The sequence below is a fragment of the Bacillus sp. MMSF_3353 genome (genome assembly GCF_030733445.1).
Classification (GTDB): Bacteria; Bacillota; Bacilli; order Bacillales; family Bacillaceae_G; genus Bacillus_A; species Bacillus_A wiedmannii.
In genome coordinates this window covers 1-57,671 of sequence record NZ_JASHJA010000020.1, presented here as the reverse complement: position 1 = coordinate 57,671, position 57,671 = coordinate 1, and the positions used below count along the sequence as shown (strand labels likewise).

38 protein-coding genes and 2 pseudogenes (1 of these 40 running past the window's edge) are annotated in these 57,671 nt (G+C 32.0%); 12 read left to right on the top strand and 28 right to left on the bottom strand.

The features are described from left to right. Positions 1 to 700 (bottom strand): annotated as a pseudogene (locus tag RBB48_RS24705) (IS4 family transposase) (its annotated part extends 298 nt beyond the left edge of the window); the annotation flags it as partial. A gap of 309 nt (positions 701 to 1,009) precedes the next feature. Between RBB48_RS24705 and RBB48_RS24700 the strand changes: the two are divergent. The 5 genes from RBB48_RS24700 (at position 1,010) to RBB48_RS24680 (ending at position 7,570) form a co-directional block, all read left to right on the top strand. Next, a complete protein-coding gene (locus RBB48_RS24700; RefSeq protein ID WP_306008233.1) occupies positions 1,010 to 1,996 on the top strand; it encodes a LacI family DNA-binding transcriptional regulator in 987 nt (328 codons plus the stop codon). Positions 1,997 to 2,131: 135 nt separating this feature from the next. After that, positions 2,132 to 3,511 (top strand): sucrose-specific PTS transporter subunit IIBC, encoded by a 1,380-nt coding sequence (locus RBB48_RS24695; RefSeq protein WP_306008232.1) that lies wholly within the window; start codon positions 2,132 to 2,134, stop codon positions 3,509 to 3,511. Between the two features lie 14 nt (positions 3,512 to 3,525). Then, positions 3,526 to 5,001, top strand: a complete 1,476-nt coding sequence (locus RBB48_RS24690; protein WP_306008231.1) for a glycoside hydrolase family 32 protein — start codon at positions 3,526 to 3,528, stop codon at positions 4,999 to 5,001. Next, on the top strand, positions 4,998 to 5,939 hold the full coding sequence (locus RBB48_RS24685) for a carbohydrate kinase family protein (protein ID WP_306008230.1): 942 nt from the start codon (positions 4,998 to 5,000) through the stop codon (positions 5,937 to 5,939). Before RBB48_RS24690 ends, RBB48_RS24685 begins: the two co-directional genes overlap by 4 nt. 656 nt (positions 5,940 to 6,595) lie before the next feature. Then, complete coding sequence (locus tag RBB48_RS24680; RefSeq protein ID WP_306008229.1) at positions 6,596 to 7,570, top strand: NAD(P)H-dependent flavin oxidoreductase; 975 nt, start codon at positions 6,596 to 6,598, stop codon at positions 7,568 to 7,570. A gap of 140 nt (positions 7,571 to 7,710) precedes the next feature. Here RBB48_RS24680 and RBB48_RS24675 read toward each other — a convergent pair whose 3' ends face one another. Further along, positions 7,711 to 8,616, bottom strand: coding sequence for an Rpn family recombination-promoting nuclease/putative transposase (locus tag RBB48_RS24675; protein WP_000167466.1), 906 nt, complete (start codon positions 8,614 to 8,616; stop codon positions 7,711 to 7,713). Positions 8,617 to 8,928: 312 nt separating this feature from the next. Between RBB48_RS24675 and RBB48_RS24670 the strand changes: the two genes are divergently transcribed. Continuing rightward, positions 8,929 to 9,324: a DUF3221 domain-containing protein gene (locus RBB48_RS24670; RefSeq protein WP_306008228.1), complete on the top strand. Its 396-nt coding sequence runs from the start codon at positions 8,929 to 8,931 to the stop codon at positions 9,322 to 9,324. Positions 9,325 to 9,468: 144 nt separating this feature from the next. Here the strand turns inward: RBB48_RS24670 and scfB are convergent, their stop codons facing one another. The 9 genes and pseudogenes from scfB to ald form a co-directional block, all read right to left on the bottom strand. Next, positions 9,469 to 10,875 carry a thioether cross-link-forming SCIFF peptide maturase gene (gene scfB, locus RBB48_RS24665; RefSeq protein ID WP_306008227.1) on the bottom strand — a complete coding sequence of 469 codons (1,407 nt, stop codon included), beginning with the start codon at positions 10,873 to 10,875 and terminating at the stop codon, positions 9,469 to 9,471. 76 nt (positions 10,876 to 10,951) lie between these two features. Further along, positions 10,952 to 11,101, bottom strand: coding sequence for a six-cysteine ranthipeptide SCIFF (gene scfA, locus RBB48_RS24660; RefSeq protein ID WP_000821352.1), 150 nt, complete (start codon positions 11,099 to 11,101; stop codon positions 10,952 to 10,954). Positions 11,102 to 11,715: 614 nt separating this feature from the next. After that, a complete protein-coding gene (locus RBB48_RS24655) occupies positions 11,716 to 14,439 on the bottom strand; it encodes a putative mucin/carbohydrate-binding domain-containing protein (protein ID WP_306008226.1) in 2,724 nt (907 codons plus the stop codon). A gap of 104 nt (positions 14,440 to 14,543) precedes the next feature. Beyond that, a complete protein-coding gene (locus RBB48_RS24650) occupies positions 14,544 to 16,910 on the bottom strand; it encodes a putative mucin/carbohydrate-binding domain-containing protein (protein ID WP_306008225.1) in 2,367 nt (788 codons plus the stop codon). A gap of 132 nt (positions 16,911 to 17,042) precedes the next feature. Then, on the bottom strand, positions 17,043 to 19,283 hold the full coding sequence (locus RBB48_RS24645; RefSeq protein WP_306008224.1) for a M60 family metallopeptidase: 2,241 nt from the start codon (positions 19,281 to 19,283) through the stop codon (positions 17,043 to 17,045). A 560-nt stretch (positions 19,284 to 19,843) separates the two neighbouring features. Beyond that, positions 19,844 to 20,868 (bottom strand): annotated as a pseudogene (locus RBB48_RS24640) (alpha/beta hydrolase). A 428-nt stretch (positions 20,869 to 21,296) separates the two neighbouring features. Beyond that, positions 21,297 to 22,679 (bottom strand): amino acid permease, encoded by a 1,383-nt coding sequence (locus RBB48_RS24635; protein WP_306008222.1) that lies wholly within the window; start codon positions 22,677 to 22,679, stop codon positions 21,297 to 21,299. Between the two features lie 94 nt (positions 22,680 to 22,773). Further along, positions 22,774 to 23,775, bottom strand: a complete 1,002-nt coding sequence (gene tdcB, locus RBB48_RS24630) for a bifunctional threonine ammonia-lyase/L-serine ammonia-lyase TdcB (protein ID WP_306008221.1) — start codon at positions 23,773 to 23,775, stop codon at positions 22,774 to 22,776. Next, on the bottom strand, positions 23,772 to 24,884 hold the full coding sequence (gene ald, locus RBB48_RS24625) for an alanine dehydrogenase (protein WP_306008220.1): 1,113 nt from the start codon (positions 24,882 to 24,884) through the stop codon (positions 23,772 to 23,774). The genes tdcB and ald overlap by 4 nt, the downstream gene beginning before the upstream one ends. Positions 24,885 to 25,546: 662 nt before the next feature. Between ald and RBB48_RS24620 the strand changes: the two genes are divergently transcribed. Further along, entirely contained in the window at positions 25,547 to 26,902 is a 1,356-nt protein-coding gene (locus RBB48_RS24620) for an APC family permease (protein ID WP_000082761.1), read from the top strand. 175 nt (positions 26,903 to 27,077) lie between these two features. Here RBB48_RS24620 and RBB48_RS24615 read toward each other — a convergent pair whose 3' ends face one another. The 3 genes from RBB48_RS24615 to RBB48_RS24605 form a co-directional block, all read right to left on the bottom strand. Next, entirely contained in the window at positions 27,078 to 28,130 is a 1,053-nt protein-coding gene (locus RBB48_RS24615) for a Fic family protein (protein WP_306008219.1), read from the bottom strand. A 572-nt stretch (positions 28,131 to 28,702) separates the two neighbouring features. After that, positions 28,703 to 29,647 carry an L-lactate dehydrogenase gene (locus RBB48_RS24610; RefSeq protein WP_088346173.1) on the bottom strand — a complete coding sequence of 315 codons (945 nt, stop codon included), beginning with the start codon at positions 29,645 to 29,647 and terminating at the stop codon, positions 28,703 to 28,705. Between the two features lie 791 nt (positions 29,648 to 30,438). After that, complete coding sequence (locus tag RBB48_RS24605; RefSeq protein ID WP_306008218.1) at positions 30,439 to 31,287, bottom strand: formate/nitrite transporter family protein; 849 nt, start codon at positions 31,285 to 31,287, stop codon at positions 30,439 to 30,441. 623 nt (positions 31,288 to 31,910) lie between these two features. Here RBB48_RS24605 and RBB48_RS24600 point away from each other — a divergent pair. Then, entirely contained in the window at positions 31,911 to 32,843 is a 933-nt protein-coding gene (locus RBB48_RS24600) for an FAD-dependent oxidoreductase (protein ID WP_306008217.1), read from the top strand. 183 nt (positions 32,844 to 33,026) lie between these two features. Further along, positions 33,027 to 33,773: a C39 family peptidase gene (locus RBB48_RS24595; protein ID WP_306008216.1), complete on the top strand. Its 747-nt coding sequence runs from the start codon at positions 33,027 to 33,029 to the stop codon at positions 33,771 to 33,773. Positions 33,774 to 34,176: 403 nt separating this feature from the next. Here RBB48_RS24595 and RBB48_RS24590 read toward each other — a convergent pair whose 3' ends face one another. The 6 genes from RBB48_RS24590 to RBB48_RS24565 form a co-directional block, all read right to left on the bottom strand. Next, positions 34,177 to 34,884, bottom strand: coding sequence for a Crp/Fnr family transcriptional regulator (locus tag RBB48_RS24590; RefSeq protein WP_306008215.1), 708 nt, complete (start codon positions 34,882 to 34,884; stop codon positions 34,177 to 34,179). A gap of 354 nt (positions 34,885 to 35,238) precedes the next feature. Next, positions 35,239 to 35,403 (bottom strand): rubredoxin, encoded by a 165-nt coding sequence (gene rd, locus RBB48_RS24585; protein ID WP_000759867.1) that lies wholly within the window; start codon positions 35,401 to 35,403, stop codon positions 35,239 to 35,241. A gap of 25 nt (positions 35,404 to 35,428) precedes the next feature. Then, positions 35,429 to 36,643: an NAD(P)/FAD-dependent oxidoreductase gene (locus RBB48_RS24580; RefSeq protein WP_306008214.1), complete on the bottom strand. Its 1,215-nt coding sequence runs from the start codon at positions 36,641 to 36,643 to the stop codon at positions 35,429 to 35,431. A gap of 21 nt (positions 36,644 to 36,664) precedes the next feature. Continuing rightward, positions 36,665 to 37,900 carry an FprA family A-type flavoprotein gene (locus RBB48_RS24575; RefSeq protein ID WP_306008213.1) on the bottom strand — a complete coding sequence of 412 codons (1,236 nt, stop codon included), beginning with the start codon at positions 37,898 to 37,900 and terminating at the stop codon, positions 36,665 to 36,667. 146 nt (positions 37,901 to 38,046) lie between these two features. After that, positions 38,047 to 38,754, bottom strand: a complete 708-nt coding sequence (locus tag RBB48_RS24570; RefSeq protein WP_306008212.1) for a class I SAM-dependent methyltransferase — start codon at positions 38,752 to 38,754, stop codon at positions 38,047 to 38,049. Positions 38,755 to 38,872: 118 nt separating this feature from the next. Continuing rightward, complete coding sequence (locus RBB48_RS24565) at positions 38,873 to 39,598, bottom strand: YwiC-like family protein (protein ID WP_306008211.1); 726 nt, start codon at positions 39,596 to 39,598, stop codon at positions 38,873 to 38,875. A gap of 543 nt (positions 39,599 to 40,141) precedes the next feature. On the opposite strand from RBB48_RS24565, the gene RBB48_RS24560 reads away from it, so the two are divergent. Both RBB48_RS24560 and nrdG read left to right on the top strand, forming a co-directional pair. Beyond that, positions 40,142 to 42,007, top strand: coding sequence for an anaerobic ribonucleoside triphosphate reductase (locus RBB48_RS24560; RefSeq protein ID WP_306008210.1), 1,866 nt, complete (start codon positions 40,142 to 40,144; stop codon positions 42,005 to 42,007). Then, a complete protein-coding gene (gene nrdG / locus RBB48_RS24555) occupies positions 42,004 to 42,453 on the top strand; it encodes an anaerobic ribonucleoside-triphosphate reductase activating protein (protein ID WP_000867049.1) in 450 nt (149 codons plus the stop codon). The genes RBB48_RS24560 and nrdG overlap by 4 nt, the downstream gene beginning before the upstream one ends. 127 nt (positions 42,454 to 42,580) lie before the next feature. Here the strand turns inward: nrdG and RBB48_RS24550 are convergent, their stop codons facing one another. The 6 genes from RBB48_RS24550 to RBB48_RS24525 all read right to left on the bottom strand — a co-directional run bounded on the left by RBB48_RS24550 (position 42,581) and on the right by RBB48_RS24525 (position 51,247). Beyond that, positions 42,581 to 43,693 carry a TIGR04053 family radical SAM/SPASM domain-containing protein gene (locus RBB48_RS24550; protein ID WP_306008209.1) on the bottom strand — a complete coding sequence of 371 codons (1,113 nt, stop codon included), beginning with the start codon at positions 43,691 to 43,693 and terminating at the stop codon, positions 42,581 to 42,583. Between the two features lie 218 nt (positions 43,694 to 43,911). Continuing rightward, positions 43,912 to 44,073 (bottom strand): aspartyl-phosphate phosphatase Spo0E family protein, encoded by a 162-nt coding sequence (locus RBB48_RS24545; RefSeq protein WP_080451699.1) that lies wholly within the window; start codon positions 44,071 to 44,073, stop codon positions 43,912 to 43,914. A gap of 180 nt (positions 44,074 to 44,253) precedes the next feature. Further along, positions 44,254 to 46,851: a bifunctional acetaldehyde-CoA/alcohol dehydrogenase gene (gene adhE / locus RBB48_RS24540; RefSeq protein ID WP_306008234.1), complete on the bottom strand. Its 2,598-nt coding sequence runs from the start codon at positions 46,849 to 46,851 to the stop codon at positions 44,254 to 44,256. Positions 46,852 to 47,102: 251 nt separating this feature from the next. After that, positions 47,103 to 47,411 carry a hypothetical protein gene (locus RBB48_RS24535; RefSeq protein WP_306008208.1) on the bottom strand — a complete coding sequence of 103 codons (309 nt, stop codon included), beginning with the start codon at positions 47,409 to 47,411 and terminating at the stop codon, positions 47,103 to 47,105. A 1,121-nt stretch (positions 47,412 to 48,532) separates the two neighbouring features. Next, positions 48,533 to 50,224, bottom strand: coding sequence for a hypothetical protein (locus RBB48_RS24530; protein ID WP_306008207.1), 1,692 nt, complete (start codon positions 50,222 to 50,224; stop codon positions 48,533 to 48,535). A gap of 891 nt (positions 50,225 to 51,115) precedes the next feature. Beyond that, positions 51,116 to 51,247 carry a hypothetical protein gene (locus tag RBB48_RS24525; RefSeq protein WP_003310549.1) on the bottom strand — a complete coding sequence of 44 codons (132 nt, stop codon included), beginning with the start codon at positions 51,245 to 51,247 and terminating at the stop codon, positions 51,116 to 51,118. 79 nt (positions 51,248 to 51,326) lie between these two features. On the opposite strand from RBB48_RS24525, the gene RBB48_RS24520 reads away from it, so the two are divergent. Next, positions 51,327 to 52,994 (top strand): helix-turn-helix domain-containing protein, encoded by a 1,668-nt coding sequence (locus RBB48_RS24520; RefSeq protein WP_306008206.1) that lies wholly within the window; start codon positions 51,327 to 51,329, stop codon positions 52,992 to 52,994. A gap of 70 nt (positions 52,995 to 53,064) precedes the next feature. Here the strand turns inward: RBB48_RS24520 and RBB48_RS24515 are convergent, their stop codons facing one another. Then, a complete protein-coding gene (locus RBB48_RS24515) occupies positions 53,065 to 53,502 on the bottom strand; it encodes a hypothetical protein (RefSeq protein ID WP_061660634.1) in 438 nt (145 codons plus the stop codon). 1 nt (position 53,503) lies between these two features. Continuing rightward, positions 53,504 to 54,691, bottom strand: coding sequence for a ParM/StbA family protein (locus RBB48_RS24510; RefSeq protein ID WP_306008205.1), 1,188 nt, complete (start codon positions 54,689 to 54,691; stop codon positions 53,504 to 53,506). Positions 54,692 to 57,671 lie beyond the last annotated feature (2,980 nt).

The following is a 57,671-nucleotide window of genomic DNA, read 5'->3' as shown; positions in this document are numbered from 1 at the left end:
CATAAGTATCTCCTGGTTTTATCTGATGCATCATATCTTCAAGGCTAAGCAAAACATATAAAGATTGCTTTTTTACTGTCCCATTCCGAAAGAATTCTGGCAATTCATTTTTCACATATACTCTATTATTTAATTTCAACCGTGAAACATAGAATACTCCCCGTTGATCCATCTAATCTAAATCTTTTAGAGAAAAGTATCCTAAATCTCGAATACACAAATCTACTGGGCGTAAGGTATCCAAACACTCTGTACCAAAGGTTTTATCGTTATTTTTACCTGGTTCCATTTGAAAATTGAGGGATTTTTCACTATGTAAATCATACTCTAGATGAATCTTATTACCAGCTGTTTGTGCACATCCTCCTGAACCTGGATAAATAAGTGCCAAATGATTGGGTACTTGAAAAATAGTAGCATCTAAAATACGTATACGTTGAAAATAGGAAGTGTATTGGTTTGAGATTTGATACGAATCGTTTAGTTTGCTTTTGATTAAAAGGGAAAATACACGCTGTAGGAATAAAACAGCGTACAGGTTAAAACGTTGATTAAGCCCTTCTGGGCTCTTAAGTGTAGCTGTATTTGCATAAAGCTGACTACATAATCGAGTAAAAGAATCGCTTGCTACCTGTTGACTAATCCAGATACATTAAGTAGCCAATTCTCGTGCGCCGTCTTTTCTGTATATTTCTAAAAAAAGAATAGCGTTTTTTTCGTTTTATGGATACACTTTTTTAGTTTGATGGCGATGTTGTCTTCCCACCAGAAAGTCTGTCCAAAAGCAGGTACGACTGATTAATATTCTCTTTGGCCTTACCGCATAAACAGTCATTCCATTAGGAATAACTGATTCTTTTTACTCTTCATTATCTTTTTGCACCAGAACCGTATTTATTCCACTTCATATACGTGAGGTGGTTTTTTCTTTTCCTCTTCTTGTTTACGTCCTCACTAATTCTCCCTATAATAAAATTAAGATTTTTTATGAATACGAAGGTGAAATAATATGACTAAAACAATTGCAGATATCGCCAAATTGGCTGGAGTTGCAAAAAGCACAGTTTCTCGTTACTTAAACGGTGGATACGTAAGTGATAAAACAAAACTTAAAATCGAAAGTATTATTCAGGAAACAAATTTCTCTCCCAATACATTTGCTCAAAGCTTAAAAGCAAAAACAACAAATTTAATTGGTGTCATCATCCCCCGATTAGACTCCTTCGCTACAATGAAAACACTTATCGGGATCGATAAAACATTACAGGAAAATAACTATCAAATGCTTGTAGCAAATGCAAATCAAACAATTGAAACTGAGATACAAGCAATGGAAAACTTTATAAAACAAAGGATAGCTGGCATTATTTTATTAACAAAAACTTTAACAAATAAGCATCAACAAATTATTATTAATTCAAATATCCCTATTTTATTCGTTGGACAAGAATATAAAGATCAATATTGCCTCGTTCATGATGATTATGATGCAGCTTATGAGTTAGGAGCATACGTGTTATCACAAGGACATAGAAATATAGCCTATTTAGGAGTAGAAAAAGATGATATTTCTGTTGGTATAAATCGAAAAAACGGTTTTCAAAAAGCAATTGAAAATTTAGAACCGACTTGCAGTGTTTGTTATTACGAAACATCTTTCCAAATAGAAGATGCCATGAAACAAGTACAACATATTTTAATTAATAACCGTCCAACGCTTATCGTATGTGCTACAGATAACATCGCACTTGGGGCAATGAAAGTCATTCACTCCCATTCTCTTTCTGTACCAAATGATATTTCTGTAACAGGATTCGGCGGATATGATATTTCAGAAATGGTACACCCTAGTTTAACGACAATTGCGTTTGACTATGAGTATGCTGGAAAGCTTGCTGCCACTTCTCTTTCACAGCTTGTTGAAAACAAAACTATACCAAAAATATTACACTCTCGTTATACATTAAAAATCCAAGAAAGCGTTGACAAAATATAAAGGCGCTCTATAATAAAATTAAAACCGGTTCCACATTTTAAAAACAGGATTTTAAACATCATTTCCCTGTTTTTTATTTTAGCTCCTTGCGGAACCGGTTCCACATAAGAAAATTTATAGTAAGGGGGAATTTTTATGGATATGAAACAAATTGCAGCTCAAGTAATACAGAACATTGGTGGAAAGGAAAACATTGTTCGTGCCACACATTGCGCGACTCGCCTTCGTCTTATATTAAAGGATGATACGAAAATAAACGCTGCAGAAATCGAAAACATCGATGGAGTAAAAGGTGCTTTCGCAACGACCGAGCAATATCAAATTATTTTTGGAACTGGCATAGTAAACAAAGTATATGATGAATTCTCAAAACTAATTGGAATAGCCGAACTAGATTCTACAACATCAAACGATATACCTAAGAAAAAAATGAATCCTATCGCCCGCCTAGCAAAGACACTATCTAATATTTTTGTTCCAATTATTCCAGCTATCGTCGCAAGCGGTTTACTTATGGGTCTACTCGGAATGTTGAAAGCGTTTAAATTAGTTCCTGGAGATCACTCACTTATCCAATTACTTGATATGTTCTCAAGTGCAGCTTTCATCATTTTACCTATTTTAATTGGAGTTAGTGCCGCTAAAGAATTTGGTGGAAACATTTTCTTAGGTGCAGTTGTTGGTGGTATATTAACTCACCCAAGCTTAACAAATCCTTGGACTCTTTCAAATGCAAAACCCACTGTTTTACATTTCCTTGGTATGGATATTGATATGATTGGCTATCAAGGTACTGTTTTACCTATTTTATTATGCGTATATGTTATGAGTACAATTGAAAAAGAACTTCGAAAACGTGTTCCGAACTCTTTAGATTTATTAGTTACACCATTCTTAACAATTATTATAACTGGCTTTTTATCACTTATTATTATCGGACCAATTGGATATAAAATCGGTGACGGCATTACGTACCTTTTAAATACAATCTATCAATTTGCAGGACCAGTAGCTGGACTTATATTCGGCGGATTGTATTCAACAATCGTTCTTACTGGCTTACATCATAGTTTCCACGCTATTGAAGCAGGCTTACTCGCAAATAAAGATATCGGTGTCAATTTCTTACTCCCTATTTGGTCAATGGCGAACGTTGCACAGGGCGGTGCTACTTTAGCTGTCTATTTCAAAACAAAAAACAAAAAAACGAAAGAAATTGCAATTCCAGCAGCAGCTTCAGCATTTTTAGGAATTACGGAACCAGCTATTTTTGGTGTCAATTTAAAACTTGGTAAACCATTTATTGCAGCAGCTATTGGTGGCGCAATTGGTGGCGCTTACGTTGTTTGGATGCAAGTAGCGGCTAATGCATACGGTTTAACAGGTATTCCAATGCTTACAATTGTTGCACCTCTTGGCATAATGAATATGATTCACTATGTAATTGGGTTCGCTATTGCAATTATCACTGCTTTTGTTGCTACATTCATTTTATATAAAGAAAGTAAACAATAACGAGGGGAAAACCTATGTCAAAATATAAAACAATATTGCAATCTGATAAAGACGAATTACAATCTTTATATGAAATTGCAAACCAAGATTCATGGAAACCAATTTATCATATCCATCCATCCTTTGGATTAATGAATGATCCTAACGGTGTATCATACTACAATGATGAATATCATGTTTTTTATCAGTGGTATCCATTTGGTCCCATTCACGGAATGAAGCATTGGGGACATGTGAAATCAAAAGATCTTATTAACTGGGAGCGTATGCCTGTAGCTATCATACCTACTGAAAGCTATGAATCGCACGGTGCATATTCTGGTAGCGCTATCGTAAAAGACGGACTTCTTCACTTACTGTATACAGGAAATATAAAAAAATCTGATGATTCCCGTGATGCAAAACAATGTATGGTAATAATGGATTCTCAATATAAGATGACGAAATATAGTAATAATCCTGTTATTGATGTAATCCCTGACGGATATACAACACATGTGCGTGATCCAAAAGTATGGAAACATAACGATATATACTATATGTTACTCGGTGCGCAACGCAAAAATAAAACTGGAACTCTTTTACTATATAAGTCGCAAGACCTATACAATTGGAATTTCCAAGGTGAAATTACAACAAACTTAAAAGAATTTGGATTCATGTGGGAATGCCCCGATTACTTCCAATTATCGGGGAAAGATGTACTTCTCTTTTCACCTCAAGGAATTGAAAAGGAAGAAGAAAATTTTCAAAATGTATACAATGTTGTTTATGCTATAGGACATTTCGATATTGAAAATTTACATTTCCATGTTGATTCATATTACGAGGTTGATAAAGGATTCGATTTTTATGCCCCTCAAACTCTAAAAGACTCTACTAGTCGCCGCCTATTGTTTGCTTGGGCAGGATCAAGTGAAATCACGTATCCTTCTGATGATTATATGTGGGCTCATTGTTTAACACTTCCACGTGAATTAACATTAGAGGACAGCATATTAAAACAAAAACCAGTTTCAGAACTAGCCAATTTACGAACAACAAAAAAAGAAATTTCAGGAGATATAACAGCTGGATTAAATATATTATCAAAACTTGATTATAAAGACTCTTATGAATTAATTGTTACTCTCAAAACAGAGAATGCAAACCTATTCGGACTTTCTCTTTTCCATAATGAAGAGGAATGTTTTCCAATTACATTTAATCGCAAAGAAGGTACTGTTTCTATAGACAGGAGTAACTTCTGCCATCAATTTGGCGGAGAATATGGTTATGAACGCTATAAAAAAATTCAGATTCAAGATACGATAGAACTACAAATATTTGTAGATACAAGTATCGTGGAAATTTTCTTATACGATGGTTCAACAGTCTTTACGTCCCGAGTTTTCCCTCGAAAAGACTTGAAACATCATATAGCAATCTTTTCAGATGCAAAACTAAACTTTATCATTACACAATATAAGCTGAAAAGAGGGATTGTATGAGAAATGTCTTTTGTATCGGTGAACTATTAATTGATTTCGTTTGCCGAAATACCAATGTTTCTTTAGTAAACGGTTCAGATTTCGAAAAAAAAGCTGGTGGAGCACCCGCTAACGTTGCTGCTGCGATTACAAAATTAGGTGGACACGCTACATTTATGGGGCAAGTAGGAAACGACCCATTTGGTGAGTTTCTTGAACAAACTTTACAGCGTGCGCAAGTCGATACATCCATGCTCATAAAAGATAAACAAACAACACTTGCATTCGTATCCATCGATCAAGATGGCGAACGTGATTTTACTTTTATGCGTGGTGCAGATGGTGAATATCAATTCAATAGCATTGATTTATCAAAAATACAAACGAATGATTTAATACATTTCGGTTCAGCGACAGCTTTACTATCAAGCCCATTAAAAGAAACGTATTTTCAGTTGTTACAATATGCGAAAGATAACGGCCATTTTATTTCTTTTGATCCAAATTATCGAAGTGCACTCATTACAAATACAGAACAATTCTCTCAAGATTGTCTAACCTTTATAAAACATGCACACTTCGTAAAAGTAAGTCAAGAGGAAGCTACTATGCTCTCTAAAGAGATTGATTTACAACAAGCTGCACTCAAATTATTAAATTATGGCGCAAAAGTAGTAGCTATTACACTTGGAAAAGACGGTACCCTTCTTGCGACAAATGAAGGTCAAACCATTGTCTCTTCTATTTCCATTCAACAAGTCGATACAACTGGTGCTGGCGATGCTTTCGTCGGAGCGATGTTATATCAAATTGCAAAAAGCGAACAAACTCTTTCTCATAATTTTAAAGATTTGACAGAATTTATCTCATTTGCAAATAAAGTAGGCGCTATAACCTGTACAAATTACGGAGCAATTGCCTCTCTTCCCTCATTAACACATATAAAAGCATACGATTAGTCGTATGCTTTTTACATTCATCTCCAGAAATCATGCATCATAAAAAAAGTTTAAAACGACGAGAATAACCGTCCCACATAAAGTAATGTGTCGTTATATACTCTTCTCCCCCTTCCCTTGCTTTAACAAAGACCTCAATAAATCCGACTAACAATATCAAATCAATATATGGAACTTAAAAAGAGAAGACGGGTAGTGTAAATTGAGAATAAAGTTTCTGTAGGGATACAGCCGCATGCCCATCAACTTAAGAAAAATAAACGCCCTAAAACGAAAAAAATGAGCTAACTTCTCAAAGTAGCTGCCTGTAGAGAAAGAAAATTTTCGTTTAGGGGGTACTTCAAAACCTTAGCTTGATGGCGATGTGCTCATATCCCCACTCAAAATAATTAATGATTACATCCCACTTCAATTTTGACAAATCTAATCTTTAAAGACATTTTTCATTAGAATATTCAAATTTCGTTGCTTTTATATCCAAAAGCCTAAATGTACATTTGAAATTATTCTAAATTTTATAGCGAAATATTCGAACATTTTGTGAAAACCAACAAAAAACATTACAAACTACTAGTAGTAGGTATTAATTTCCTAGTGTTTGTTCCAAACACTGTGTTAAACTGAGGGGGTTTAACAGATCTACTCTAATAACATTAATGAAATGGGGTATTTACTTGAACTTTCCACAATTAAAAATCGGGCATATGATGCCAAAGGTCCCAATTATGCAGGGAGGAATGGGTGTAGGCATTTCATTAAGTAAACTTGCATCTGCAGTTGCAAATGCTGGAGGAATTGGGATTATATCAGGAACTGGTATTTCCATAGATGAAATGAGAATGCATATTAGGAAGGCGAAAGAAAAGATCCGGAATACTGGTTATATTGGAGTAAATGTCCTTTTTGCAATGAATGATTTTGCTGAAAAAATGAAAGCAGCCATTGAAGAAAAAGTTGATTTCATCATATCTGGTGCTGGCATTTCACGAGATATGTATACTTGGGGGAAAAACGCCGGCATACCAGTTATTTCAATAGTTTCCTCAGCCAAACTCGCTAGATTATCTGAACGCTTGGGTGCGGCCGCTGTTGTAGTAGAGGGGCATGAAGCAGGAGGACATCTGGGTACCGATCGACCTTTATTCGATATATTACCGGAAGTAGTTGCAGCAGTCGAAATTCCCGTAATTGCTGCTGGAGGAATTATGACCGGGAAAGATATTGCGCATGCCTTAAAAATGGGTGCATCTGGTGTGCAAATGGGTACAAGATTCGTTGCAAGTAATGAGTGTGACGCACCACTATCCTTTAAGGAAAAATATATAAATGCTCGATTAGAAGATACTATATTAGTCAAAACAACTGTCGGTCTTCAAGGTCGTGCGGTTAAAAATAACTTTACTAAATTAATAGCTGATAATAATAAAAAGATAAAAATAAAAAAGTGTATAAATTGCTTAAAAAACTGTTCTTATCGTTTCTGCACGCTAGATTCTTTGATAACCTCTATGGATGGTGATTGTGAAAATGGTCTTGTTTTCGCAGGTGCACGAGTAAATGAAGTCAAAGAGATTTTGCCCGTTCAAACAATTATTAACAATATTATGATGGAATATAGAGCATGTATTTAAGGTAGCATCCATGTATAGTTCTTTAAAAAATATTTAATGTTGTAAATTCTTATTTTGCTGACGATACATCAATTAATAATTATGGGCATTATTGGTCATAAAAAAGAACACCTACAAATGCTGTAGGTGTTCTTTTTTATTTATAATTGGATAATTTCTCTTATTTCTTCTATAGGTAACTTCGTAAATTTCGCAATATCCTCTACAGACATTCCGTTTTTATACATACCACATACCAATTGTATACGTTCGGCTTTTTTCCCTTCTTCAATACCCTTTTCAATACCTTTTTTAATTCCTTGCTCCTCTGCGTGAGCAAACTTTGCAGCTTCATCCATTAGGGTTTTTTCCCTCGCTTCATAGGCTTGTCGGAAAGTCGAATCTTGACTCATTCGCTCCCACTTATTCATTGCTTTTTGTAAAATCGGATCTTGATTCATCGCAATGTCCTCCAATGTTTGAGTTAAGTGTTCATCTTCATTTGCCGGAAGTAATAACAGCCAACGAACAAATGAATCTTCCCACGGATTAACTTTCTCTTCCCGCCATTGTTCCATTAGTTTGGGAAGCTCTATAACATGAATCTCTATATCATCACTAAACTGCTTTTGCTGTTGTACATTCCATAGCTTTCCCGTTGTATGAAATTCCTCATATTCGGGAAAAAGTACGAAGTTTAACAAATTAATAGTAATTGTTTTACTAAGAGAGCTGTAAGGCATCCCTTTTTGTAACTGTGAAGTATATAATTTACCCCAGTAATACAAACTTCGTTTAATCATGTCGTGATTATTATTCAGCTGAATTTCTACGTTTACTTTAGTACCTGTGTCTAATGTAGCTGAGACATCTAAAATTGATAATTTATCATCCTCGTGTTCTCGATGTAAATGTGGATCCTCTAATTGTAGTGACATAATAGGTGATTCTAATGAATTCTTTAGCATGGCATTTAAAAATGTGATAAGAATATCCTCACTACCACTTGTCCCAAATAATTGCTTAAAAGCAAAATCAATTCGTAAATTTACTAATGACTTGGTCATGACTTTCCTCTTCCTGTCTAAGAAACTCTCTTTTCTTTATTGTACATAAAAATTAGGTAATCATGCAAATAGGAACATTTACAAAAAATTACGCTATCATTCTTTTCAAAAAAATATATACACTAGAGATAAAGATACAATTAATAGTTAATTTGGTGAATTATAACATATATTATCTTTAAATAATACCCATTTTAAAAAACAATGGATTATTTGTGACATAATTGTTAAATTTAGGGATATAAAAAGGCTTTCTATATAAAAAATAGAAAGGTGATGGCCTACGGATAAAATATAAGGGGGATTTATATTATGTCTTCAAAAAAACAAAAATTAGTAACAGTGGTTACCACTCTGACGCTAGGATGTGGATTAACTTTCGGATTAACTCCTACTTCGGCAGATTCTATAAGTAATCCTACTCCTATTAAGGAAGAACAAGAAAGGATACAGATACCTTTCACTGGATATGTTATTTCAGCAGATGATAATTATTTAGTTGTAGCTAACACTAATACAAAAGAGGAGGCACTTTCTTATCAAAATAATTGGTGGGAATTAGCTTCTCAAAATAAAATTTTACGTGTTCCTGTTACTAGCAAAGATAACTATAGCGTAGGTGAAAAACTAAATATATTTTCCGTAGGATGGACTCACTCTATTCCACCAATCGCTGTTATGCCTGTTATCGAGAAAATAATTGAATAAATTATATATTTTTTACAAAAGAAGATAGCCATTACAGTTGGCTATCTTCTTTTAAACTCATTTATTCTAAATTGGACTAAAGAATTTTTGTTTGTAACTATCTTTATAAATTTATGCTATAACAACGCTTGTGCACTTTTGTATTTACTGAACTATGGCTTGTTCTTCCTTCTTCATAGCTCTAATGGATTGAGCTACTTTAACCATCATAGAACATTCTATCCTCTTGCGGAAGATTTTACAGCTGAACTCATGTGTTCCCTTAAGGGAACCCGTTGCATGTATTGTATTAGCTGGGCAACCACCGCTACAGTAAAGCTGTGCCCAACATTCCTGACATTCCGGTTTTGAATAGCAATTACTCTCCTTAAATTGAGACTGTATCTCTGTTTTTGTAATGCCATCCCAGATATTCCCCATACTATATTCTTCTTCCCCAACAAACTGATGACAAGGAAATATCTCCCCCCATGGGGTAATAGCAAGGTATTCAGTCCCAGAACCGCAACCAGAAATTCTTTTTTGAACGCATGGACCTTCTGAAAGGTCAAGCATGTAATGATAGAAAGTGAAACCGTTTCCTTTTTCCTCACGGTTTAGCATTTCCTTTGAGAGAATTTCATATTGATTGTAAATTTCCAAAAGATCTTCTTCACCGAGCGCATATGGTTCTCGTGGATTACAGATAACTGGTTCCATTGATATCTTATTAAAACCTAGATCAGCGATGTGATAAATATCATTGGTAAAATCGACATTATTATGGGTATAGGTTCCACGTACATAATATTCTTTATCTCCACGCTTCTCAACAAATTCCTGAAAATTTGGAACAATATGATTGTAGCTACCCTTCCCATTGACAGTTTTACGTAGATAATCATGAACTTTTTTTCTTCCATCAAGGCTTAATACAACATTGTGCATTTCCTGATTCAAGAAGTCAGTAATTTCATCATTAAGCAGCATACCATTTGTAGTAAAGGTAAAACGAAAAGTTTTTTTGTACTCTTTTTCTTTATTTCTTGCATAGACGACAATCTGTTTGACAGTCTTCCACGCCATGAGTGGCTCCCCACCAAAAAAATCAACATCGAGATTTCGATGATTACCTGAGTTTTCTAATAGAAAATCGATGGCTCTTTTTCCAACTTCATAACTCATGATGGCCCTATTTCCATTGTATTTTCCTTGGCTAGCAAAGCAGTATTCACACGACAGATTACATGTATGCGCGACATTAAGGCAAAGAGCCTTCACATAAGTGGGACGATTTATCAAATCAATTGAAAGGTCTTTATAATCATCATCGGTAAAAAGCTTCCCATCTCTTTTTAGTTCTTCAATATCCGCAATTATTTCTCGAATTTCCTTCTCGGAAACGTGGAAATCATATTTATACTTTTCTTGCATCGTTGACAGGATTTCTTCCATAGGAGTATTCTCATATAGCATAATTATTTCATAAGCAAGATCGTCAACAACATGTACCGACCCGCTATAAGTATCTAACACGATATTGTATCCATTTAATTTATATTGATGAATCATACTGGATAATCAAACTCCTTTTTCATAAAGATTGCCGCCCATATAAAATATAACTGCGTACAATACTACTTGTTTCCTATCTATTTATTGTATTTTCACACTTTTGATTTGCAACTCCACATGAAGTTTTACAAGCGGATTGACAAGATGTCTGACATGCACCACATCCACCATGTTTTATAGTATCTTGCAGTTTACAAGTGCTCAGTGTTATAATTCTTTTCATTATCTATAACCTCCTTTTGAAATAATTTTGAAGAACTATGGTATATGATTGTGATTTATTTCACAATCATATACCATAGTTCTTTAATTTCCCACCAATTATCACTAATATCTTGATATATTAACAAGCTACTTTTACTTTCCTTTCTTTTAACCTTATTTTGAAATATCACGAGAAGACCAAATATTATCTATTTAACAGTTACATACCATAAAAGCTACATATAGATTACTGTTTACTGTAATTATTTATACATAGATACGGTACGTGAAATTAAAGTATTTATCCTATAAAAAATATGGACATTTATAACTTTTTGCTACAACTATAAAAAGTCAACCCCATTGGAATTGACCTTTTATAGACTGTGGCAACAGAAGGATGTCATAAAACTAGGATTTGATATTGTAGTATTTCACTTGTGAAAAGTATAACATGATTAAACAAGAATAGATGTGTCAATCCTTGGAACATTGGTTATAAGTTAATTTTTCAAGTATATATAATATTTAATGGGCCGATAGAATTCATCATACATCACTATCAATAATTAACGCTTTTTTAATAATAAAAAAGATGTCCAAAAAATTATATTTTTTAGACATCCCTTTAATCTATTTTATTAATAATCCCGTAGGAGTAACTTGATATGTTTTTTTCTTACCCACAAATTCCTGTTTACTATTCTCAAGATTAGTAAGTGTGGCACGTGTCTTTTCCTTTTGTGCTTCTCCCTCTATATGAGTAAACTCAATATAATCTCCTACTTTAACGGGAACGGTTTGGCTTTCAGCAGCTTGTTGTCTATTTCCTACAATTTCTTTATTGTACAAAATATTGCCCGATGAATTTTGAACTTTAATGCTTGCATACGTACTAGTAAAATAGGAATGAGGTATACCCGTTTCTATTTTAATCTGCATTTTTTCTGTTGCTTTGTTATACTCTACTTTTGCGATTTCTCGATCATTATATCCCTTTAAAGACCACGCAAATTGATTTCCATCTAAAACTGTTGTTTCTGGCATTTTCTCTACTTTCTTCAGGCCTTCTTTTGTAACTTCGTACATGGCTTTTTTTCCAAAACTCTCTTGTTTACTATTATCTACATTTGTGAGAGTAGCTCTATGCACACCTTCTAGATGTGTTAACTCTATATAATCTCCTACTTTGGCTGAAACTTTTTGCGATTCAGCATTTTGTTGTTTATTTCCATAAATGTCTTTATTGTATACTACTTTCCCTGATGCATTTTGTACTTTAATACTCGCATATGTTTCATTAAAATAATGATGTGGTATGCCTGCTTTTAAGTCCACTTGCAGTTCTTCTGTCGACTTATTGAAATTGATTTTAGCAAACTCGAAATCACTGATTCCTTTTAGCGACCAAGCAAATTGATTTCCATCTAAAATTGTTGCTTCTGGCATTTTTTCTAGTTTCTTCAGACCTTCTTTTGTAACTTCGTATATGACTTTTTTTCCAAAGCTCTCTTGTTTACTATTGTCTACATTTGTGAGAGTAGCTCTATGCACACCTTCTAGATGTGTTAACTCAATATAATCTCCTACTTTGACTGAAACTTTTTGCGATTCAGCATTTTGTTGTTTATTTCCATAAATGTCTTTATTGTATACTACTTTTCCTGATGCATTTTGTACTTTAATACTCGCATATGTTTCATTAAAATAATGATGTGGTACGCCTGCTTTTAAGTCCACTTGCAGTTCTTCTGTCGATTTATTGAAATTAATTTTAGCAAACTCGAAATCACTAATTCCTTTTAGTGACCATGCAAACTGGTTTCCTTCTAAAATGTTTGACGAGTTCGGTATATCTGAGCTAAAACCTAAGTTATCTAATATAGATTTTAGATCAGGTAAGACACCTATTCTATCATTCCACGGATCTTGGGATTTTGTTCCTGTATTTGGATTACTTAAAATATTTCTTAATTCGGCTGGTGTATAAGGAGAACCTCGATGTTCTTTAGCAATACCTTGAATCGAAGTTGCTGCCCCGGCAATAATTGGTGAAGCACTTGATGTCCCGCTAAATGTTGATGTATATAAATTTGTAGTATTTTGACTTGGATTTGCAGATGTTGTATCAACATTTTCTCCCCATCCATATACATCTAATCGACTTCCATAATTTGAAAACCATAAACGTTTATGTGGAACAGTTGATGATCCCGCCCCAACCATAATAGCACCTGAATCCTTAAAGTCTGGACTATTTCGATTTAAGATTTTTTTTCCATTACGATCTTTAAAATTATCTAAGTCGTTTGAACCATTTGCTCCAGCTTCTATAATAATAATCCCTTTATCTGTACCAACACGAATCGCATCAAAAATATCTGGATGTACTTCTACAGGTAAATATTTATCCCCATACCCATCATACGAAGCTTGTGCCTCTAATAAAAGAATATCCCCTGCTTGTAAATTATGTACAGCACTTAAAATAGCATCCGCTGTATTATAAATTCCATTATCCCTGATTTGGGATATTACTTTTACATTTGCTCTTGGTGCAATTCCAATATTTCCAATTTGATTATCTTCGGATGAAACAATTCCTAATACAGAAGTACCATGAGCTCTATGCTGGCTTATATTTTGTCCAGACATAAGCATTATACTTTTATTAACTAGATCCTCATGGTTCAATAACCATCCATATTCCATATCCACAAAAGTTGTACCCTTTCCGTCACCACCTTTAATGCTCCAAGCATGCGAGGCATTAATTCCCTTTGGTGCCGCTTCAAGGTATCCTTGATTTTTAAATCTAGGATCATCGTACGGATTAACAGATAAATCTGGTAACTGTTGTATTTCAGGGGGTGTCAAAATTTGTTTTTCTTGTATATAAGCTTCCTCTACAAGAGGTGATGTTTCAAATTTTTTCAGTAATAATTCTATTTCTATGTTATTAGGAACTTGTACAATATAATAATTTAATAAATTGTTAGCTGATTGATTAACAAATGATTTAGAGTGTAATGATAACTTTTCAATCTCTATTGGATTTACAGATGAAAATAGGCGATTCAAAGTAAGTTCTGTATTTTCGGAAAATAACTTCTTTAAATTGTTATCATAATCCCCATTTTTTATTCGTTTCTCAATACCATCTTCATAAGGTAAGTCAATTTGATTTTTAAACTTTACAATTAATCTTTCTTCCTGTGAATCTCTTTCTTTGTATGTGACATTATAAGATTCAGCATAAACTTTATTATGAATACTATCATTTTGTAGGATTAGATCTGTTCCTACAAATGTTGTCATTGCAATTGATGAAATTAGAAACCCTTTGAATATGTTCATACTATACCCGCCAATCTATATTCTCTTGAGCATTTTTTAATGCGTATAATGGTTAAGATTTTTATATAATATATAAATCTATAATTTAACTTTTGTAGTGAAATCTATGGCTTTATTAATAATCCCATAGAGGTAACCTGATATATTCTTTTCTTTCCCATATACTCCTGTTTACTATTCTCAAGATTAGTAAGTGTGGCGCGTGTCTTTTCCTTTTGTGCTTCTCCCTCTATATGAGTAAACTCAATACAATCTCCTACTTTGACTGAAACGGTTTGGCTCTCAGCAGATTGTTGTCTATTTCCTATAATTTCTTTATTGTACAAAATATTACCGGATGAATTCTGGACTTTAATGCTTGCATACGTATTAGTAAAATAAGAATGGGGGATACCCGCTTCTAATTTAATCTGCATTTTTTCTGTTGCTTTGTTATATTCTATTTTCGCGATTTCTCGATCATTATATCCTTTTAATGACCAAGCGAATTGATTTCCATCTAAAACCGTTGTTTCTGGCATTTTCTCTACTTTCTTCAAGCCCTCTTTTGTCACTTGATACCTCGCTGTCTTTCCAATGGTTTCATTTTTGTTATTTTCAAGGTTAGTTAAAGTTGCTCGCATTTTTTCCTTTGTTGCTTCTCCTTCTATATGGGTAAATTCAATGTAATCCCCTACCTTGACGGGCACAGTTTGGCTTTCAGCATTTTGTTGTTTATTTCCCACAATTTCCTTATTGTACAGAACGTTGCCAGAAGCATTCTGGACCTTTATACTCGCATACGTACTAGCAAAATAGGAATGTGGTACACCTGCTTCTAGTTTTACCTTCATCTCTTCTACCGTTTTATCATAATCTACTTTTGCAATTTCTCTATCACTATATCCTTTTAATGACCACGCAAACTTGTTTCCTTCTAAAATTGTTGCTTCTGGCATTTTTTCTACTTTCTTCAGGCCTTCCTTTGTAACTTCGTATATGGCTTTTTTTCCAAAGCTCTCTTGTTTACTATTATCTACATTTGTAAGAGTAGCTCTATGTACACCTTCTAGATGTGTTAACTCTATATAATCTCCTACTTTGACTGGAACTTTTTGCAATTCAGCATTTTGCTGTTTGTTTCCATAAATCTCTTTGTTATAGACCACTTTACCTGATGTGTTTTGCACTTTAATACTTGCATATGTACTATCAAAGTAGTCATGTGGTACACCTGCTTTTAGCTCTATTTGCATTTCTTCTGTTGATTTATTTAAATTTACTTTCGCAAATTCAAAATCTCCAATCCCTTTCAGCGACCATGCAAATTCATTACCTTCAAAAATGTTTGGAGATTCATTTTTGATTTGTACCTTTTTCTCAACAGTTTGATCAAATATATCCGTTAATACAATTTTTGCATAAGCATTTGTTGGTAATGATATAGATTGACTGATTCCATTTTGATAAGATTTAATATCATCAATTACGTTAATAGGTTGACCCGTCATATTTTCGTTATTATAAATTTCAATTTTTCCCTTAAATTGCGGTGTACTATTTTCTTTTAGTTTCCAAGATACATTTAATTTTTCATTTTCATAATATATAGATTGGATATCATAATCTAGTTTTCCTATTTCAGGTTGAGTAGGTTGATTTAGCGTGAATATTTTTCCTGACCCAATAGTAGACTGCGTATTACCTCCTGCTTTGACCCATACATATTCTGAAGTAGCTCCTCCATCATATTGATAAGTATTATCATGCGTTCCAGAAATACTTTGATTATTCCAAGAACTCCATTGTTTATCAACTAATTTTCGGCTATAACCATTTTTTAGGCGCGCTTCTCGAACATTCTGTCCACTATCAGCCCAGTCTTCTTGAAACATTCCTAATCCATGATTAAATGCAACATTAGCAACCGGAAAGTCCATAATTGCAATTTGATGCCATTTATTCTTTGTTACATCTTTCATCCATTGTCCAAATTTAGTATGACCATTTTCTTGCCATGAACGCATTGTCATTCTGTACCAATTGTAGTCTTTCCAACCATAAGTTGTTTGAACCTTCATTCCTGTTCCTTCTCCTCCAAAGGGTCCAGCTTGCGAATTCGGAGATAAGTATTCGGCCTTTATTGCTTCTTTAGAGGAAATTGGATCCCATAAAGCAAAATGTAAAGTACGTTTTCCATTTTCATCAAACCCACTTTGTTGTTGAAAACCAGCATATCCTCCAGCTTCACCACCTGCATTCCAGTTGTGTACAGCCCAGTACGTATAAGGTGGAGTCTGAACTGGTGACCAGTCTATACTAATAATATCTGAAGCAGGTATATTTTGGGGACTCACATAAACTGCTGGAGCAGCTGAATGTGTTGCAGCTTTAGTGTGCGAAATAGACGTTCCAAACATAGAAAACATGCTACATGCTGCCGTAATTATAATAACTTTATTAAATCTTTGCTTTGTTTTCTGACTAATCACTAATCTACATCCTTTTCTAATTTTTATTATTGAATAATAACTTAGTAGAGAAATCTATCAAAATTCAAACAACATCCAGTAATTCTTTAAAATACTGGATGTTGTTCTATCTTCACATCTGATTCTTACATATTAATTGATTGTAATTGGTTTCCATAACGATAGTGCAAATATCCAATTCGGGTCACCATTTCCTTGATGATTTTGAACCGCTTCATACACTTTCCCTTGATGTTCTACTTTATCGCCCTTTGTATATGCCTTCTTTGGATCCCATTTTTCATAAGATACATTTTGATCTTTGGTTTTTACAGGAAGAATTTCACTTTGGATTGATGTATTTCCAGCTGCATCAACAGCCTTCACTGTATATTTATATTCCTTATTAACTGTTAAGTTTTGATCAGTAAACGTCGTTCCTTGTACCGTTTGAATCAATTGTCCATCGCGTAATACCTGATATTCTTTTACACCTACATTATCTGTAGAAGGGTTCCATTTTAGCTCTACACTGTTAGAAGTAAGGTTGCTTGCATATAATCCTTGTGGCTGTGTTGGAGATTCTGTGTCTGGTTTCGGATTAACAATTTGATTTACTTTCTTCAGACCTTCCTTTGTAACTTGGTATATTGCTTTTTTTCCAAAGCTCTCTTGTTTACTATTATCTACATTTGTGAGAGTAGCTCTATGCACACCTTCTAGATGTGTTAACTCAATATAATCTCCTACTTTGACTGAAACTTTTTGCGATTCAGCATTTTGTTGTTCATTTCCATAAATGTCTTTATTGTATACTACTTTCCCTGATGCATTTTGTACTTTAATACTCGCATATGTTTCATTAAAATAATGATGCGGTACGCCTGCTTTTAAGTTCACTTGCATTTCTTCTGTCGATTTATTGAAATTAATTTTGGCAAACTCGAAATCACCAATTCCTTTTAGTGACCATTCAAACTGGTTTCCTTCTAAAATATTGTTTACATTAGGCATATCTGGTTTAATTGGATTAGAATCCGTACCCTTCCAAATCTCTGCAGTTAAAATTGGATATCCTAATGCAGCCACTTTTTGAATCGTATCGTTATTTGGACGTAATCCCCACTTCTCAAAGAAAGGAATCAAATTTTGTTTTGCTGCCTTTGATGCTGAAATCATAAATAATTGTTTTTTCGTTTCATCAGTTTGTGGAATCTCATTTGAAGGCATGTCTCTATACAATTGATGCAATTTAGGATAGAAATCCTCTCCATACGCTAACTGTAGTTGCCAAAGCATAACAAGTTTTACAAAAACATCACTAATGTCGTCATAATTTTTATTCGTTTGTTCTAGATATTGAAACGCTTTTGGATAAATTCCACTTTTCTCTAAGTTGGATGGTTGATTAAATGCTTTTTCTACAGAAAGACTGTATATATTATTTTGTACTTCTGTCATATTATAAAACTTCCAGGGTGATTGTTGTCTCAAATGTCCTGCCTCATGCCAAGGACCCCATCCATCTTTTACAAATTTATTAATATCTAACACGTATTGGATTGCATCTCCTACATATGCGGTTCGATAAGAAGTTGCATACATATAATAATCGGGAGAATGATTTTCTTCTACGTAATGAACATAATGTTTATCTACTTGTTCTTCAGATAATCCAGCTACTTTGTCTTGAATTCGAGTAGCTTCATCCATCTTTTTTAAGAGTTCTACAGGATCTGTATTAGAACCCAACAAATATTTCTTAACACGTGCAGGGCTGGCCGTAATTAATACACGTTCTCCTTTTAACTCCACTGCATGTGCATTAGGATACTGGTCCAGCATGTTTATTAAATCTTGTTTCGTATGCTCTCCTAGTTCAAAGAAAGGAGTAGTCGTTCCACCTGTTGTAATTGTTGTTCGAATGCTACCTCCTTGCTGTTTATTATAAAAATAAATCAGCCCCCCATTTGGAGATTGGATTGTGTTTACACCAGGTTTTAATGTAAATGATTTTATCTTAGAATCTTCTCTCCAAGAAGCATCATACGAATACGTTCCAATGTATGCTTGAATATCTTGATTACCTTCTACATTAATCGTTATTTGTTCATTTGGCTTTGCATATAAACCCGTTGGTTCATATGGACTAAATGCCATACTTTTTCTTTCCTGTTGTTTCAGTACCTCAACATCCCCTTTTCCTGGGACTGTAAATGTTCTATTTTCAGATTTGACTGACTTTTCACTTTGCAGTGATGTCGATAAATTTTTTTGCTGCTGCGTTTCCTCTGCAAAGACATCTGATGAAGAAGTCATTCCAGAAGCAATTATAGTTAATGTTGCAGTAGCTACAAGTATTCTTTTAGTTTTATGCTTTGATTTATTCCCCATAGTATCTCCCTCTCATTTCCTTAATAAATTTAATAGTTTTCGTTTCGTTAGCATGTACTTACGTGCAAAAACAGTTCATGAACTTGTATTTATTACTTTTTTACATAGTCCTCCCTTATTCTATTTATAATTATATTTTGATATTATTTTATGACACATATTAATACAACTTTATAAAATATCAATCAATAATGAGCTTTTATGTATTGATTTGGTATTCTTAACTATCTTATAAATCAAATAAATTACATAAAGGTATTCATTTCGTATAAATAATACTTTAAATCAAATTATTTTCAGATTAATAATTCACAAAAAATTAATATTATGTAAAATCCTATCAAGGAAATAAATACAAATTGATTTGTTATGTATACATTGAAACCACTAAGACGTTTACTACCATCAGAATACTTCATTCCTTTTTTCTATTTCAGTTTAATTTTGTAAGTTATTAAGAGAAAAAAAACGCTATCTTTTCCTAGGATTCCACAGAAAAGATAGCGTAGTTCTTATAATTTAAAATGATGGTTGAACTTTTGTATTCGATTTTAGGCAAACTATTTATTTTCATTTAAAAATTCAAGAACTTTATTAAAAGTTTCTCTCCCTGCTGGTGTGTTCATTTTAAATTGAAATTCATGAGCCAACTCACCAGAAACATTTCTATCAAAGAAGAGTTTTTCTGTAGGTACTCTCTTACTTTCTAACTCAGACGCTAATGCTTTGGCTTGATTTTCAAATGATGCAGTATTTCCATCTGTAATAAATGTTGGTGGATATTCTTTTGTAACGTGTTTAATGATAGAAGCAATTTCTATTTCAGGTAATGTTTCAAAATCCTTTTTCCCAAAGTAAGCCCAACCAGTGGTACGCATAAAATCTTGTACTTCTTTAGTTGTTTCCATTTTAGCTAATGCAGGCATATTATATGGACCACAAAATAGTAACGTACCTTTAATTGTAGCAGGCTCAACAACAGGATCAATTTTAGTTAACCTTGCATAATTGGCAGATGTTTGAATATTAACGAATTGTCCAGATATTTGTGCTCCAGCAGAATCTCCTGCAAAATAAACCTGTTCAAGTTTTAAATTATATTTCTTTGCATTTTCTTTTATATATTCATAAGCCTCACCAAGTTGGAATACTGGTGTAGGATATTTCATCTTAGGTGCAAGAGCATAATTTATATTTATTACTGCATAACCCTTAGCAGCCAATTCTACTGCATAACCAGTGATATCGGATTTATCCCCACCTACAAATCCACCCCCATGAACCCAAAAAATAACAGGTGTTTTGTCAGTATGGTTTTTCGGATAAATAATGTCTAACATACCATCGGGAAATTTAGAATTATAATTGATGTCCTTAACAATTTGTGTTTCTTTTAAAGCGTTTTGATAATTATCCGATTGAACAAACATTCCACCTTCAAATGCTTTTTTTATGAGAAACGCTTTTGGAGTAGGTGAAAGGTTCCAATAACTAACTCCTGCAATAATCAATCCGAAAACAATCAAAAGAAATATTAATATTCTTTTTTCCATACCCCTTTAAGATTTGACTGGTTTATTTTCATAAACACATACTCTCCATTCGTTTTTAGTAACTAACTATACAAGAAAATAAAACGTGAGTTATTATTTTTAAGATAAATATATTTTTGCTTCCTGATGTGTATTTGTATACAATGGGTTATTTGTTCTTATTGTGTACATGCTTGGTACTTTATATCTATTTGTTATTTCAAAATATCACCTTGATAGCGTTTAGATAGATTTCTTGCTCATAGATTTAAGAATTTTCACTATCCCAAAGGAAAAAATATAAGCAGATATTAACCAAACATCTTTTAAATATGGAATCGTTTTTTTACGTATAACATAAACTTTCAAGTTCTTTTAATTGAATTTTTTATAAAAAGAAAAGGTACTTCCCAAAAGAGAAGAATCCTACTTGCTCAAACATGTATAGGGCATGATAACCTTTGTCTCTGAAATATCTCATTTATAGTTTGTTTAATTGACTATGTCTTTTAGAATACATAAAATATACTATTACCCCTATAAATAACCAAATACCGAAATAAACCCAAGTTTTTAAAGGTAGATTTACCATTAAGAATAAGCAACATGTTATTGAAATAATCGGTAAGATTGGTACCAGTGGTACCATGAAACCACGTTTTAAATTTGGATGTGTTTTACGAAGAATAATAACTGACACACCAACCATCGCAAATGTTAATAACGCTCCAATATTCGCTAAATTCGATAGTTCTTTTAAATCGATAAATCCAGCAATTAAAGCACTACCAATACCTGTTAACCAAGTTGAGAATACTGGTGCTTCTGTCTTCTTATTAATTTTCGCAAACGCTTTTGGTAATAAACCGTCACGACTCATCGCAAAGAATACACGTGTTGTTGCATAAATGTAAGCGAAAATTACAGCCATAATACCAATTACAGCTCCAACTGCGATTATACCCGCTACTTTATCTTGTCCTACAACTTCTAATACGTAGGCCATTGCTTCTGGTACATCTAATTCCTTATAAGAAACCATACCAGTCATAACAAGGCAAACTATAACATAAATAATTGTACATATAACTAGCGAAGCAATAATACCAATCGGTAAATCACGTTGTGGATTTTTTACTTCTTCAGCAGACGTTGCTAATGCATCAAATCCTAAAAAGGCAAAAAATACTGCAGCTCCTCCGGCAAAGATTCCGCTTATACCATAAGGTGCAAACGGGATCCAGTTTTCTGGTTTTACGTAAAATATACCAACTGAAATGAATAAAACAACAATACCAATTTTTATTAATACCATTGCGTTATTTACTCGCTTACTTTCTTTCGTGCCTTTTGATAATAACCAAGTTAATAACAAAGTAATGATTACTGCTGGTAAGTTAACGATTCCACCTTGTGTTGGAATTGTTAAAAGTGATCTTGGTATCTCAATTCCAAACCCGTTTAATAAGTTGTGAAAATAGCCTGTCCATCCACCCGCTACTGCGGCAGTTGTAACTATATATACAGACAATAAAGTCCATCCCATTAAGTGGGCTACAAACTCACCAATCGTCGCATATGAATAGGTGTATACACTACCCGAGACTGGAAGAGCAGATGCGATTTCCGCATAACATAGGGCTGCAAACCCACAAACAATTGCGGCAATCATAAATGAAAAAATAACTGCTGGACCCGCATCTCTTGCGGCTACTAATCCAGTTAATACAAGTACTCCTGTACCAATTATTGCACCTATCCCTAGCATGGTAAGGTCAAATGCGCCCAACGTTTTTGTCAAAGTCTTACTTTTACTATCTTCCAATAATTTCCTTACTGATTTTTTCCTAAATAAGTTGGCCATAACACACGCCTCCTTTTATTTAAAAAGGAGCTAAGATATCGTCTCCTAGCTCCCCTTAAGTAAAATAATTTTATTTTATAAGATTATTGAATTGTTATTTTACCTCATTGGCAACAAAGAAATGCTCACATACAGTTGAAATACGTTTTAAATCTACATTGCCGCCTGAAATAACCGCTACTACTTTTTTACCCTGTACATATTTATCAACTTTGCCTGCCAGAAGAGCGGCTGTAGCTAATGCACCCGCACCTTCTACGACAGCTTTTCCGCGTTGCAATAAGTCTTTCATTGCTACTTCCAATTCTTCTTCCGATACAGTTACAATATCATCTACTAGGTCTTTTACAATTTCAAAAGTTAAATTCCCTGGTATTTTTACTGCACAACCATCCGCTATTGTTGGTGCTTCATAATGTTCTAAAATTCTCCCAGCATCATAAGAAGCTTTCATTCCATGAACATTATCTGCTTGAACCCCAATAATATTAATGGAAGGATTAAATGATTTCAACGCTACAGCAATTCCTGAAATAATACCTCCCCCACCAATAGGTACTATGACAGTATCAACATCCCACATATCATCTAGAATATCTAAGCCAATTGTCCCTTGGCCAGCCATTACTTCTACATCATCATATGGATGTAGGTATGTTTCGCCTGTTTCTTTTATAATCTCTTCACATTTCGCTTTTGCATCATCAAACGTATCACCGTATAAAATAACTTCAGAACCATATCCTCTCGTCGCATCCACTTTAGCTTGCGGTGCAGAGGTTGGCATCACAATTTTGCTTTTAATTTTGAGTAAATGAGAAGATAATGCAACACCCTGTGCATGATTTCCAGCTGAACAAGCGATTACACCACGTTCTTTTTCTTCATTTGTTAGTTGGGAAATTTTATTAAATGCACCACGAAACTTGAATGAACCCGTTAACTGCATATTTTCCAACTTCAAATAAATTTCTCCACCGGTTTTACTGGTTAAATAGAAAGATTTAACCAAAGGTGTTTTTCGGGCATTTACATCAAGAATTTCTTTGGCTTTTTTAATGTCAGTGATATCTAACAATACGTTTTTGGTAATCATACTAACACTTCTTTCAATTGTTTAAAGTCCAAATCTAGCGTCATACCTAAATTTTCGTAGGTAATAATACCTTTATATACATTTACCCCAGATGCTAATGATGATTTATTTTGAATTGCATTTTCTAATCCATCTTTAGAAATTGCTAGTAAATACTCAATATTTCCATTTGCCAACGCCATAGTTGAAGTACGTGGGGTGGCACCAGGCATATTTGGTACTGCATAATGAATTACGTCATGTTTAATAAATACAGGATTATCATGAGTTGTATAATGATCAATAGTTTCTACTGTACCACCTTGATCTATTGCGATATCCACAATGACACTTCCTGGCTTCATAGATTGAACCATATACTCTTTAACAATTTTAGGAGGGCGAGATCCTGGTATTAAAATTGTTGAAATAAATAAATCTGCTTCTTTAATCGTTCGCTCTAGATTTTCAGTATTAGATTCAATTATATTTACTTCTTCTGTTGCGTATTGCTTTCTTAAATATGCAATTCTTTCTTGATTAACCTCTAGAATTGTAACACTACATCCAATTCCAATTGCCATATCACAGGCATTAGTTGCAGCATTCCCTCCACCTAGGATTACAACTTTTCCGGCTGGGATTCCCTCAATACCTGATAATAAAATCCCTTCTCCTTGATGTTGTTTCTCTAAATAATAAGCTCCCATAAATACCGCACGTCTTCCAGCAATTGCACTCATAGGTTTTAATAATGCTAAATTTCCATCCTCACTAATAGTTTCACCAGCAATCGCAGTAGTTCCAGCTTTTCTCATCGCTTCTACACACTCTTTAGACGCAGCCAGATGTAAAAAGCCCCATACAATTAGATCCTTTTTAAAGTAATGGTATTCTGCAGGTAGTGGTTCTTTTACCTTTACTACCATATCAACATCCCATGCCTGGCCTTGATTTACTATGCTTGCTCCTGCATTTATATATTCATCATTTGTATAACCAGAACCTAATCCAGCATCTTTTTGTACTAAAACTTCATTTCCAGCTGAAACTAATTTTTGAACATTTTCTGGAGTCATCCCTACACGAGCTTCCCCTTTTTTTATCTCTTTCACTACACCAATTTTCATATCTACACATCCTTTTTTAGAGTGAGTTATAAATTAAATTAATTATTGTCAGATAAATATAAGATTCAAAATATTCATCCTTAAAATATTTTTCAAATATAATTTAATTTATAACATTGGATTGCACCTACAACATAACATTAGTAAAAATAACAGGTCAACAATTTTGTGAAACATTTCACAAAATGTTTTATTTAGTTGATTTTCTATATTTTATATCGAAAATATGATTGAACCCCTCAATACTTTGTGATATTCTTCACAAGAATATATCTTCTCTTTTGAATTTCGATTTACCATTTTACTATATCACAATATTAAAATGCCTCATTTATCCTTATTATTCATATAAAAGAAATCTCGTTTTTAACTTCATGTTTCGGGTTAAATTAAAGAATTTCTTTTAATGTATAATTCATGGAATTTTACTCGCCTCAAATCATGTGAAAATTTTCACATGATTTGAGGCGAAATTAAACTTTCTTTACTTATACGTTTAATTTCTTTTTTATTTAGTATCTGAAATGTATTCAAATTCTCTAGCTGGTAAGGATGAGGGGCGGCTATTTGTATGGATACAGGATATACTATCAAATAATTTAACAAACAGGTAAAGAATTCATAAGAGAATTTATATATTTTTCTAATTGGGAGTGATTATTTTGTCACAACAACAACTAAAAAAGGATATTGGTTTCTTTGCAGCATTAACCACAGTTATTGGTACCGTTATCGGCGCCGGAGTATTTTTCAAGCCCACTGCATTATATGGAGTAACAGGAACAGCTAGCCTAGGATTACTTGCATGGGTAATTGGTGGTATCTTGACGGTTTGCGCAGGACTAACTGCTGCTGAACTATCTGCCGCTATTCCTGAAACGGGGGGAATGATGGCATATTTAAAGAGGACTTATGGAAACTTAACTGCTTTCTTGCTTGGCTGGGCACAAACTGTCATATACTTCCCTGCAAATATTGCAGCTCTTGCTATTATTTTCGGGACACAAACTGTTAGTTTATTTGGCCTAAATGTTAATGAACACAAAATGCTAATTATCGCAATTGCAATTATCACAGCAACATTTGTAACTCTTATGAACTTTTTAGGAGCTAAAGCAGCTGGTGGAATCCAAATGGCTTCGACTATATGCAAATTGGTTCCATTAGCATTGATTATTATTTTTGGATTACTACACAAAAGTGACGTTACTTTTCAGCTTTTTCCAATTGAGGCAGGGCCGAACAAATCTATGATATCTGCCCTTGGATCTGGTTTACTCGCAACAATGTTCGCCTATGATGGATGGATTCATGTAGGGAATATTGCTGGAGAAATGAAAAACCCTAAAAAAGACTTACCTAAAGCAATCGTATTAGGATTATCAACAGTAATGGTTGTTTATTTATTAATTAATGTCGCGTTTCTAATGGTCATGTCTGCAACATCGCTCGCAGGTACTGATACACCCGCTTCTCAAGTAGCTACAATTCTATTTGGAGCTATGGGAGGAAAACTAGTTACCATTGGCATTTTAATTTCCGTATTTGGAACGATTAATGGTTATATTATGACAGGAATGCGAATTCCTTATGCCATGGCTATTGAGAACAAACTACCATTTAGTAAATGGTTTGCTACATTATCTAAAAATAGTCGGGTCCCTTATAATTCTGGTCTATTTATGCTATTTATTTCAATTATTATGATGGCCGTCGGCGGATTCAATACTCTTACTGATATGTTGGTATTTGTAATATGGATATTCTACACAATGACATTCCTTGCTGTATTCATCTTACGAAAAAGGGAACCCGAACTTGTGCGACCTTATAAAGTTCCATTGTATCCTTTTATACCATTAGTTGCTATTATTGGCGGATTGTTCATTGTTATTAATACCTTATTCACTCAACCTCTGCTAGCTTTATGTGGAATAGGTCTAACTGCACTCGGCCTCCCTATTTATTACACTATGCGTAAAAAGGGACAATTTGGTTTAGAAAATCATAACGAGTAGACCAGTCTTTCTTAAAGATGTGATACAAAATTTTATGATTAGATTGCAATTAATAAATAGTCTATTTTACTTCTTTATCCTTCTAAAAGATACATTAGTCAAACAAATAATAAACAAGGAGAACCCTTTTTGGGTTCTCCTTGTTTATTATTTGCCATTGTTCTAGTTCTTTACCCTAAGTTAATTTACGCTTTATCCATGTTGCATTTCTACCTTTAGAAACTAATTTAATACATCCCTGTGAATTTAAAGCGTGTAATGTTTTATTTATAGTACTTTCACTTATGTCTGGATACATGTTTCGAATATTTTCTTTAGTAAAAGGATTATCTTGTCTGTCTATGTATTTTTCAATTCTTTTTCTTTTAGTATGAGTGCTGATACAATTTTTTATTACATGATTCAATTCTTTATATGCAACTAAAACAATATCTAAAAAAATTTTCATCCAGAAAACTACATTATGATCGCCTTGATACCAGTGAGCTGCAGATTTATACAGAGCATCATAATAATCTAATTCATATTCTTTGAAATATTTATCTATACATGTATATTTTACAAATGTAAATCCACTTTCAATTAATAACCATTGAATTAATATTTTTGCTAACTTGCCATTCCCTTTATTAAATGGATAAATACATAGGAAATTTAAGATAAATTGAGGAATTAGTAGGAGCGGATGAAAATTCCCTTTAGCCCTTAATGCATTATATTGTTCGCATAGATGATACAAATATTGCGGAACCATATCATATAAAACAACTGTACGCAATTTAAATTGATCTTTTAACTTTGGAATAGAAGATAATACAAGTTCGCTTTTTCTCCAATTACCACTTTCAGAAGTTGAATAATTCATTAATTGGAAGTGCAATTCTTGAATTGTTTGCGGTTTAATAGGTAATTTGTGGTTTTCTTTTTGCACAAGTTCTAATGTTTTGCAATAACAAAATAAAGCGTCCTCTTCCAATGTTTGAGGGCTAGCATGATGATCAACTAATTTTATTAACTGTTTATTTGAGAATGTAAACTTTTCATATATATTAGGAAAAGTTTTAATATATTGCAGTGATATATTCTTTTCCAAAAGATTAAATATCTCTGGTTTTTGAGTTTGATATGCTGATATTGCTCCTTTATATTCACTGATTTTACTTATAATATTTATTAGTTCTCTTTTAAATTCTAAATTTGTATATTTTTCTTCAAAGAAATTTCTCATCTCGTTCCCTCCTTTCCCTAAGGTTTATTACCAACTTTGTATGCTCCATTATCCCCCTAATTTTCACATTTCCTACTGTATGCTCGTTGTTTTATAAACGTCCAATAAGAATGTAATTAAACGATAGCCAGATGCACATAGAAATCACTCTCTTCCATAAATGTATGTAATTTAATAGATTTCTAATGTTTATTAACAAATAAAAAGGCACTTCCTTAAACTTCTAAAAAAGTGCTTTTTATTTAATCAAATATATCTGTCTTTAGTGACTTAAAGGAAACTATGCACAAAAGGTATCAACCTTTTGTGAAAATCATAACATATTTAGCTATAAATAATTATGTCGCTTCTAAAAACGTTCAATCTTGATATGTTATGAACTAATGTCGTACAGAATCTTAATTTCTTAATAATGTTTATAAAATGATTCTTTACAAGATGAAAGTACTTTATTTCTATTTAAACAAACATTTTTTCTATACTATTTGCTTTCAGAGTATATTAGATTAGGTACCTTTAAACTGTTGCTAAGTATTTATATATTCGACATAATGTTATACGATAAATTCATCTTATAGTATTGGTGACATGGTATCTTTTAATGTATGTACAGAATGATTAAAGTTAAACTTTTCTTCCGCATTTAACTCAATTTCTATAATTTCTCGAATACCTTCGCGATTAATAACAGCAGGAACTCCTATATATACATCATTATGACCATATTCATTTTCAAGGTATGCAGATACTGTTAATACACTATTTTCATGATGTAGAATTGCCTTTGTTATACGTAATAAAGACATTCCAATTCCATAACAGGTTGCTCCCTTACGTTCAATTATATGATAGGCCGCATCACGTGAACGAACAAAAATTTCGTCTAAGTCACTTTGATTATACTGACTTTTATTTTCTAAAATGGTTTGTAGCTTTTGAACGCCAACTGACACATGACTCCAAACCGGAAGCTCCGTATCACCATGTTCACCAATTATATAAGCATGAACATTATGAGGATCGATCTCAAAATATTCTCCTAGCATGTAACGGAAACGTGCAGAATCAAGTGTTGTACCTGAACCAATTACGCGTTCTTTCGGCAACCCAGATTCTTTCCAAGTTACATATGTTAAAATGTCCACTGGATTTGTTGCAATTAAGAAAATACCATCGAATCCGCTTGACATGACATTACGTATAATTTCTTTAAAAATCTTAGTATTTTTTTCAACTAAGTCTAAACGTGTTTCACCTGGTCTCTGTGGTAATCCGGCTGTTATTACAACAATTTGCGCATCTTTACAGTCCTCACAGCTACCCTTCCATACTTTTGTTGGTGATGGCGAAAAAGGAATTGCATGACTTAAATCCATTGCTTCTCCTTCTGCTCTTGCTTCATTTACATCCACAAGAACGAATTCTTCTGCCAGGCCCTGATTAATCATACAATATGCATAACTACACCCTACGGCCCCTGTACCAATTAAAACCACACGATTAATATTTTTGTTCATTTTTAGATCCCTCACTATTTTTGTTTATTATGTTTTTGTACATTTCCGTTATTCTAATAAAAAAGAGATTTCATAAATTTTGAATGAGCAAGTAATAAACTCGAAATACATTTATGTTAAATACCAAATAGTTAAACTTAAATTCCTTTTCATATGTATTTCCAGCAAATATTGCTCTAACATTATTTCTTATTTAACTCAAAAAATATTATGTATAGCTTCACTAGATAAGATAATTTTTCTTTATCTACATTTCAAAGATTCATTGATATTCTGTGAAAAATCTAGTTTATACATCTAGTTAAACAAAATTGTTAACGCTTACATTTTTATTGAGATTCACTAACGGATTATCACTTTTCATAATGACATTCATGCTTATATTATCTTCATTCAAATCTAATTACTGCAAATTTTAATTTTGTATATCGAAGGTTATTTCACCTATTTTAGCAATCCCCCCCTAAAAGCACTTCTATACCAAACAAACTTTTTCAAAATTCATTTTCTAGTAAACCTCCCACTAATTTTTTAGAGTTTTCTGTAATAAATTCGACATGTGATCTTGCATTTTATATTAACAAATTTAGGTCACATAAGTTGTGAATGTTTTTTGTATATTTCCCTTCCCTTATATGTCTAACAAAAACAAATAATATATTTTATAAAAGAAAAAAATATATTTAAAAGAATTATTAAAATGGTATTTCCGGCTAATTAGGCCAACTGATATAAAAATAACACTCAAAATAATTATGTTATTTTTATACGAAAATGATTATATTAGTAGCTTAAATTTTTATTTGTGTTTGTAATGGGATGTTTTCCTCACATTGAGATTCAACTAAATCGCCCTTTTCTTCAGCGGTAGGGTTGTTTTGGGTTATATAATGATATACCATGCCAACAAATACAGATCCACCAATAATATTTCCAATTGTAACTGGAATTAAATTATAAATAGCCCCACTAAAAGAAATTGTATTGGGATGTGGCGATACCAGGGAGATTGCAAATAGCGATAAATTTGCAATGCTATGTTCATATCCAGATAAAAAGAATGTAAAAACCAATAACATCATAACAATTATTTTTGCTGTATCCCCTTTTACTTGAGAAGGAAGGAAGCATGCTAGACAAACAAGCCAATTACATAAAATAGCTTTGAAAAATAGCTGTATTGTCGGAGTATTCATTTTTACTTCAACAACATTACTTATCAAATGTTCATATTCAATTTGATCAAAAATACCAGTACCATAAAATAATAACGCAAAAAATATTGCACCTACCAGATTACCTAAAAAACAAGCACCCCAGTTACGAAAAGTATCTAAGACCGTTGTTTTTTTTCGTAAGGTCGAAATTGTAAAATACATTGTATTCCCAGTAAATAATTCCGCTCCACCATATATTATTAATATAAGTGCAATTCCAAAAAATAAAGAAGCACTTAAATAAGTTGCAGGTGAATTTACAACGTGAAAAAAATCCCCTAATTTAAAACATAATACTATAATAAATCCAATATAGATGCCGGCTAGTAATGCACGAACAAAATATTGTATTGGGTTTATATCTAATATTTGTTTCTTCTTTTGTGCAAGTTTTATAGCATCAGCTATCCCTTGTTCTAACATAAAAATACACACTCCTTTAGTTTATGTTTATTATAAATAATCCTAAGAATAAACTACATGTTTCAATATTCACTTTCAAGATTTTGTTCAACTTTTCACAAAATAAACACACTCACTTTACGAAATAATTCAAATGATGTGCAATCTACTATATTTACTAAATTCTAGAAGGTGCATAATCCACGAATATACCTATTCAATATAGAATAAAAAATAATTAATCTGGTATAACAAGTTTTAATTTATCATGTTTAGGAAAAGCACTTCATCTTAATTTTTACTTACTTGTATAGTGACGCATCAGGAAATTCATTATATTTATACAAAAAACTTTAATTTTAGGTACAGTGTGTTTATATGCGTTACTCTTTAAAAATTGAAGAAATACTACTATCAGCAAACATATTCAACATTTTCTATCTGAAATATCTTAGTAAAATGTTAAAAATTCGGCTCTAACCTATGAATTTAATGGGATCCAATTTGTATCCCAATACCCGAATAAAGATAATTTGTGACATATTTTAAAATAAACTACATATCAAGCACTCTGTTTTTAAAATTGATATAATATGAACGGATATCATTGCTCAATATTTCACAATTAAAAAGGAGAAATTGATATGAGAAAACGAAAACGCTTAGTAATAATCGGTAATAGTATATCTAGTTTACGCTGTATTGAACAGATTTTAATACAAAATCCTAATATGTATAGCATTTCTATTTTCAGTGATGAACTCTATCCTCTCTACAATCAAATAAACACTATTTCTTTAAAATTAGATATTAAAAATAGAATGAAAAAGCAATATAATTGGTACCAACAACATAATATTAAGCTTTTTACAAACGAAAAAGTAATAGAAATTGATCGTGAGGACGAGGTCATTGTTACAGATAAACGCCGTATTGTTTTCTACGATAAACTCATCATTGCAACAGGATCTACTGCTTTTATTTTTCCCGTTAAAGGACTGCAATTATTTGGAGTAAATAAACTTAGAACAACTGAAGAAATCCAATTTCTATTAAATATTAAGAAGCATGCAAAAAAAGCTATTATTATTGGCAATGGCATGCTCGGCCTAAAAATTGCACAAAAATTATTTGATTTTGGAATAGACGTCCACGTAGTTCATTTCAGTTCACACTTAATGGCAAAACAAGATATCTTGGATTGTTCATTACTATGTAACAAGCTAAAAGCAAAAGGAATTCAATTTCTCATGGAAAAAAACACGGTTAAAATCCTAGGTACAGACTACGCAGAGGGGATTCAATTCGAAGATGGCACTATTAAAAAATATGATTTAATTGTAATACCTATTGGTAGGCGACCTAATACACATTTAGCAGAAAAAGCTGGCTTACATGTTAACCGTGGCATAGTTGTTAATAAGTATATGCAAACAAGTGATAAATTAATTTATGCAGTTGGTGAATGCACTGAACACAATGGCATTACATTAGGATTTCCAGCTCCCCTCTATGCACAAGCTACTGTATTAGCCGAGCATATAACAAATGTACAGACAAATACTCTTTTTGCATAATTTCCTATTTAATTAAAACTAATTCTTTATAACTTTTATCTAAAAAAACTCTTCTTAATAATTGTTTAAGAAGAGTTTTAATTCTTTGAAAACGTATTAAAGAGAACACTTTAATATTGACACATTTGCAACCCCATAACGTACTAAATTAAAATATCAATTTAATTAAGGAGACATACTAAAATGCAACGACACAAAAATATTTATCTATTAATTATTTTATGCACGGTATTATGTATAATAACTCTAGTCCATAAAGGTGAAAATAATAGCACTAAAAATACAACATATGAGATGGATAAACTTGTTAAACTCGATAAAAAAAAATCATATTCTAAAAAGAATAATCCTTTAGAAGTCCCTTTGATTCTACAAAATCCAGAATTAGAACGTGGATGCGAAGTTACAAGTTTAGCAATGCTTTTAAATTTTAACGGGCTATCCGTTGATAAATTAGAGTTAGCTGAAAATATTAAATATGTACCTTTTCAAAACAATGGATTTATGGGAAATATGGACGAAGGATTTGTTGGAGATATGTATGACATAGATATGCCTGGTTTAGGTGTGCATATTAAGCCGATTTTAGAGTTAGCCAAATTATACATATCAGAGAATTGTATTATAGACTTAACCGGAAGTAATCCCGAGGATTTATATAAAGCAATTGACAAAGAACACCCTGTTTGGATTTTAACAAACGCGAGCTTTCGCAAACTACCTGATTATGAATTTCGTACTTGGAAAACAAATATGGGTGAGAGACAGGTTACATACCGTCAACATAGTGTTTTACTAACTGGATACACCGATCAATATGTATACATTAATGATCCATTAGATACGGAAAAAAATAAAAAAATTGATAAGAAGGATTTTGAAGAAGCATGGGTTCAATTAGGCAGACAAGCCCTAACGGTCATTCCTTAAAAAAACACAGGGCTATAAGATTTGAGATAAACTTAAAATTACTAATTTCTCATTATATAATTATTATATAATAATACCTAGTTTACACGAGAATCACTAACATTATTAATTATATAAAATTAAAGGACACACCTATACCATTGGAGTGGTACGTAAGGTGTGTCCCTCACATAAATCAAAAATATAAGCTAAAATAATTTGAAATTTATTATTTAAGTTTGATTATAAAGTATGTGATATTTCACGGCTCGAAAAATCCATTTTTAACTAATTAATCCAATTGGTAACACACATTCCCTTTTTGTGATTTCCTCATATATAATGATTATAAGAATTTTTACAATTAAAATACTTACTATTTTGTAATAACTCCTCTTTCATATTCTGAGAAAGGAGTCTTTTTTCAAAAACTAATAAGTCTTTTAATAGCTAACTGATTTTTTATTATTATTTTCTTATTTCCAACAGAGGCCATGAGTCCTAAACTTTCAAACTTATTCAATTTACGACTAATAGTCTCTCTTGTTACCCCCGCATAATTTGCCAATTCCTCTCGTGTCAATGGCAAGTTAATAAGTATTCCATCCTCAGTACTTTTGCCATATTTATCACAAAACTCCAATAGTATATGAGCAATTCTAACTTCAGGATTGTTTGTCGCTAAATTTTGCACTAAATTCTCTATCTTAGCTAAACGTTTTGTGACAACTTTTAACAACTTTAATGCAATACTCGGATTTCGTTCCATTATATAATCCATATTTTCTTTTTTTAGCATACAAATATGAGTATCTTCTATAGCATACGCACTAAAATTACTTTTTTCATCATAATTAAATATATTTAATTCACAAAAGGATTCACCACTTGTTAGTATATGCAATATTTGCTCTTTCCCTTGAAGAGTTAATGTACATAGCTTTACTTGTCCACTATTAATAATAAATAATGTATCTGATTTATCTCCCTCAAGAATTAATGGCTGACCCTTTTTAAACTTCCTATGTTTTGTCATTGAAGCTATATTACTAATTTCCTCTTCGGAAAGGGTCTTAAAAATTAGTACTTTTCTTGGGCAAAGCTCTCTTGATTTCTTATGATTATCGTCCATATTTTCTCACCTTACTTTAACTATAGAATTAAAAATATAATGATATCCAAGGTTATTATAGACATTTTTATCAAATATTGCAGTGACCCAAATCACAACTATATGTTTATGAAGACAGTGATATACACTATCTTCATAAACATATTTTGAATATGGCATAGAAAAATAAGGCCCTGAGGAGAAAGGGTGGCGCCAGGGCCCTATAGAGTGTACCGAGAATGGCTGAATCGGTATAAGTATCTGCTACATAATTATTATAGAATTTTTTAAAGAATATTTCTGTGACTAGAATCACATTCAAAAATATAAAAAACAATGAGAATACTGTGTAGTATTCTCATTGTTTTTTCCTTCTTATTCATCTAGTGGTGCAAAATGATTTTTATCTTCTCCGCACACAGGACAAACCCAGTCCTCTGGTAAATCTTCGAAACTTGTTCCTGGTTCTATATCCTCATCTGGATCCCCTACCTCTGGGTTATAAATATATCCACATGGTAAACAAATGTATTTTTTCATGATTTCCTCTCCTTTTTGTACAGCTTTATATTTTTTCTTTTAACTTGCTCATTATTTCACTTATGTTTGTATTTAATAAATCTATTCCTTCTAACGACACATGCTTTTCAATCGCAGATTTGTAAGGAATAGATGCAGCAACTCCTTCTAATGAAATCACACCGACTATTTTATTATCCTTAATAAATAACCTTGTATACTTCTCCTTACCGTCTTCTTCAACAATTGTTGTATCACATTGCTCTTTATTAACAACTCCAATTGAAAATAAAGATACATTGAATGCGTTAAAAATAGTGGTTGGAATTTCTTTTTTATAAATGGCAGTTTTAGAGACCATATTACTACCTGCTACTCTTCCTTGTTCCAAGGCAGTCCCCCATAAGCCTTCAATTTCATTATTTACTTCTGCAACATCTCCCGCAGCGTATACGGAGTCTATATTTGTTCTCATCTCCTCATTCACAACAATTCCTCTATTTAATTTAATAGCAGTATCATGTACAAGTTTAGTGTTCGGAGTAACGCCAATTGAGTAAACAATACTATCACAATTAATTTGAGAATTGTCGTTCATCTTTATGCCAGTTACGGATTCTTTCCCGAGAATAGAATCAATAGAAGTATTTAAATACACCTTTACTCCTTCCTCTTCAATTTTTCGTTTTAAGAGAAGCGAAGATTTTGTATCTAATTGTCTTCTCATTAATAAAGGAGCTACTTCTACAATGGATACCTTTTTACCAGCTTTCAGAATAGACCATGCTGTTTCTAACCCTTGTACACCCCCACCAATGGTCACAACACTCTCTTTGTCCTCTAAATATCCTTTAAGCTCATCTGCTTCTTGCATGTCCCTAATAGTAAAAATATTTTTTTTATTAATTCCATTTATCTCTAATCTTCTATTATTTGCTCCTGTACAAATTAATAGTTTATGATAAGAAAATACCGCTTCATTGGATGTAACAATAAATTGCTCATCTGTATTAATTTTTACCACCTTTGTATTTATAAAAACTGATATACGATTATCTTGATACCACTTTTTCTTTTTAATTAACACTTTTTCACTGTGTAAATCTGAATACAGATCCTTTGATAATTTAATTCTTTTGTAAGGTAGTAATGGCTCTTCCCCAAAGATAGATATATTTGACTCTTTATCGTATTCTCTAATAGTTTTAGCAGCATTTACAGCGGCTACACCACTCCCAATAATAATAAAATTCTTTTCCATGTTTTCACCTCCATTTTTCTATTAAATAGAACTCAATAATAAATCTGTAACAAATGTTGTTGCATGTTGGATTTTCTTTACTTTTCCCTCATCTTTTGGAGAGAATCTAATCCGAATAGGAAATTCAACATGAGTCATACCTGTAGATTTGATAACTTTTGATGTGCTTTGTACATTCATATTTGTTTCATTGAGGTAATCTTGTATCACTTCAATTGCCTCTCCACTCCAACCATATGAACCGAATGAAGCTGCAATTTTCCCTTCTAGGTTCATTTCTGTCATTTCTTTTAAAATTTCTTCTAAATTACCAATCATATCTGCATATCTAGTTGAAGATCCTATGAAGACTGCATCTGCTTCTTGAATACTCTTTAAAACCTCTAATTTCTTTGATTTATCAGCGTTAAATACTGATACACGAATATTATCTGCTTCTAAAGTTTCTTTAATAATATTTGCTACTTTTTTTGTATTATTTTTAATTGTTGTATATACAATTGTTACTTTCTTATCTTGATTGGTATCTCTACTCATATCCGCATATAATTTAATATACTTCTGTATATCCTGACGTAAAATGTAGCCATGAGATGGTGCAATCATTTGTACATCCAAATCTTTTAGTGCTTCTATTAATGTTCTTACATATCTTCTATGTGGATGAATAATAGCATTATAATAACCGATAAAGTCTTCCGTAATATCTACATTCGCTTTATCACTAAAAATCTCGTCATTTGCTATATGAGTACTAAAAATATCACAAGGAAATAAAATTTTATCCTCTACACAGTAGGTAATCATTGTTTCTTCAGTATGAAGATATGGCGTTTCTTTAAATTTCAATGTTTTTCCACCAATGTCTAATGTATCACCATCTTTTACTATTAAAAACTTTCGATTATGCAGTTTATACATCTCTTGTATTTCTGGTACTGCAATTTCTGTACATACAATCGTTGCATTAGTAGCTCTTGATGCTAATGCCGCCAATCCCCCTGAATGGTCGGGTTCTGTATGATTCACTACGATATACTGAATTTCTTGTGGATCAATTAATTTACTTAATGATTCTACAAATTCTCTTCCAAACTCTATATCAACTGTATCAATCACTGTTGGCTTTTCCGTTTTTAGCAAGTACGCGTTATAAGTTGTTCCTTTTGCTAAGATTAAACGATGAAATGGAACTTCTCTATTATCGACTTTCCCTACCCAATATATATCTTTAGTTAACTTAATTTCTTTGCCCATATAACTCAATTCCTCCTCAATCAGATTCGATTTACAACTGAATTATATAAACTTTTTTATAATTAAAAGAGGACTAGAATCACATTTTAAAAAAATTAATAAAAAAACACCTGAGTAACAGCTTTCTACTCAGGTGTTTTTTAAATTTATTTTGTTGCTACAATTACTAATGCAGGACTATCAAGTGAATATATTTTTTTATCAAAATTAGCGTAAGTTACTACTGACTCAAAACCACAATCTATTAATATGGGAAGTAATTGTTTTTTTGTAATTGGATATAACTCTATACTATTTGAGAATTCTTCACCATTTGTATTTAATGTTACAGTAAATAGCACCTTTTTTCTCTCTATTGCATAATCTCGTTTGAATGAGAAATGTTCTTTCTTAATTACTGGAAATATGAACTTTTTTTGATTTAATACTTTTTCATAGTTTACAATTTGAACTATGAACTTTCCATTTTTCTTAAGTTTTTTAAAAGAACTTTGAATAAAATCAGTAATTTCTTGTACATTGTCTAAATGAACCAACGTATTTCCAATACAATAAATACCATCAAATATCCCAGGCACATCGTCTATTTGCTGCATCCTAAGTGTATTTACAAAAAGTTTTCCCTTATGCGTTATAGCCTTCTCAGAAATTTTATCAGCCATTTTTTTCTCTGGCTCCATCGCAGTAACAATCATTCCTTTTTCAACTAATGCATTAGCCACATTCCCTGTTGCCGCACCTACATCAATTACGGATTCCCCCTCTTGTAAATAAGAAGCAATAAAATTCAATTGTTTTTCATTTTCCGGAAAAATTTCATCATAATACGGCATTAATTTTTGGTAAAAAGTCATTATTTATACAATCCTTTCTACATCCAGTATTAGTATTGGAGAAAATATTAACACAATAGCAATTCTTAACACATTAATATATAAATATTAAATAAACAATATGAAGCATTATTAGCCTTTACAAGATAAAATATTTAAATACTATTATTGTAGTAATAAAAACGTAAATAGCATTTATACTCTCTAAAATCCCCACTTTTAAGATTGAAATATTTCTCCCATACAGTACTATAGACCGTATCAAACTTGGGATGAAAATAATGGTAATCGTTGGTGATAAAATAAGCGTAACAATCACAAGTAATAAATGGTACCACCATGACAGAATGCGATACGTTGGATTCTTTTTTTCACGTATCATTGTTTTTACATAAAAAGTACTTCCTATAAAATATAAAAATGCTATAGTCGCTATTGTCAATATATTTTTATCGACTGTTTTCATTGTGAAGTAATAACTAATAATTCCCCCTATACAAAACAAAATAATTGCACATACATCATTTAATAAAGCTCGTTCATTTTTTTTGCTAGAAAAATAAATGTTTATACAAAAAAACGGGAGCATAATAATAGAAAAGTAAACTATACGCCATTCATAACTAAGAGCAATAGCTGTACATATACAAGCCTCACCAAAGTACAGAAAAAAATAATATAAATAATACTTCTTTCGCGGCTGTTTTACATACATTAATAAGGGATATGTAGCTAAATACACAAAAAGCCACGCTAAAAAAAGAGGTATATGATACCATGTCCATTTACCAGTTAAAATACCTAAAACAAATGGAATAAGCAGCATTCCCCAGGCTCCATGCTGCTTTGGAATAATTAGCTTCATTCTTCCACACCTCACATTTAATTTTTTATCCAAATGTTACGTAAGAATGATAATAAGTAGCATATATATCATTAAATTTATAGATAAAAAACTTTACCAGTGAGAGAATCCCCCCACTGGTAATCATACTCCACCAATTTAGGGAATACCCATCCCAAATAGTAAAATATAATGAATTTCTCATACTCACTCTTCTCCTATAAGATAAACTATGTTTTTAAAAAATACTGTGAGTGAAATCACTGCATTCTATTTTTATACCTTTTATTTTATAAAATAAAACATTGTTCAGTGTGTTTTTACTCTCTATTGATATCCTCACTCTTTGAACCTAAAATAAAAGAATTTTTATTTATAAATAATTGAATCATTCTATATCTTTTCATTTTTTTATGAGCAAAATATTACGATAAACTTCTAAATTTAGTCTCTTCTAAAAAGAAAAAATCACATACTTCATTTATTAGTACCATTGCAGAAATGAACTATATATAGTATCATTTATCAAAGTTAATCACTATATATTGAATAGGAGTGGGTTTGATGAACACCTCAGACAATGTAAAACAGCAAAAGAATACTTTATGGACAACTTTTGATAAAATTATAAAAAGTAACGATCAAGACTTAATGCAAGAAAATGCAAATGTTGATGGTCGATCTCCAATGGGAATGATGGGAACGTTTGCATCAGAGAGCGCAAAACTTTATGTAAGAGAACATTTGCTTTCTAAACAAGTAAAAGAAGCTATTAATCAAAACATTTTATATCCACACGATTTAGATTTTTATGCAACAGGAACAACCACATGCTCACAAATCCCTTTAGCACAATTGCTGAAAAAAGGGTTCCACACTGGACATGGCCATATGAGACAACCACAAGATATTAAAAGTGCATTAGCACTCTCGTCTATTATTCTTCAAGCTAATCAAAATATGCAGCATGGTGGGCAATCTCTTGCCATGTTTGATATAGATTTAGCACCCTATGTGAGAAAAACATTTGAAAAAAATAAGAAAAAGTTAATAGACTATCCGCTAACAAAGGATCAAATCGAAGTGTTTGCATGGAAAGAAACAGAAAACGATACATATCAAGCATGTGAAGCATTCATTCATAATTCCAATAGTATGCATAGCCGTGGTGGTGGACAAGTTCCATTTATTTCAATTAATTATGGAACGGACACATCAAGGGAAGGAAGGCTATTAATTAAACAATTACTACAGGCAACACAAGCGGGATTAGGAAAAAGCGAAACGCCTATTTTTCCCATTCAAATTTTCAAGTTAAAAAAAGGCGTAAATTTTGAAGAAAAAGATCCAAATTATGATTTATTTGAACTTGCACTAGAAACAACAGCGAAGCGATTGTTCCCTAACTTTTCATTTTTAGATGCGCCATTTAATGCAGCGTATTATAATGGGCACCCAGAAAGTGAAGTATGTTATATGGGGTGTCGTACTCGTGTGATGTCTAATATTCATGGTGAGGAGACAGCAATTGGCAGAGGAAATTTATCATTTACATCTATTAATCTAGTAAAACTGGCTTTAGTCAATGATTCAAAAGAGGGATTTTTCAAATCGTTAAATTATTATATCAAACTTGGCATTCGTCAATTACTAGAAAGATATTCATATCAATGTACAAAAAAAGCAAGAGATTTTCAATTCCTATATTCACAAGGGATTTGGCGCAATGGAGAAAAACTTCAACCAGAAGATTCAGTTACTGAGATTTTAAAGCAAGGAACATTGAGCCTTGGTTTTATTGGACTTGCGGAATGCCTGGTTGCCCTAACAGGAAAACACCATGGGGAAGATACTGATTCATGGCGACTTGGAAAAGAAATTGTTACCTTTATGAGAAAAAAGATGGACCAAGCAACAGAAGAGCATTGCTTGAATTTCACCTTAATTGCAACTCCTGCCGAGGGACTATCAGGGAAGTTTATCAAAAAGGATCGTGCTGAATTTGGAACTATTACAGGTGTAACCGATCATGACTACTATACAAATTCATTTCATATTCCAGTTTATTATCCTATTCAAGCAATTAATAAAATACGTTTAGAAGGACCGTTTCATGCTCTTTGCAACGGTGGGCATATTACGTATATTGAACTAGATGGAGCGGCAGTACATAATCAACTGGCTTTAAAACAGATTGTTCAAGCAATGGCACAGTATGAAGTAGGATATGGTTCAATTAATCATCCTGTGGATCGTTGTAAATGTTGTAACTATAATGGAGTTATTGAAAATGAGTGCCCTAGCTGTGGAAATATAGAAGATCATCATATTGAAAGAATTCGCCGTATTACTGGATATCTTGTGGGGGACATGTCAAAATGGAACAATGCAAAGCGTAGTGAAGAAGCAGATCGTGTGAAACATAAATGAAGGTAATGAATATTATTCATGATAGTGTAGTAGATGGTGAAGGGTTACGGACAGTTGTGTTTTTTGCGGGTTGTCCGCATCATTGTTTAGGTTGCCATAACCCAAAATCATGGAATCTTTATAATGGTACCGAGATGAGTGTGAAAGAAATTATAAAAGAAATTTCCAAAAACCCTCTAACTGATGTAACATTTTCAGGTGGTGACCCATTTTTTCAAGCTATCGAGGTCAAAGAAGTTGCAAAAGCTGTAAAAAGTTTAAACAAAAATCTTTGGATTTACACTGGCTATACACTAGAAGAGATACAAAATTCACAAAATAAAGATATGATTGAGCTGTTACATTATGGAGATGTTTTAGTTGATGGAAGATTTGAAATCAAAAAAAGAGATTTGACTCTTCCATTTCGCGGAAGCTCAAATCAACGTATTATACGCCTAAAATAAATATAATTTCCTTGCTCTTTTTCGATTATTAGTCATCACTAATCCAATATTTATGAGCAGAAAGTATCTGCTCATAAATATTGGAAATATACAATAAAAAAAATTATAAAAAAGGACATGCTCAATTCTAACATTTTTTTTGCAATGCTTTTGGAACATATACACAAAAAGGTTCGCTTTCCATGTAATCCCCCGTCATCGCAAATGCCCTAGAACGAGATCCCCCACAAACATATCGAAACTCACAAACACCGCATTTTCCTTTATAATTGTCTGGATTACGAAGACTTTGAAAAACAGGCGAGTTTCGATAAATTTCAGCTATCGGTGTTGATTTAATATTCCCGGTTTTAATAGGCAATAGCCCACTTGGGTATACATCTCCAATATGAGAAATAAATACAACTCCATTTCCATCATTTACTCCTTTTGGAGCGCGTCCAAATCCATTAATTCCGTCCATGATCCCTTCCATCAGTACATCTCTATATTGAATAATTTGATCTATTTTTTTAATTCCCTTCATTTTTTCTTGAAGAACAACGCGTCTATAGTGCTGAGCAGCAGTGGTTTTTATATCAAAAGAAACAGTTCTGCTTAGCTGGTATAGCCAGCGGAACACTCTTTCATGTTGAATTGGTGAAATCATATCTTTCTCTTTACCACGTCCTGTTGGGACTAAGAAAAATACACTCCACAACACACAACCTAATTCTTCTACTAAAATTGCCATATCTTTAAGTACACTCAAATTATAATTAGAAACAACTGTATTGACTTGAATAGGGATTTTTAATTCATTTAAATGATGAATTGCATCCATTGTTAATTTAAATGACCCCTCTGTTCCTCTAAAATGATCGTGTACTTCAGCTGTTGGTCCATCTATACTAAATGCCCATCTAGCAATCCCAACATCTTTTGCTTTTTTAATCGCTTCTTTAGTAACTTTTGGAGTAGCACTGGGTGTCATGGAAACCCGAATACCTTTCTTCACCGCGTATTCAGCAATATCATATATATCCGAACGCATTAATGGATCCCCACCAGTAAAAACCAGCATCGGATTATCCATTTCATATATATCATCAATTAGTTTTTTTCCTTCTTCTAATGTTAACTCAAAAGGATCACGATAATACTGAGCTTCAGCACGACAATGTAGACATTTTAATTTACATGCTCTTGTTAACTCCCATATTACAATAAATGGGTTTTTATTATAATCACGATTTATCAAAAAGAAAGCCTCCCATCAACTTACATACTATATTGTAAAATTATATGTGCATTTATGTTGTGAGATTTATCACGCATAAGTTTTTAGCAATTAAAAATCCCTCACCAAAACAAATAAAATTAAGATAAAAAAGCACTCACCTATAAGTAGGAGAGCGCTTTTTATTTTAAAAATATCTTAAATATTTATATTTTATATCTTTTTTATATAAATTTAATTTACTTATTATTTCTATTAGATTTCATCAAATCATTTAGTAATAAATCTAATTCTCTACTATAACAAATTACCTTTTCATGAGTGAATCCATACTGCTTAACAAGCGATATTAATTCTTCTTTTTTTTCAATTACTTGATTTAACTTCTTATAATTAGACATAGTTTTTGTACAATCCCGTCTTACCTACATACAGGTCATCTAGGCAGCATTTTTGTTAGATGCTCTATTTAGAACACAGCTCTTTATAATATTTATTTCCCCTTAACACCCATATACAATATATTTACAAATATCAAATACAAAATCTATGAACTAAAAAAGTTATACCTACTTAACTTATTACACACCTTTATATGCTTGTTTATATACTTCTTTTAATTCTGAAATCAATGGAAGTTTCGGATTTGCTGGTGTACATTGATCTTCAAATGCTCTTTCCGATAAGACATCCACAACATTTTCAAATGCTTCTTGTTTTACTCCTTGTCCTGCAATACTCATATTAATATTCAATTCTTTTCCAAGGCTGCTAATTGCTTGTACCAGAGATTCTACCCCTTCTTCTACTGTACTTGCTGGCAGCCCCAATGTTCTTGCAATATATGCATAACGTTCATCTGCCACAAAATGCTCATATTTTGGGAACAATGCATGTTTTCTCGGCTTAATAGCATTATAGCGAATTACATGCGGCATTAAGATTGCGTTAGCGCGTCCATGTGGAATGTGAAATTCTGGTCCAAGCTTATGTGCCAAACTATGATTAATACCAAGAAATGCATTTGCAAAAGCCATACCTGCAATTGCAGAAGCATTATGCATTTTCTCACGTGCTTCTTCATCATTTCCATTTTTATATGCTCTCGGTAAATATTTAAATACGAGATCAATGGCTTTTAAGGCCAATCCATCTGTATAGTCATTTGCCATAATAGACACGTATGCTTCAATTGCATGTGTTAATACATCCATTCCAGTGTCTGCTGTTACATGAGGTGGCACTGTCATTACAAACTGTGGATCAATAATCGCTACATCTGGTGTTAATTCATAATCAGCAAGTGGATATTTTATATTATTTTTTTTATCTGTAATAACCGCGAATGGTGTCACTTCTGATCCCGTTCCTGATGTTGTTGGAATCGCAACAAATTGTGCTTTTTGCCCTAGTGTTGGAAATTTACATGTACGTTTTCTAATATCTAAAAACTTTTGTTTGATTCCAAAGAATTTTGTTTCTGGATATTCATAAAATAGCCACATTCCTTTTGCTGCATCCATTGCTGAACCTCCGCCCAATGCAATAATTACATCAGGTTTGAAGCTTCTCATCATCTCAGCACCCTTGAATACTGTTTCATCTGATGGATCTGGTTCTACCTCTGAGAAAACACCTACTTTTACATCATTTAAATGCTGTTGTAAGTAATGTGTAACTGTGTCCACATATCCCAGGTCTACCATTCCTGGATCCGTTACAATGAATGCTCGTGAAATGTTTGGCATCTTAGCTAAATATTGTGTCGCATGTTTTTCAAAAAAAACCTTAGGTGGTAATTTGAACCATTGCATATTATTTTTTCTATTCGCCAAACGCTTTACATTTATTAAATGTGTAGCTGTTACGTTTTGAGAAACAGAATTTTTACCGTATGAACCACAACCTAATGTTAAAGATGGAATAAATGCGTTATATATATCACCAATCCCACCTTGTGCTGATGGTGAATTTACAATAAGGCGACAAGCTTTCATTCTTAAACCAAATTGTTTTTGTACTTCTTTATTTGTAGAATGAATAACCGCTGAATGCCCTAAGCCACCTAAATTTAACATTTCTTCACAATATTTAAATCCTTCTTCTTGTGAATTTGCTTTGATACAAGCTAATACTGGGCTCAATTTTTCACGTGATAGTGGATATTCTGCACCCACTCCCTTAATTTCAGCTACAAGTATTTTTGTATCTTCTGGTACCTTAATGCCTACTAATGATGCAATATAATGTGCTGATTTCCCAACGATATCACTATTTACTGCACATGTATTTTCATTAATAACAAGCTTCTCTAGTTTTATTCTCTCTTCTTCGGTAACAAAATAACAATTGTTGTCTTGCATTTCTTTTTTTACACTATTATAGATTTCTTTATCTACAATGATTGCTTGTTCAGAAGCACAAATCATACCATTATCAAATGTTTTTGATAAAATTAAATCATTTACAGCTCGTTTTACATGTGCTGATTTCTCTAAATAACAAGGTACATTCCCAGGTCCTACCCCTAAGGCCGGTTTCCCTGTAGAATATGCTGATTTCACCATTCCAGCACCCCCGGTTGCAAGAACAAGTGCAACCCCCTCATGGTTCATTAATCTTTTTGTTGCCTCAACAGAAGGTTTTTCGATCCATTGAATGCAATTCTCCGGTGCCCCTGCCTTAATTGCAGCATCTCTTAAAATTTTAGCCGCTGCAACAGAGCATCGCTGAGCAGATGGATGAAAAGCAAAAATAATTGGGTTTCTTGTTTTCATTGCGATTATTGCTTTAAACATAGTAGTAGAAGTAGGATTCGTTACTGGTGTCACACCAGCGACTACACCTACTGGTTCGGCAATTTCAATGACTTCTTCATGTGGATCTTCATGAATAATTCCTACAGTCTTATCTTTTTTTATGCTATGCCAAATATATTCAGTCGCAAATATATTTTTTGTACATTTATCCTCATACACGCCTCGACCAGTTTCCTCAACCGCCATTTTTGCTAATGGCATATGTTGATCTAATCCAGATAGTGCCATTTCATGAACAATATGATCTACTTGCTCTTGCGTATAAGATTCTAGTGCTTTTAGAGCTTCTTTTCCATTTTCAACTAAAGTATTAACAACTTCTTGTACTTCATTTTCATCTTTAATTACTACGTTGACCATTGCTTGTACTTCTTTTTCGTCTGTCTTGTTTGTCATATTAAAGCCTCCAGATCACTATAAAAATAGATTTAAAATGTTGGAACTTATTTTTTTCATCTTGCCTATTAAGTAAAAGCTTAAAACATGTGAAGTATTTCACAAATAATAATGTGAAATTTTCAACTACTCCTACTATACATGAAATGACTATTTTTTATTGTGTATTTTTTGTGAAGTATTTCACAAATTTTTATAATAATTCTAATCAATAATTACTTATTTACACAATCAATATATACAATTACATTCTCAGTTGTATTATTTCTCAATTCAATGTACACCTCAGCATTGAAGTACAATATTTGTTGATGCCTTAATATCTCAATTTCATTATCAATTATAACCATTGTTTCACCGAAAACTGCATACATACATATATCCTTGTTCAAATATTTTGGTATGACAACATTACCTGACGGGTTAATGAAAAAAAATGATGGAAATGTACTTTCAGTCTTATTAATAATTGTTTTGAATACCTCATCATTTAATCCCATAGGTGTTACATTTTTTAGTTGCATAAATATCACTCCTATTCATGTATGAAAAATTAAATAAAGTATAATAAATATATACTCTACTCTTACAAACTTATAGCTAGGATCTCGACTTTGCCTATAAGTTTATAACTATTAATTTCCTAAAGCAACAGTAATTCATCTCCTTTTAAAGGGCTATTAATTTGTTATAGTACGTAAATCTCTTTGTTCTGATAACTTTACTAAAGAAGATATTTAACACTTATATGTAATTTTATCTAGTATTATTTAATGTGTATAGTAATTAGAAATTTTTATTAATAAATTTTAAAAACATTAGTATATATAATGTAAATTATTTTTTTATTTAAAAATATATTGTTTGTCCCCAGTCTCTCTAAAATATTCCCCCTTTTCTTAAAATCTTTTATAAATATATATCTTATATATATTAAAAATATAAAGATAAAACTTATATAGGTTCATAAAATATAGAATAAAGCTTGCTATGACAATGTTTTTAACATGCCCTACTGTAAAAAATCATAAATGGTATGTAATGGGAGTGTAAAAATAGACTTTGTTGTACACTCCTTTCTACATAAAATCATAAAATAATATCACTATTCCTACATAAAAAATGAAGGAAAATAATTCATCTATGAGTATATTTATTCATTCGCAAATAAGAAGACATTCTCGATATTTGTCCCCAATTTGTAGTCATTTGTACACAATCTATACACAATGATCATTATTTAATCCACTTAATTCAGTTATTCATATTTAATCACATAAAACTTGATGAATTTTAGTAGATTTATTTATAGAATCCTTTTATAGCAACAATAGTATGATATTTGTATTCACAAATGATACTTTTTATAAACATATCCACTAAAAATTTAATTTTTCTTATGATTTTATGTAGGGTAAAATCTCTATTTATATAGGTATTGGATATCTTTTCAAGTTACTATTGTGGAAATTAAGAATGATGAATAACTTTTATTGTATAGAAGTGCATAAAAAAAGACTCTATTTTCAATAGAATCTTTTAGAAAAGTATATAAATGTATCTAATAGAAAGACTTTGAATGATAGAGCCAACACGAATAGCCCTCTACTTTGATTTTTTTTCAAATATAGAGAGCTGAAAATGATTACATTTCTTCCATTACTTTTAATACCTGTTCAGTTGATGTTACTTGAATTCCAGCACGTATCAGCTGTTCCAAGGCACGTATAAAAGTAATTAAATTTATGCTACCAGGTACTTCAATTACCCTTAGCTTTTCTTTTGGTAATTTATCTATCTTTTCAATGAACAATTCACGTACATCACTAGGAATAAAGCGTTCTTTATGTCCTTTTATTTTTAGAAGTTCACGCATTTCTATTTCTAAAGCCATATAAGCATTTAGATTTGCACCTTGTTCATAAGCGTATTTTCTAAATAATGTTTCTTCTTGATATCTTAGATAATTACGATGGTAAGATTCCTCTGTAACAGGTACGGCAAATTTGTTCTTTAATAACTCAAATGTTTTACGGAACAGCTTCTTGATGCTTCGGCGAGAGTACATAGAGAAATGCAATCCGAAATCAAATATAGCTTGTTCTTTTTGTTTTGCTGGTACGTGCTGTGTAATAAGAGGATAAATCCCTTCTTTAGCTGCGGTATCAAGAATATGATACTGTGATGTTTGATTTAATAATTTTTTCAGTGTATACACTAACTTACTTGGATATTTTTCAGTGCGATCAATCATGTCACGCAAACTATGTATTACACTACGAATTTGTCGATGACAGGTATTTTTAAGTACATGAATAAATTTATTCATGTCTCGTGTAAATTCCCCAATATGCATTTCTTGTAGTGTAGATTCAATAAATCGGGCTTTACGGGCATACGTAACCTTTGGAGTAAAAGGATCACGATACTGTAGTTCGCCTGATTCTTTTCCACATAAGAAGTCTGAATGAATAGATAAAAATAAAGTCGTGTATTTTTTCTTGTTTTGAACCCCTTTTTGTAGTTTGCAGATTTTGAATAGTGGAGTTCCTGTACAAGGCAATACAGTCGTTAGTTCTTTCATAACTGCACGAATTTGATGTGGATACTTCTTATGTAGAAAGCGGTACATCCCACCAAAGTGAGTCTTATTACCTCTTTCATCCTGTGTGTTTAAAGAACGTTTTAATGTAGTTTCTCTATGCTGTTGCATAGCAATATCTAAGAATAGCTTCTTAGATGCTATTGAAAGTTCAAAGAAAGCCTTTGTAAAGACTACAGGACTAATGTAAACATAAGGATTTGCTTTTTCTGTTTCTTCATTCATAAAATGAGTTATTTTAATTGTGTATCGACTATCTAATTCATTTTCAATCGTAATAATGTTATGTAGGCTTAATTTTCTTAATGCAATATAGAATTGAGAATGCTGTATACATGCCAATTCTTCTTTGTATTGTTTATAGTCTTCCCAAAGCATATGTACTGTTACGTTTGGAATAATACCATTCGTATAGCATTTTTTATGTAGATAAAGGAATACTTCAAGATCTGCATTTGTAATACCGTACAATTTATGTTTTCTTCCCATTGTCTTTGAAATAGTATGACGTGAAAAAGATGGTTTTGCCTGTGCAACAAATCCATCGATATCCGCAATACGTTCTTCATACGACATTTGATTAATAATATCTTCAAGGTATGTATCTTTATAGCTATAGTATTTTCCTTCCAATGCATCAACAAGTGCTTGCCAAGATTTTAATGTAACTATAACCGCATTAGTAGATTGTCCATTTAGACTACGTTGATTACGAATAACAAATGATTTGCTCATCTTTTTCACCTCCTATACAAATTAAAATATACATATCCGTACAATATAAAATATACCGATTTTAATTATAGCAAATCAAAATTTGATGAAATGGGTCCCTTTAAGAGCAAACATGAAAAAATGAAATGTACGTTAATCCCTTTCATACCAAGGGGTTTCGGATTTTGTTCTATTTTTTTTATGGACATGATATCACTATGGATTTTCATGTTCCGAATAAATAAGAAAGTGAGTTGTAAAATGCTAATAAACGTTGTTCTAATGGGGTTGGAAGCTTATTTTCACAAAAATATAAGGGACATGATAGGGCTGTGGATTTTCATATTTCTATTTATTATAATTTACATGAAAATCGTCAATAAACATTGATGTTAAAGGGATTTATATGAAATTTGGTATTTATAAAAGGAACGTGATACCGCTAGGAGTGATTCATCTTTTCAGATAGAAAGGGACATGATACCGCTATGAATTTTCATGTTCTATAATTCCCTGAAATTTGAGAAGATGTTGTATAAATGCATGATATATAAGGGATTTAAGAAGATTTATTAAACATGAAAGGGACATGATACCGCTATAAATTTTCTTGTTTCATACCTTGAATATAGAAGAAACCCTTTTGTATCAAGGGTAGAAAAGATTACGGAAAAAATATATAGTTTAATTTCATGGAACATTTAAGACTGGATTTTTTCATGTTTTAGTCAAAAGGGACATGATACCGCTATAAATTTTCACTTTGTATGCAAGCTTTAAGGAGTATTACCATATATGCAATGAAACTTTTAAAACATGAATAACCTTGCTTTTTCATGTTTAATCAAAAGGGACATGATATCGCAAAAGAATTTCATGTTTCAGCTAATTCCTTGAAAAATATTAGGTTTCTTATAACGTCTTACCTTTTCCAAATGGATACAGTCTTGTATAATCAGTAAAAGAAGTGGTTATAAGCATACGTGCTAAATTATCACTAAGGGATGGTTGGATAGAACTTACTGTATTCTTTTTTATTTTCATGAATAGGAACATCATAAGGCTATATAGATTTAAGTTTAAATCATTCTCAATTGTAAATTAAATAAGGAGAAGGATGTATATGGATAATGTTCTACAATTGTTTAAAGATGCATTAGTAATATCAGCACCTATCTATAAACATAATGAACAATTGTGGTATAAATGGAATGCTTATTACTTAGAAGTTAAAGAAGATACTAGTAGGATCGTAACTTCGGACTATTTTTCCCCATCATTTTCAATGCTTGTACAGTGGCTTGAACAGCAGCAAAAAAAGGGAATCTCCTCTTTGGAAATATTCACTAACATAGAAACTTACCAAATTGAAATTGATGTGGCGATAGGATTATTTGTGGAGCAAGAGTTTTCAAGAACTAACAATGAAACCTTGCAGGAACCAAAGGAATCTAATACAGGTTTAGAGCACGATAATTATTATGAAGTAAATAATTCTGCGGTTTATTATAAATTAAGAGATGGTATAGCAAAGAATCAATTTGAAGAAGATGAAAATACAAAGTTGAAATCTTATCCAATTGAAACGAAAGATAGTAGTGGAGTTGCACAACTTTCTTCACATAAAGATGAAGATTTAAGATTAATAAATATTGAAGAAGCCGCTCGTTGGAATACATTGGTTGATGGTGTAATGAGTAATATGGATGATTTAACTGCTGACTGTCTAGATGCAATTACTATCCAATGGTTAAATGAGGCAAAGTCCCCTGATGAATTCATAGACTTTTCATATAATCAGGTATTAGAAATGTGTAGCATACCTAAAGCAAAGGCTAATAACACAGAATATTATCGAGCAGAAGATAAAATAAAGGTTGCCAAACGTATTGCCGCCTTAGCAAGTATTTTTATCTATTTAAATGATGATAATGAGGTAGTTGTATTAAATGATCGAGCTGAAGCAGGTAAACATTATGAAGTAAAGCGAGAAGTTATTAAGAGGCTTTTTGTATTAGATTCTGTGGTACTCTGGAGAGATAATAACACTAACGAATATATGGGGATAGAATCTTGCAGGATTAAGCCAGGGAGCTTCTTATCAAGTTATTTATATGGTTCTAGTAGTACAACGGCACTGTTATCAAAAAAAGCGTTGGAATATAATAGTTATAGACATAAATATCATAAGAGATTGATTCGTTATTTAACTTGGCAATGGAGAATTCGTCAAATGTTCTCTAGTTTAAAAAGGCCTTACTCTATAGGAGGAGATAAGGGATTACTGGCAGTCATGGGTGTAAATCAAAATCAAAAACCAAATCGTATTCGTGAACAGTTAGAAAATGTTCTTATTGATTTAGAGAAGGAAAAGGTAATATCACATTGGGAGTACAGTGAAGATTTAAAAGAGGAAATGTTAACAAAGAAGAATTGGTTTAAGAACTATTATGCTCAGTTAGGCATAATAATTTTACCGCCGAAAGAATTAATGAATTCAATAGAAAAAATAGTGAAGAAAAAAACAGTAGATATCATACAAGAAGAGCCTCCTGTGAAAATAGAAAATAACAATTCAGATGTTGATGAGTATGAAAATTCAATTAGAGAAAAAATATCATTCTTCCATGTGAATAAAAATATTACAATGCGAGATCTATCAAAAGAAATAGGTATATCACAACCTACCCTTTCTAGGTTCTATAATAAGAAAACAAAACGCCTTTCAGGCACGGCTAAAGATAAATTAAATCAGTGGTATAAAAGACAAATTATTATTGATAAGATGTAGAAAAAGCTTAAATCCATGATAAAAAAGAGTCCCTGAAATAGGGACTCTTTTTTATCATGGATTTATAACGTTAGTTACCAAATAAATTGGCTGTATCCAGGTCTTCATATTCATCTTTTAGTACCGCTTTTTCAGCTGTTGATTCATTTTCTATATGTGTATCTTTAGAAGTAGAATTCTTTTCATTAGATGAAATTATTCTATTTGAATCGGCTACCTCTTCTTCATTTGCTTGGCTTTCTTTTTGAATAGTAAGGTTTGAATTATTTAAAAGTATACGCTTAACATCATTTAAAAAGTCTTTATCTTGAAGTAAAATTTCTTTTTGCATTTGTTGCTGTATCTTATAATCAGCCACGTCTTGTAATCCGTGTTTATCAATAAAATAGCAAACAAGTTTATACAAAGAATCGGCTATATTGCTTTGTGACTCGAACCATTTAAAGAATTCTTCATTCTCAATCTTCTTGAGGTTCCAGAAGAAGGACTCTCTTTTTTTGTCGGACATACTATTTCACCTTTTTTCGAGAAAGAATTTTCTTGATAATTTGCATCCCCTTAGCATTCATATCTACAGCGTATTTCTCTGGAATCCACAATAAGTACATTCCAACTCGCTCACAATACTCTAATAATTGATTATATAATTCATCTTTAAAAGTAATACTTCCCCCACCATACACACATAAAACTTCAGCTTCACTGGCTGTATTGTTTACATATTTTTCATCTGTATCTTCTAGGATTAGTTCAGCTTGTTCCACTTTTGTAATATTAAAGTGGGTTGTTGCCTCTTCATGGTATTTATGATCTATATCTTGAAGAATCTGAGAGAATTGTTGGCGTTTAATGTTTGTGCCACGTTCTTGATTTAATAATTTTACAGCTTCTTCCGTAGCATGGCCGACACCGCGTCTTTCACCGCTACAAGCATCAATTACTGGATTTACGCCCACTGTGTAGATATACTCAGTTGTTCCATCCCCAATATCAGAATGTAGAATCTTTTTGTTTTTAAAGAAAGAGCCGTCAATTGTATTGATTTCAAGTTTTTTTGCATATAGTTTAGTGAAATCAGTAAACATCTCCTCTTCCCCTTCAAGAATTGCAAATAACGGAGGAACACCCTCTTGTGTAATGTTTGCACTATTAAATGTTAAGCTAACCGTTACCTGCTCTTCTCCTACATAAACCACTACAACATGATTTGAATTAGTAAAACGTTGTTCTAAATGTTTAGCGTTTACGGGTGTCCATTGGCTTGCTGGGATAGCTGAAATAAGGTCAACAGTCACATTGATTGATTGTGGCAGTTGTTCTGTTCGTTCCCATTCAAGTTGAACTGATTTGTTTGCGATTAATCCTAGCATATTAATTAGTGGTAAATCATCATTGTATTTTTGACCGACTTTAATGTTCATGTTTTTAGGGTTTTTGCCTGTTAACATCGCACGATTTCCAATGAAATACATCCCGGATCTTCGAATTGATTTACTAGCAATATTCACGAACATATTATCTACTAAATTAACTACGTTTTTTTGGATGTTTGTCTCTGTAACATTAGGCATTGAGTAAACACTTTGATATACATTTTTCATTTTTATGTATTCACCATTGATGTAACCTTTAAATGAATCGTTCCCAATATCACCTTCTATGTCTATATGAAGAGTTTTGCCTTTTAAACTTGCCATTATACATCACCTCTATGAAATTTATTTCTAATTTATATCTAATAAATATATTATAACCTATAAAACCTTTAACAACAAGGGTTTTATAAGGTTTATGAATATAAAATATAGTTAAAATATAAAATGGATATAAAATAAATATAAATTAGATACTAAATCAAGATGAGTTGGGTTATTTCAGGACATTTCTGGCCCTTTGTATTTTTTAGATATATATTAGATATCTAAAAAAAATCAATAAAATATAAAAGGCGTTATTGGTGGGAGGAATACGTTTGTCGAAGATGCCTTTTAAAATATCATGTTGTTTCTATGGTTTACGGATAGCCTATTGATGATATATTTTGGGGATCCAAGGGATATCTAGTGGAATGAGGTATACATTTTAATCAGGAGAAAGAAAATTAGAATGCAAATAAGATTAATTACGAATATGACTTAAACATACTTGAATAGTTAAAATGGTTAGCCGAATAAACGTTATAAAGGTGTTATTTCAGTGTTTGATATTATGTGAACGCTAGGCGTTATTAATGCGTTAAACCCCCTCTATATCAATGATTTCAATGTTTTTTATAAACCAATAGCTGATAAAAGAAATGAGATTGGAAGATTAGATGTTTTTTGGTGTAGTAACGCATTGAAAGACGGTTTTAAACTGAGTTCTTTATTTATAAGTTTGTTTTTGGCTATTTTGATGATAATTATAACCAAAAGACTAAAAAAGTAGTATGCAAATTAACCCTCTACATATCAAGTGTAACATATACAACAAAAATACATACTCAAGGTATTTTTGTTGTATATGTTCTATTTGTATCTGCAGCACTCCTTTAAAAGAATAGAGAATCTATGAAATTTGATTTGAATATAAAAAATGAACAGGATTAATTACAGATTTATATATATTTGCTAAACAAACGTTATTATGGTGTTTATCTGGCGAACTTAGCAGATGAACACCAGGCGTTTTTAAAGCGTTAAACACTGTAATAGCAACATTTAAAGGTGGTTTTAAAGAGAAAAGGGTTTACGTAATGATAAAACCTATACAAACTATTTTTCTTATTATTGAACTCGAAAAATAGTTTGTATAGGCTGGCTGTAAAGAATTTCAATTGAAGTATTTCTATAAAAAAAATCATATAGATATCAAAGTAGTCTCTACATACTTACTTAGGTCATAGTGGCAATATAAAGCTATGTTGAAAAGGTGTTTTTTAGGAGATCAATTGGTAACATACTTTGAAAAATAAAACTTCGTTCTAAAGCAACTAATATAATATGATTTAGGATTGGGTTATATATCTAGGTTGTTGATTGGTTTGCATACTTTTACTGTTTATAGTAGGAATGTAGTAATTGATTCTCCGTGAACGCTATGCGTTCACGGAGAATCGCAGGAATGCTGGCTTAAAGTTTAAAAGTAAGATATTTAAATAGATAATGAAAAACCTTTATTGCTCTTGTTTTATTTTTGAAATTAGCTCTAAATTTTTATGGCAAGACACCAAATTTTTTAACCAAATCTTATATTTTTTCGGATTATACATTTAAGTTTCTTAAGCTACATTAAATACAATAGTTTTATTATATGAACGTTTTAGAAGTGTTATTTAGGCGTTGTTATTTTGTAATGGGGCCTTCTTGATTCAATTTTTAGTTGTATATTTATATATTAATTAATTCGTTTTTTTTTGATGGTTAGAGCAGAAAGTTTGGCCAATAGATAGCAATCTTAGTCCGGAGAGAAGTACGATGGGTATAAGCATATGTTTTTTGAAGTGAATGACTCTAGTCCAAACAAAATAAAATTTTGCACAAGAAACAAACGAATGGGAATATGATTATAATAGGTGATCAAACAAAAATATCTATAATCTATAGTGGAACGCTGTTTGCAAAGCCTATGACTTAGTACGACTGTTAGATGATACATAAAAGAATTAATGAAAATTGGTACTTCTGTTGAGAATGATGTGGGATTAGGAATTAAAGAAGTTTTTTATTTATAAAAAAGCTAAATTTGTTCGAACAGTAGAAACTAGCTAACAAAAACAAAACCTATTCTTTTCAGAAGAACGAATGATACTTTGAACTGGAATATCTCATAATAGATATATTAATCAAGGATTAACTAAAAAAATAAATCTATTCATTTCTAGCTTTACAATATAATTATAAAGAAATAGAAAAATTCTATAATGGGATTTATGAGTGTAACGAAAGTTACTATCACACATTGAGGGTTTCGTGAACGTTATAAAAACGGTGATGAAACCCTCGGAAAATATTTTTAACACTACTAACTATTTTTTGTATAGAATGTATTTAATATGAGAATACTATTAATGTGAAACTGTGACCTCTTAACAATATTGCGATCTATTTAATATATGAGATTACTGTTTTATCCTGTTTTTCACAATTTCGTCAAGCATGGGATGATAGTTTACAATTGCAATGAGTTTTCTGCAACCAACATCCTATCTTAAGAATTCATAAAAAGCAATATCTACAATTATATGATAACAAGCCAAGCATTTTGGCTTACGTCAATCGGCATACACCTGCCACTTTCACATTTTTGAGGAAGTAGTTCTTTGTCAGAGATTGATAAAATTCATGCAATAATTTTGAGAATGCTACTATTAAGCAACTATGCTTTTAAATGATGTTACCAAATCGAAGACGTTATAAATTTAAATTATTAATCCTAATTATAATCTATAAAGGTTAAGTGGATATTTTAATGTATCGGGATTCTTGGAGAATTTAAACATTATCAAAGTGTTATTTTAGTGTTTATTTTCACGTGAACGCTATCCGTTATTTTACCGACTAATCCCGTAACTACAACGTTAGGAGTTGTTTAAAGAGAGTTACTCCTAACAGGCGTATGAATAAATAAAATAATTATTCATATGATGTTTAGTTCCTTTTAAATGATAAAAATAAAATATGTCTATACATAAATTAT

Excerpts from the sequence above, each read along its gene's own strand:
- RBB48_RS24700 (WP_306008233.1), top strand. The coding sequence starts at position 1,010 with ATGACTAAAACAATTGCAGATATCGCCAAATTGGCTGGAGTTGCAAAA.
- RBB48_RS24695 (WP_306008232.1), top strand. The coding sequence starts at position 2,132 with ATGGATATGAAACAAATTGCAGCTCAAGTAATACAGAACATTGGTGGA.
- RBB48_RS24690 (WP_306008231.1), top strand. The coding sequence starts at position 3,526 with ATGTCAAAATATAAAACAATATTGCAATCTGATAAAGACGAATTACAA.
- RBB48_RS24685 (WP_306008230.1), top strand. The coding sequence starts at position 4,998 with ATGAGAAATGTCTTTTGTATCGGTGAACTATTAATTGATTTCGTTTGC.
- RBB48_RS24680 (WP_306008229.1), top strand. The coding sequence starts at position 6,596 with ATGAAATGGGGTATTTACTTGAACTTTCCACAATTAAAAATCGGGCAT.
- RBB48_RS24675 (WP_000167466.1), bottom strand. The coding sequence starts at position 8,616 with ATGACCAAGTCATTAGTAAATTTACGAATTGATTTTGCTTTTAAGCAA.
- RBB48_RS24670 (WP_306008228.1), top strand. The coding sequence starts at position 8,929 with ATGTCTTCAAAAAAACAAAAATTAGTAACAGTGGTTACCACTCTGACG.
- scfB (WP_306008227.1), bottom strand. The coding sequence starts at position 10,875 with ATGATTCATCAATATAAATTAAATGGATACAATATCGTGTTAGATACT.
- scfA (WP_000821352.1), bottom strand. The coding sequence starts at position 11,101 with ATGAAAAGAATTATAACACTGAGCACTTGTAAACTGCAAGATACTATA.
- RBB48_RS24655 (WP_306008226.1), bottom strand. The coding sequence starts at position 14,439 with ATGAACATATTCAAAGGGTTTCTAATTTCATCAATTGCAATGACAACA.
- RBB48_RS24645 (WP_306008224.1), bottom strand. The coding sequence starts at position 19,283 with ATGGGGAATAAATCAAAGCATAAAACTAAAAGAATACTTGTAGCTACT.
- RBB48_RS24635 (WP_306008222.1), bottom strand. The coding sequence starts at position 22,679 with ATGGCCAACTTATTTAGGAAAAAATCAGTAAGGAAATTATTGGAAGAT.
- tdcB (WP_306008221.1), bottom strand. The coding sequence starts at position 23,775 with ATGATTACCAAAAACGTATTGTTAGATATCACTGACATTAAAAAAGCC.
- ald (WP_306008220.1), bottom strand. The coding sequence starts at position 24,884 with ATGAAAATTGGTGTAGTGAAAGAGATAAAAAAAGGGGAAGCTCGTGTA.
- RBB48_RS24615 (WP_306008219.1), bottom strand. The coding sequence starts at position 28,130 with ATGAGAAATTTCTTTGAAGAAAAATATACAAATTTAGAATTTAAAAGA.
- RBB48_RS24610 (WP_088346173.1), bottom strand. The coding sequence starts at position 29,647 with ATGAACAAAAATATTAATCGTGTGGTTTTAATTGGTACAGGGGCCGTA.
- RBB48_RS24605 (WP_306008218.1), bottom strand. The coding sequence starts at position 31,287 with ATGTTAGAACAAGGGATAGCTGATGCTATAAAACTTGCACAAAAGAAG.
- RBB48_RS24600 (WP_306008217.1), top strand. The coding sequence starts at position 31,911 with ATGAGAAAACGAAAACGCTTAGTAATAATCGGTAATAGTATATCTAGT.
- RBB48_RS24595 (WP_306008216.1), top strand. The coding sequence starts at position 33,027 with ATGCAACGACACAAAAATATTTATCTATTAATTATTTTATGCACGGTA.
- RBB48_RS24590 (WP_306008215.1), bottom strand. The coding sequence starts at position 34,884 with ATGGACGATAATCATAAGAAATCAAGAGAGCTTTGCCCAAGAAAAGTA.
- rd (WP_000759867.1), bottom strand. The coding sequence starts at position 35,403 with ATGAAAAAATACATTTGTTTACCATGTGGATATATTTATAACCCAGAG.
- RBB48_RS24580 (WP_306008214.1), bottom strand. The coding sequence starts at position 36,643 with ATGGAAAAGAATTTTATTATTATTGGGAGTGGTGTAGCCGCTGTAAAT.
- RBB48_RS24575 (WP_306008213.1), bottom strand. The coding sequence starts at position 37,900 with ATGGGCAAAGAAATTAAGTTAACTAAAGATATATATTGGGTAGGGAAA.
- RBB48_RS24570 (WP_306008212.1), bottom strand. The coding sequence starts at position 38,754 with ATGACTTTTTACCAAAAATTAATGCCGTATTATGATGAAATTTTTCCG.
- RBB48_RS24565 (WP_306008211.1), bottom strand. The coding sequence starts at position 39,598 with ATGAAGCTAATTATTCCAAAGCAGCATGGAGCCTGGGGAATGCTGCTT.
- RBB48_RS24560 (WP_306008210.1), top strand. The coding sequence starts at position 40,142 with ATGAACACCTCAGACAATGTAAAACAGCAAAAGAATACTTTATGGACA.
- nrdG (WP_000867049.1), top strand. The coding sequence starts at position 42,004 with ATGAAGGTAATGAATATTATTCATGATAGTGTAGTAGATGGTGAAGGG.
- RBB48_RS24545 (WP_080451699.1), bottom strand. The coding sequence starts at position 44,073 with ATGTCTAATTATAAGAAGTTAAATCAAGTAATTGAAAAAAAAGAAGAA.
- adhE (WP_306008234.1), bottom strand. The coding sequence starts at position 46,851 with ATGGTCAACGTAGTAATTAAAGATGAAAATGAAGTACAAGAAGTTGTT.
- RBB48_RS24535 (WP_306008208.1), bottom strand. The coding sequence starts at position 47,411 with ATGCAACTAAAAAATGTAACACCTATGGGATTAAATGATGAGGTATTC.
- RBB48_RS24530 (WP_306008207.1), bottom strand. The coding sequence starts at position 50,224 with ATGAGCAAATCATTTGTTATTCGTAATCAACGTAGTCTAAATGGACAA.
- RBB48_RS24525 (WP_003310549.1), bottom strand. The coding sequence starts at position 51,247 with ATGAAAATAAAAAAGAATACAGTAAGTTCTATCCAACCATCCCTTAGT.
- RBB48_RS24520 (WP_306008206.1), top strand. The coding sequence starts at position 51,327 with ATGGATAATGTTCTACAATTGTTTAAAGATGCATTAGTAATATCAGCA.
- RBB48_RS24515 (WP_061660634.1), bottom strand. The coding sequence starts at position 53,502 with ATGTCCGACAAAAAAAGAGAGTCCTTCTTCTGGAACCTCAAGAAGATT.
- RBB48_RS24510 (WP_306008205.1), bottom strand. The coding sequence starts at position 54,691 with ATGGCAAGTTTAAAAGGCAAAACTCTTCATATAGACATAGAAGGTGAT.